Source organism: Duganella lactea (assembly GCF_009857505.1).
In the GTDB taxonomy this organism is placed as follows: Bacteria; Pseudomonadota; Gammaproteobacteria; order Burkholderiales; family Burkholderiaceae_D; genus Rugamonas; species Rugamonas lactea.
The window spans coordinates 1-57,537 of the sequence record NZ_WWCP01000026.1 but is presented as its reverse complement, the minus strand read 5'-3'; the positions used below and the strand labels follow the sequence as shown (position 1 = coordinate 57,537).

Sequence of the window (57,537 nt, the reverse complement as noted above, 5' to 3'; positions counted from 1 at the left end):
ACGGTTATCCGATCGCCGTCCACGTCACCGATTCGGCCCCGGCCGCCGGCGTGGATACACCGGAAGACCTGGTGCGCGTGCGCCAGTTCTATTAATTTAGCGCAAATCCGCGTCAGCCGGCAGTCAGGTAGCGCTGATATAACAACTGCAACTGTGCGATATTCATACGGTTTATCGCGCCGTGAGTGGCGTTCGAACTAACTTTTGTGGTAACTTTCGTTCGATCCTCTACTTACCAACCATACCCATATCTGTTTTTTAGGAACTTTTCATGCGTCTCATTCTTTTAGGAGCACCGGGTGCCGGCAAGGGCACTCAGGCTAATTTCATCAAAGAAAAATATAACATCCCACAAATTTCGACTGGTGACATGCTCCGCGCCGCAATCAAGGCCGGCACCGAACTGGGCCTGGCCGCGAAAAAAGTGATGGATACGGGTGGACTGGTATCGGATGACATCATCATCGGCCTGGTCAAGGACCGCCTGACCCAGCCGGACTGCGCCAACGGCTACCTGTTCGACGGCTTCCCGCGCACCATCGCCCAGGCCGACGCCATGAAGGACAGCGGCGTGGTGGTGGACTACGTGCTGGAAATCGCCGTGCCGGACGAGCAGATTATCGAGCGCATCGATGGCCGCCGTTGCCACCCGGCGTCGGGCCGCGTGTACCACGTCAAGTTCAACCCGCCTAAAGTCGACGGCAAGGACGACGTCACCGGTGAAGACCTGGTGCAGCGCGACGACGACAAGGCCGAAGTGGTCAAGAAGCGTCTGGACGTCTACCACAACCAAACCGAAGTGCTGCTGGGCTATTACAACGACTGGGCACAGTCGGGCCAGGCCGGCGCGCCGAAATACCGCCGCATCGAGGGCGTGGGTCCGGTGGAAGAAATTCGTGACGCGGCGTTTGCCGCGCTAGCGAAATAAGGTTTAAAGTAGAGCGGACCGATGGTCCGCTTTTTTTATCGCCAGTGCCATCCCGTTTTTTGACGTTCTGAAGTTTTGCAGTTCGCACTTTGCAGTGTGGTTTGTAGGCTTGATCAACAAAAACAAGGGGACATTATGGCAGCTAGCATCTGGTTGGCGGTGGCGTGCGGCGTCATCGCCGTGGTCTATGGACTGGTGTCGCGCAGCTGGATTTTGCGACAGGACGCGGGCAATCCGCGCATGCAGGAAATCGCGCTGGCGATTCAACAGGGCGCCGCCGCCTATCTGGCGCGCCAGTACCGCACCATCGGCATGGTCGGGCTGGTGCTGCTGATCCTCATCGCTGTACTGCTCGACGTCAGCACCGCCATCGGCTTTCTGATCGGCGCGGTGTTGTCGGGCGCGTGCGGCTTCATCGGCATGAACGTTTCGGTGCGCGCCAATGTGCGCACCGCGCAGGCGGCCACCAGGGGCATGAACCAGGCGCTCGATGTCGCCTTCAAGGGCGGCGCCATCACCGGCATGCTGGTGGTGGGGCTGGGTCTGCTGGGGGTGGCGCTGTTCTCCATGTTCCTGGTGGCGGGCGTGGGGCCGGACGTCAATCTGCACCGGGTGATCGAGCCGCTGATCGGGCTGGCGTTCGGCGCCTCGCTGATCTCGATCTTCGCCCGGCTCGGCGGCGGCATCTTCACCAAGGGCGCCGACGTCGGCGCCGATCTGGTCGGCAAGGTGGAGGCCGGCATTCCGGAGGACGATCCGCGCAACCCGGCGGTGATCGCCGATAACGTCGGCGACAATGTCGGCGATTGCGCCGGCATGGCCGCTGACCTGTTTGAAACCTATGTGGTGACGCTGATCGCCACCATGCTGCTCGGCGCGCTGCTGATGGGCAGCGCCGGCACCACGGCGGTGGTGTATCCGCTGCTGCTGGGTGCGGTGTCCATCATCGCCTCGATCATCGGCTGCGCCATGGTCAAGGCCAAGCCGGGCAGAAAGATCATGGCGGCGCTGTACACCGGGCTGTGGTGGGCGGCCGGGTTGTCGCTGATCGGTTTTGTGGCGGTGACCTGGCAGCTGTGGCCGGACGAGGCCATGCGCATCCGGATGATCGGCTGCACCGTGGTCGGCATCGTGCTGACCGGGCTGATGGTCTACATCACCGAGTACTACACCGGCACCGATTTCCCGCCGGTCAAGCATATAGCGGCAGCCTCAACCACTGGCCACGGCACCAACATCATTGCCGGCCTGGGCGTGTCGATGAAGGCCACCGCGTGGCCGGTGCTGTCGGTGTGCGCGGCGATCCTGGTGTCTTACCAGCTGGGCCAGTTGTACGGCGTGGCGATCGCGGCGACGTCGATGCTGTCGATGGCCGGCATCGTGGTGGCGCTGGACGCCTACGGCCCGATCACCGACAACGCCGGCGGCATCGCCGAAATGGCCGGCATGCCGGACTCGGTGCGGGCGATCACCGACCCGCTGGACGCGGTCGGCAACACCACCAAGGCCGTCACCAAGGGCTATGCGATCGGCTCGGCCGGGCTGGCGGCGCTGGTGCTGTTCGCCGACTACACGCACGCGCTGGAGTCGGTCGGGCGCGCGGTCACGTTCGACTTGTCCAACCCGATGGTGATCGTCGGCCTGATCATCGGCGGCCTGGTGCCGTACCTGTTCGGCGCGATGGCGATGGAGGCGGTGGGCCGCGCCGCCGGCGCCGTGGTGGTCGAGGTGCGCCGCCAGTTCCGCGACATCCAGGGCATCATGGACGGCACCGGCAAGCCGGAGTACGACAAGGCGGTCGACATGCTGACCGCGTCGGCGATCAGGGAAATGATCGTGCCGTCGTTGTTGCCGGTGGTGGTGCCGATCCTGGTCGGCATGCTGCTGGGGCCGGCCGCGCTGGGCGGCATGCTGATGGGCACCATCGTCACCGGCCTGTTCGTGGCGATCTCGATGACCACCGGCGGCGGCGCCTGGGACAACGCCAAGAAATACATCGAGGACGGTCACCACGGCGGCAAGGGTTCGGACGCGCACAAGGCGGCGGTGACCGGCGACACCGTCGGCGATCCGTACAAGGATACGGCCGGGCCGGCGGTCAATCCGCTGATCAAGATCATCAACATCGTGGCGCTGCTGCTGGTGCCGTTGCTGCCGGCCAGCGGCTGGCTGGCGGTGTCCACCGCGCCGCCGGCGCACCCGCCGGCCATCGTGGCGCCCGCCGACGTGCCGCCACCGCCACCGCCACCGCCGCCGCTACAGCAACAGTAAGCAAATGTATCCATGGCTTCCCTCCTGGCGTGCGTCTGCTAATAATGGAGAAGAGGAGGGCAGACCATGAACATCATCAAACCAGCCGCGCTGACTGCTGTATTTCTGATCGGCATGCTGATGTGCGAGGTGGCGTGGGCGCAGGGGCCGGACGCGATGACCGTCGAGGACCAGGCCAAGGCGGCTGCACCGGCGGCTGCGGACGCCGCCTACGCGGCATTGCCGTTCTGCACGCTGAACGCCGAGGGCACGGGTCTGGCGGTCGAACCCTGCCGCAAAGCGCCGGCCCAGGTGCCGATGCCGCGACGCCCCGTGCCGCTGATGCTACAGCCGATGCCGCAGGTCAAGCGCGCGCCGCAGGTGGCCATGCCGGGCATGCCGCCATCGCCGTCATTGCAGAGCCTGACCAATCCGCCGCGCGCGCCGGTGCCGGTCACCAGTTGCGACGTTGCCGGCTGTTATGGGACCAATGGCGTGCGCTACAACAACATGGGGGGCGGCGTGGTCGGTCCGAACGGCAAGGTCTGCAACCGCGCCGGCGCCATGATTCAATGCTAGGCGGGTAGAACCAGCCTGGCCGGCGTATGCTTGGCACCGTCTGGACTTCAAACATCCGTGTGGCTTATCATGCGCACATATGTAACCCGTCGGAGAAACGATGCCGATCCCTTTTGAGTATCAGAATGCCTCCAGGCAATTTGATCGGTTTATCGTGGAAAGCCGCGATAATGCAGGCTTGGCAACGACAAACATGGCTTGGAATATGGTGGTTGGCGTATTCCATGCCTTTCGCGCAAGGCTCTCCCTGGCGCAGGCGCTGATCTTCGCCGATGCGCTACCTCCCGTGGTCAGGGCGCTCTTCCTGGAAAACTGGGACCCGACATTGCCGACCAAAGAATTTGACACGTTTGAGGCCATGCTGGATGACGTGCGTAGCGTCCGGCGCAGACATAACTTTTCCACGGCTAACGCCATTCCAGCAGTGGCCACAGCGTTACGCAACAATATTGATATGGTCACCTTTCTGCGGGCGCTGGAACAGTTGCCGCCTGCAGCTCAAAACTATTGGTTATCTGAATGCAATGCCGGCCAGCGCTGAGGCATCCCGGATGCGCTACCATGTGTCGTGCTTAGCCGATCCGGGAACGACGTTCCGTGCTTCCCAACGGATGCTGGCGATAGTGGTCGCGTGCATTGGTCGGAACGATCGGTTGAAAATTTGAGTCCATGATCGAAAATTGTGGGCGCACATATTGCGCCGAAACTCGATTATGGATGGCAATGCTCCGGCGTCTGCGGACGGCGCTAGCCGGACGCTTACCCGGCTTAGACGATGACGGGCTCGCATAAAATCGGAAAATTGACCGAGTTGGCGATGTAGCACTTCTGATGGGCGGTGTGGTGGAGTTGCAGCGCCAGCGCGCGGTCGCCGGCCGCGATGGTCACGCGTGGGCGCAGCGCAATGCGCTCGAAGCGCTCGTCCCGCATGTCGCCTTCCGCCTCGTCCTCATAGGCGGTGACGACGATGCCGGCGTCCGCGCACAGATGCAGATACCACAGTTGATGGCAGGCGCAGGCCGATGCCAGCAGCAACTCCTCCGGGTTCCAGCGCGTGGCGTCGCCACGGAAGGCTGGATCTGATGAGCCGGCAATCGCCGTTTTGCCCGGCGCGCCGATGAGATGGTCGCGTTCATAGTCGCGGTAGCCCGAGGTGCCGCTGCCACGGTTGCCGGTCCACGTCACGTTGAGCTTGTAATGGTGTTTCATAACGTCCTCCTTGGCGCCCAGTGTAGCGCCAAGTGGTATTTTGGTATACCATTTACTCGATGAAGACATCAGAACCCCTCGCCGCCGCCTTGCGCCGCTTGATCGCCAGCGGTGAATTACCGGACGGCGCCCGCTTGGTCGAGCGCGATCTGGCCGAGCGCTTTGCGGTCAGCCGCATTCCGCTGCGCGAAGCGATCCAGCAACTGGCGGCCGAAGGTCTGGTCGAGCAGTACCAGAATCGCGGTGCGATGGTGCGCACGCTGACCGCCGCCGACATCGACGAAGTCTACGACCTGCGCATGCTGCTCGAAGGCGATGCGATTTACCGCGCGGTGCAGCGCATGGATGCCGAAACGCTGGCCCGTGCCGGACTGGTTCACCGCTTGCTGGACGCGGCGGACACGCGCGAAAAGCAGGGCGAACTCAACCGCGAATTTCACGCATTGCTCTACGCGCCGTGCGGTAACCAACGCCAGCTGAAAGCGATCCGCGAACTGCGCACCGAGGTTGAACGCTACGAACGTCTGCAATCGATGCTGCTGGCCGACACGCCCAGCTTCCAGCACGAACACGCCGACATCCTGCAAGCTTGCGTTGCTGGCGACGCCGACCGTGCCCGCGCCATGACGATCGCGCATTTGACCAGTGCCAAGCATCTTGTAAAAAACGCACGGCACCTCCATGTGCCTTCCCAATAACAATCCCGGGGGGAAATCCATGCTCGCACCGAAAGCGCCACGTGCCGTCCACGACAACCGACCGGTCGCCGTACTGGTGGTCAAGCAGCAAAAATCCGGCGCTGTCGACAAGCACCTGCTGATTGTCGATGCGTCCAGAAAAACGCGGCAGCCATTAAAGACGCAGCAAGCGCCCGATGATTGATCGGCGCCGAAAGCATGGTTCAGCGCCTCTTGAATGGCAGTTTATAGTCGCTCGCTACCGGCGACGGTCTATGTATCGGTGGCCACAGGTTCTGACGCGTTGAAGGAAACTGCAAAAATGCCCGGTTTTCTGCCCAAGGATGGCATGGTCCCCGATGCGCGGACTGCCATCGCAATAGCGATTGCAATTTGGACTCCGGTCTATGGTGAGAAAGAGATTGCGGCGGGAAAACCTTATCAAGCGGTCCTTAAGAATGGCCGGTGGACGGTCACTGGTAGCGTTCCAACAGGTTGGGGCGGTGGCGTGGCTACTGCGGTTATAGCCAAACGAGACGGGCGTGTTATCAGCATCTATCATACTAAATGACCTGAAACGGCTGGGAGTGGGCTTGGAAAAGAACCGTAATTAAAAAATATTTCAGTTTTTGACGGAGCCGATAACGCCGTCCATGACCTCTTCGCCCCGACGGATGAAGCGTTTCGCCATCATCTTCCCGAACGACACAGATGTCGCATTTATCGATGAGGTCTACCAACGCCGCAATCCGGACGGCTCCAGATTGCGATAGCGACGACCCGAGATGCAGTATGCGCGCTCTATGCCAGGCCGGTTTTTCTTATCGTCGTCAGCGAAATTCGCTACAATGTTTACGTTTACGTAAACGTCAATAAGAAGGAGGCAGACATGCAGATTCAGGACAGCGTATTTATCATCACCGGCGGCGCGTCGGGGTTGGGCGCGGCGACGGCGCGGATGCTGGCGGGGCAGGGCGGCAAGGTGGTGCTGGCCGACGTGCAGGCGGAGGCCGGCCAGCAACTGGCAGCGGAACTCAAGGGCGTCTTCGTGCGGTGCGATGTCACCTCGGAAGCCGACGGCAAGTCCGTGATCGACGCGGCGCTGGCGCAAGGCACGCTGCGCGGCATCGTCAACTGCGCTGGTGTGGCACCGGCCGCCAAAACGGTCGGCAAGGATGGCCCGCATGCGCTGGACTTGTTCCAGAAAGTGGTGATGATCAACCTGGTTGGCACCTTCAACATGGCCCGCTTGGCCGCCGACGCCATGAGCAAAAACGCCGCGCTGGACACCGGCGAACGCGGTGTCATCATCAACACCGCCTCGGTGGCGGCGTTCGACGGCCAGATCGGCCAGGCCGCCTACGCCTCGTCCAAAGCCGCCGTCGCCGGCATGACCTTGCCGATGGCGCGCGACCTGTCGCGCAACGCCATCCGCGTGATGACCATCGCCCCCGGCATCTTCGAAACGCCGATGTTGATGGGGATGCCGCAGGAGGTGCGGGACGCGCTGGGCGCCATGGTGCCGTTCCCGCCGCGCCTGGGCCGGCCGGATGAATACGCGCTGCTGGCCAAAGCCATCATCGAGAACCCGATGCTGAACGGCGAAACCATTCGCCTCGACGGCGCCATTCGCATGCAACCGAAGTAGCGGCGCCGGCGGCCTTGGAGGGGGCTGGCCCCTGTATAATCGCCGCCATGAATCCTACAACACTCGGCTATTTCTGGCTGGTGTTGGCCGCCGTCGCCAGCGCCGCCGCCACTTTCCTGATCAAGATGTCCAGCCACGCCAGCACCGGCATCACCATTGAGCGCCTGGCCTGGCTGGGCGGCGCCGGCGGCGCCTATGTGCTGGGCTTCGTTTGCTACGCCTTCGCGCTGGAGAAGCTGGCGATCAGCATCGCCTATCCCTTCATGACCGCCGTGACCATCGTGATGGTGACGCTGGTCGGCACCTTGGTGCTGCAGGAAAGCCTGACGCCGATGAAAGTCTTCGGCCTGCTGCTGATCGGCGCAGGCGCCTTCACGCTGGCCCGCTAAAACGGTTTAAACGATTTCGTGTACGATGCCAGATGATCTGTTTGGGAGAGTACATGAATCGTTTGAAGACTCTGGCGCTGAGTGTCGCCATCCTCGGCGCCTTGCAGGCGCCCGCTTACGCGCAACGCGCCACGCCGGACGCCGCGCCGGAAATCGCCACCGGCTACGCTGAGAAAGCCGGCAAGTCCTCGCAAAAATTCATGGTGGCCGCCGCCAATCCGCTGGCCACCCAAGCCGGCTATCAGATGCTGAAGCAGGGCGGCGCGGCGATCGACGCGGCCATCGCCATGCAGATGGTGCTGACGCTGGTCGAGCCGCAATCGTCCGGCATCGGCGGCGGCGCCTTCCTGATGTACGCCGACGGCAAGCGTGTGCAATCCTACGACGGCCGCGAAACCGCGCCCGCCGCCGCCGATGAACACCTGTTCCAGGACGCCGACGGCAAGCCGGTCTCACGCGCGGTCGGCGTGGTCGGCGGCCGCTCGACCGGCGCGCCCGGCGTGCTGCGCATGCTGGAACTGGCGCACCGGCAGCACGGCAAGCTGCCGTGGAAAACCCTGTTCCAGCCGGCGATCCAACTGGCGCAGAACGGCTTTGCCGTCAGCCCGCGCCTGAACGCGCTGATCTCCAACGATAAATTCCTGGCGCGCGATCCGGTCGCCCGCGCCTACTTCTATGACGCCGACGGCAAGCCGCGCCAGGTCGGCTACATCATGAAGAACCCCGAACTGGCACAGACGCTGCGCGAGATCGCCGACGGCGGCGCCGACGCCTTCTACCAGGGCCGCATCGCCAAGGACATCGCGGCGAAAGTGGCTTCGCACCCGACCAATCCGGGCAAGCTGACCGCCGCCGATATCGCCGGCTACCAGGCCAGGGAGCGCGCGCCGATCTGCAGCGACTACAAGCGCTGGACCGTGTGCGGCGCGCCGCCGCCATCGTCGGGTGGCATCGCCATCGCGCAGATGCTGGGCATCCTGGAGAACAAGGACATCAGCCCTTACAAGCCGGTCAACGGCCAACTGACGGCCGAGGGCATCCACCTGTTCACCGAGGCCGGTCGCCTGGCCTACGCGGACCGCAACCGCTACGTCGCCGACACCGACTTTGTGCCGCTGCCCGGCAAAGGCGTCAGCGCCATGCTGGACAAGGGCTACCTGAAACAGCGCGCGGCGCTGATCGGCGAGCAGTCGATGGGCCGCGCCAACTACGGCACGCCGGACACCATGCAGGTGGCTTGGGGGGCCGACACCGCCATCGACAAGCCTTCCACCTCGCACCTGGTGGCGGTGGACGCCTTTGGTGGCGGCCTGTCGATGACCACCTCGGTGGAAGACGCCTTCGGCGCGCGTCAGATGGTCGATGGTTTCATGCTGAATAACCAACTGACCGACTTCTCCTTCGACTCGCGCGATGAAAACGGCCCGATCGCCAACCGCGTCCAGCCGGGTAAGCGTCCGCGCAGCGCCATGTCGCCGACGCTGGTGTTCGACAAGGGCACGCACCAACTGGTGCTGGCCACCGGTTCGCCGGGCGGCTCGGCCATCATCAACTACGTGGCCAAGGTGTTGGTCGGCACGCTGGACTGGGGCCTGGATGTGCAGCAGGCCATCAGCCTGCCCAATATCGGCAGCCGCAATGGCCCGACCGAGCTGGAAGCGGGCCGTGTCAGCCGCGCCGTGGTGGCTGAGCTGAAGGCGCGCGGCCACGATATCCGCGAATACGATCAGAACTCCGGTTTGCAGGGCATTCAGCGCCGCACCGTCAATGGCCAGCAGCAGTGGTTCGGCGGCGCCGATCCGCGGCGCGAAGGCATCGTTTTGGGGGATTAGGCTCCCCAAACGGCGTAGACCCTGCTAACCTTGCAAGATGGGACTACAAAAGAAAACAGGCTTGATCCTGACCGGGGGCGGCGCGCGCGCCGCCTACCAGGTCGGTGTGCTGCAGGCGATATCGGAGATCTTGTGGGAAGAGGGCTGGCCGCCGGCGCGCAATCCGTTTGACATCATCTGCGGCACTTCGGCCGGCGCGATCAACGCCACGGCGCTGGCTTGTCGCGCCGATAACTTCGGCGAGGGCGTGCAAAAGCTGCTCGACGTCTGGCAGAACATCGAGGTCGAACAAGTCTACCGCGCCGATTCGCTGGGCGTGATCCGCTCCGGCGCGCGCTGGCTGTCGCTGCTCTCCTTCGGTTGGCTGCTGCGCAAATGGCGCGCCACGCCGCCGGCGTCGTTGCTCGACAATACGCCGCTGGTCGGCCTGTTGCACCGCATGCTGGACCTGCCACGGCTGGACAATGTGCTGTCCGAAGGTCTGCTGCATGCGCTGGCCGTCACCGCCTCGTCCTACACCGCCGGCAACCACCTGACGTTCTACCAGACCGCCGCCGACATCGCGCCCTGGGTGCGCATGCAGCGCGTGGCTCTGCAGGACCAGATCGGCGTCGAGCATTTGCTGGCGTCGTCGGCGATTCCGTTCATCTTCCCGGCCACGCCGCTGTACATGGGCGGCCACCGCGAATACTGCGGCGATGGTTCGATGCGCCAGCTGGCGCCGATCTCGCCGGCCATCCACCTGGGCGCCAGCAAGGTGCTGGTGGTGGGCGCCGGACGTTTGACCGAGCCGGCGCGCAGCGTCGCCGAAAAGAACGCGGCGCGCTATCCGAGTCTGGCGCAGATCGCCGGCCACGCGCTGTCGTCGATTTTCCTCGATGGCCTGGCGGTCGATATCGAACGCCTGGAGCGCATCAACCGTACCTTGTCCATGCTGCCGCCCGAACTGCTGGAGCAAACCCCGCTCAAGCCGGTGAAGCTGCTGGTGATCGCGCCGTCCGAACGGCTGGACGATATCGCCACACGTCACATCGCCAGCCTGCCGGCGCCGATTCGCACCATGTTGTCGGGCATCGGCGCGACCGAGGCGCGCGGCGCCGCGCTGGCCTCCTACCTGCTGTTTGAATCCACCTATACCTGCGAGTTGATACGTCTCGGCCAGCGCGATACCCTGGCGCGCAGGAGCGATGTGCTGGCCTTCTTTGAATCCTGATGCATGTGCTGTTTTAAAGTCCTTCGCCGCCTGCTGCTTTTGCTGGGACCGGTCCTGCTGCTGTGGGGAGCCATGGCCGGTGCCGCCGTGCCGCCGCGCACCCTGCGTTTCGAGCAGCTCAGTGTGGAGCATGGCCTGGCGCAGGAAACCGTGCTGGCCATCGCGCAGGACCAGCAGGGCTTCATCTGGCTCGGCACGCAGGCCGGCCTGACGCGCTTCGACGGCTACCGCACCATCAACTACAAAAGCGCCGTCGCCGATCCGCATAGCCTGGTGGACAACTGGGTGCGCGTGCTGCACCTCGATCCGTTCGGCCAGCTGTGGATAGGCACCGACGGCGGCCTGGATCGCTACGACTCGGCCAGCAAAACCTTCACCCACTTCCTGCCACGCGAGTCGGCGCAGCGCGGCAACGGCAACCGTCACGTGCGGGCGATCGAGGATGACGGCAAAGGTGGCCTGTGGGTGGCCACCGCCGATGGCCTGCATCACTTTGACCCGGCCGCCAAGCGCTTCACCAGCTGGTATCACGACCCGTCCGACGCCGGAAGCCTGATCAACGATCATGTCAACGCGCTGGCGCGCGATGTCGCCGGTCGCCTGTGGGTGGGCACCGCCGCCGGTGTGGATATGCTGCCGCCGGGCGGCACGCGCTTCCAGCATTTCGCGGTGGACGCCAGCGGCGACAGCAAGTTCAATTCGGTGATCGCCTTGCAGGTCGATCGCGCGCAGACGCTGTGGGTGGGCACGCAGGGCGGCCTGGAACAATGGCGCCAGCTGGGCGCCGAGCCGCGGCGCCATCGCTTCGGCGAGCGTGAGGGGCTGCCGTCCGGCGTCAGCATCACGGCCTTGTATGAGGACGCCGAGTCCAATCTGTGGGCAGGCTCGCTGGCCGATGGCTTGTTCCGCTGGCTGCCGTCGGCAGGGCGGCTGGTGCCGTATCGGCATCAGGTCAGCGATGCCCACAGCGTGGCGGACAATCAGATCTCCTCGCTGTTCCGTGATCGCGTCGGCACTTTCTGGGTCGGCACCTGGAACGATGGTGTCAGCCGTGTCGACATGGGCAGCGGCGGCTTCGCGCGCATCGTGCGCCAGGCCGACCAGGTGGACTCTCTGTCGGACAACAAGATACGCGCCATCGTCGCCGATGGCCGCGGCAAGCTGTGGCTGGGCAGCAGCGCCGGTTTGAATCTGTACGACCCGGCCACCGGCGCCAGCAAGATATGGCGCCACGATCCGCGCCAGACCAACAGCATCAGCGACGACCAGGTGACCGCGCTGTGGCGCGAGAAGAACGGCAACCTGTGGATCGGCGGAACGGCCGGCGTCAATCACCTGAACCCGGCCACCGGCGCGATACGCGCGCTGTCCTTCGTGCGCGGCGACCCGGCCAGCGACACCATCCGCAACATCGTGCAGGACAGCGCCGGCATCCTGTGGATCGCCTCGCGCGGCGGCCTGCATCGGCTTGATCCGAGGACGCTGGAGACGCGCACCTTCCGCCACGACCCGGCCGATATCGGCAGCCTGTCCGACAACGTGGTGCGGCCGATACTGGAAGACCGCAAGGGGCGGCTGTGGATCGGCACCTTCAACGGCCTCGATCTGCTGGACCGCAAGACCGGCAAGTTCCGCCACTTCCGCCGCAACCCCGCCGACCCGCGCAGCCTTAGTCACGACGAGGTGCACTATCTGTATGAAGACGCGCGCGGCGCCATCTGGGTCGGCACGGCGGCGGGCCTGAACAAGATGGAGGTCGACGCCGACGGTGGTGTGCATTTCCGCCGCTACCTGCGCCAGGACGGCATCGACGACGACGCCATCGCCTCGATCCTGCCGGACGAGGCGGGCAATCTTTGGCTGAGCACCAATAGCGGCCTGTCGCGCCTCAATCCGGACACGGGCAAGGTGCGCAACTACGGCGGCGCCGACGGCACCATCGAGGGCGCATATTTCGACGGCGCCGCGCTGCGCGCGCAGGACGGCACGCTGTACTTCGGCGGCTTTAACGGCATCACCGTCTTTTCACCGGCCGAGGTGCGCGAGAACAGCGTGGCGCCGCCGGTGGTAATCACCGATTTTCAGATTTTCAGCAAGTCGCTCAAGCCGGGACGGGGCGACCATCCGGGCGTACTGAAAACCGCCATCGAGCACACCGCCGCGCTGACGCTGCTGGAATCCGATTCGGTGTTCTCGCTGGAGTTCGCGGCGCTGCATTACGCGGCGCCGCAGCATAACCGCTTCGCCTATCAGCTGCAAGGCTTTGACCAGGACTGGGTGGTCACCGACGCCACCAAGCGCTTTGCCACCTACACCAATCTGGACGCCGGCAAGTACCTGTTCCGCGTGAAGGCGGCCAACAAGGACGGCGTTTGGAACGATAACCCGGCCACACTGGAAATCACCATCCGGCCGCCGGTATGGAAAACCTGGTGGTTCCGCACGCTGCTTGGCCTGCTGGCGCTGGGCGGTGGCTACGCCGCCTACCACGCGCGCGTGCGCAGCCTGCGGCACCAGCAACTGCGGCTGGAAAAGCTGGTCGGCTCGCGCACCGCCGAAATCGAGTACAAGAACCAGCAGCTGCAGCAGCAGAAGCATGAGCTGGAACGCCGTCGAGTGGAAGCGGAGGCACAGCGCGCCGGGGCCGAACAGCGCCGCATCGACACCGAACTGCAGAAGGAGGAAGTGGAGCAGGCGCACCGCAATATCTCCGTGCTGAGTGAACTGGGACGCGAGATGAGCGCGTCGCTCAACGTGGAAACCACGATGCAGACGCTGTACCGCCACGTCAACCACCTGATGAACGCGCAGATCTTCGGCATCGGCTTCGTGCACCAGAAAGAGGGCGTGATCGACTTCCCGTTCGCGATCGAGGCCGGGGTGCGCTCCTTGCCGTATCAGCGCCGGCTGGACCAGCCCAACCAGCTGGCGGTATGGTGCCTGACGCACCGCCAGCCTATCCTGATCAACGACTTCCATAAGGAGTACCGCGACTACATGGACGACTCGGGCCTGGAATCGCTGGTGCCCTGCGTGCGCGAAGATGGCGTCTTGCCGCTGCCGGCGCAGTCGATGATGTACGCGCCGCTGATCGCCGGCGACAAGGTGGTTGGCCTGCTCAGCGTGCAAAGCCGGGACAAGAACAGTTACCAGCGCGTCCACCTGGACATGCTGCAAACGCTGGCCTCGCACGCCGCCGCCGGTCTGGAAAACGCGCGCGCCTACCAGGAGCTGGAAGAGACGCTGCAAACGCTGCGCCAGACGCGCGACCAGCTGCGCTACGCCAAGAAAAAGGCGGAAGATGCCACCCGCCAGAAATCCGAATTCCTGGCCAATATGAGCCACGAGATGCGCACCCCGCTGGCCGGCGTGATCGGCATGCTGGGCTTCGCGCTGCGCGACGTGCAGCTGGCTGCCGGCACCCGTGAGCAGATGCTGCGCGCGCAGGCCAATGCGCAGTCGCTGCTGTCGATCATCAACGACCTGCTGGACTTTTCCAAGATCGAGGCGGGCAAGCTGTCGATTGAAAACATCGACTTCTCGCTGGCGTCGGCGGTGGAGAATGTGGTCAGCCTGTTCGAGGAGCAGGCGGCCGCGCACAGTGTCGGCTTCACGCTGGAATTCGGCGACGGCCTGCCGCAGTTCGTGGTCGGCGATCCGACGCGCCTGCGCCAGGTGCTGGTCAACCTGGTGGGCAACGCCTTCAAGTTTACCCAGCAGGGCATGGTCAAGATGCGCGTCGAGCGCGTGCCGGATGACGGGGAGGACAACCGCATCCGCTTCAGCGTTTCCGACACGGGCATCGGCATCGAGGCGGACGCCATCCCGCGCCTGTTTGAGCAGTTCGAGCAGGCTGACGCCTCGACCACGCGCCGCTACGGCGGCACCGGCCTGGGACTGGCGATCTGCCGGCAGCTGGTGGCGCTGATGGGCGGCACCATCAATGCCGTCAGTACGCCCGGCCAGGGTAGCACCTTCGTGTTCGAGCTGCCGCTGCCGAACGGCGTGCCGCCGCCGATGGTGCCGCATGTGCCGCGCGAGCCGCACAGCCATCAGCTCAAGGTGCTGTGCGCCGAGGACTTCCCGACCAACCAGATCATCATCCGCATGATGCTGGAGGACCTCGGACACAAGGTTGATATCGCCGCCAACGGCGCGCTGGCGGTCAAGGCCTGCGCGCTGACGCGTTATGACCTGATCCTGATGGACGGCCGCATGCCGGAAATGGACGGCGCCACCGCCACGCGCCTGATCCGCTCCGGCGGTCCGGACGAGGCGCCGGTGCGCGACCAGGAGCTGATGATCATCGCGCTGACCGCCAACGCCAGCGAGGAAGACCGCAGCCGCTACCTGGCGGCCGGTATGGACGACTTCCTCACCAAGCCGATCGACGAGGATAAACTGCACTTTCAGTTAAGCCGTGCCATTGAGCGTCAGTTGCAGCGCGGTTTCCGCCTGCCGCGCATGCAGCCTCGTCACCATCCGGCCCAGGGCACGCCGGAGCTGGACGCGATGTTCGGCGTGGCCCCGGCGGCGCTGGAGACCTCGCGCCTGGCGCAGCACAGCGGTGCCAGCGACCTGCGGGCGCGCCTGCGCAGCGTCTTCAATCAGGACGCGCCGCTGCGGCTGATGGAGCTGGAGGACGCGCTGGCGATGCGTGACAGCGAGGCCGCCGGCCGCCTGCTGCATGGCCTGAAGGGCAGCGCCGGCTATCTGGAGGAGCAGGAGTTGCAGGCCCTGTGCGGCGACCTCGAACTGGAGGCGGATCAGGGCAACTGGGCGCAGGTGGAATCGGCCATGGCGCAGCTGCGCCGCCTGTTGGCGACGCCTGGCACGCAGTAAGGCGGCTTTATCTTGTTCCGTACCTCGCAAGCGGCTGTTATTGATGTAATATCATCACAACACGCGACACAGGGAACCAAATGAAAGTTCTGGTAGTGGACGACGATGTCGTCTCACGCATGGTGCTGATGCACTTGATCGATAGCTGTGGCAGTTTTGAAATCATCGAAGCCGAAGATGGCGCCGACGCCTGGTCGCAGCTGGAGGCTGGCCTGCGGCCGGCGATCTGCTTCTGCGATTTGCGCATGCCGCGCCTGTCCGGCATGGAGTTGCTGCAGCGCGTGAAAAGCCATGCGGAAGTCGCCGGCATGCCGTTCGTGCTGGTGACATCGGCGAATGACAAGGACACCGTGCAGGAAGCCACCGTGGCCGGCGCGGCGGGCTACATCGTCAAACCGTTTCACGCGGAGCAGGTGCGCGTGCATCTGACGGACTTTCTCGGCCAGGCGGCCGGCGGCCAAGATTACCTGGCCGAGACGCCGGCCGAGACGCTGCGCCGCCTCGGCATCAACGGCGAGCGCCTGCTGGTCTACCTGAGCGGTTTCCAGAACCAGCTGACCGCCGCCGCCGCCGATCTCGAAACGCTGCTGGCCAAGGGCGAGCAGCAGGACGCGCAGGTGCGCATCGACCGCCTGCATGCCGGCTGCATCACACTGGGCCTGAACGGCTCGGCCGCCGCGCTGAAGCGCTTGGCGCCGGGCGCCCTGACCAACGACGCGGTGCAAGCCGTGCTGGCGGACGTGATCCGCGCGGTGGTGCACCAGGCGGCCAAGGCGCGCCAATGTGCCAGCTAAGCCCAATCAGCACTTGATGTTGAGATAGTTTAAGTTTAAAGTATCTGCGATGCCGTGGATACCTCTCGACTTCCAACCTCAAGGCGATCATGAACCAGCCCCTCGCAACCAGCGCCTACGCCGACCATTTCGCACGCCAGCATTTGCCGCCGCGCGAACAATGGCCGGAGCTGTGCTTCGACCTGCCCGAACTGCGATACCCGCAACGCCTCAACTGCGTGGCCATGCTGCTGGACGGCGGCGCGCCGGAGCAGGTGGCCGTGCGCGGCGCGCAAGAGCAATGGACCTACGCCCAGTTGCGGCGGCAGGTCGACCGCATCGCCCATGTGCTGCGCGGGCCGATGGCGCTGGAGACGGGCAACCGCGTGCTGCTGCGCGGCGCCAACAGCCCGATGATGGCCGCCTGCATCCTGGCGGTGATCAAGGCTGGGCTGATCGCCGTGCCCACCATGCCGCTGCTGCGCGCGCGCGAGCTGGGCGCCATCGCCGCCAAGGCGCAAGTGAACGCGGTGCTGTGCGCCGACAACCTGCGTGACGAGATGGAATCGGCGGAGCAGCCGGCGGCGGCGCGCGCCAACACTTTGTGGTTCAGCGAACTGGAAGCCTTGCTGCCGGCGCAGCCGGCGGACTTCGATGCGGTCGATACGTCGGCGGACGATGTCTGCCTGATCAGCTTCACCTCGGGCACCACCGGCATCCCCAAGGGCACCATGCACTTCCACCGCGACGTGATGGTGATCTGCGATTGCTTTCCACGCTCGGTGCTGCAAACGCGGCGCGGCGACATCTTCATCGGCACGCCGCCGCTGGCTTTTACCTTCGGCCTTGGCGGGTTGCTGCTGTTCCCGTTGCGGGTCGGCGCGACGGCGGTGCTGCTGGAGAAGCTGACGCCTGAAACGCTGCTCAAGGCCATCGAGACGCACCGCGCGACGATATGTTTTACCGCGCCCACTTCCTACCGGCAGATGGCGGCGCTGGCGTCGCAGTTCGACCTTTCCAGTTTGCAGAAGACCGTGTCGGCCGGTGAAGCGCTGCCGCCGGCCACCCGCGACAGCTGGCATCAGGCCACCGGCTTGCGGATGATCGACGGCATCGGCGCGACGGAGCTGCTGCACATTTTTATTTCCTCGTCCGGGGACCAGGCGCGCCCCGGCGCCACCGGCAAGCCGGTGCCGGGCTATCAGGCCTGCATCCTGGACTGGGACGGTAATCCGGTTGGCCCCGGCGTGATCGGGCGGTTGGCGGTGAAGGGTCCGACCGGCTGCCGCTACCTGGCCGACGAGCGTCAGAGCGACTATGTGCTGAACGGCTGGAACCTGACCGGCGACGCCTACGAAATGGACGCCGACGGCTATTTCTACTACCGTTCGCGCACCGATGACATGATCATCTCGGCCGGCTACAACATCGCCGGGCCGGAGGTGGAGGAGGTGCTGCTGCGCCATCCGGCCGTGGCGGAATGCGGCGTGATCGGCAAGACCGATCAGGAGCGCGGGCAGATCGTTGAAGCGCACGTGGTGCTGCGCGCCGGTTACGCGGCCACGCCGGAACTGGCGGCGCAGCTGCAGGAGTTCGTCAAGCAGCAGATCGCGCCGTACAAATATCCGCGCTCGATCAAGTTTCTCGACGCCTTGCCGCGCACCGAAACCGGCAAGCTGCAACGCTTCAAACTGCGTACTGAATGATATGAAGATAATTTGCATAGGTGGCGGCCCGGCGGGCCTGTACTTCGCGCTGTTGATGAAGAAGCAGAACCCATCCCACCAGATCACGGTGATGGAGCGCAATCGTCCCTACGACACCTTCGGCTGGGGCGTGGTGTTCTCCGACCAGACCCTGGGCAATTTGATGGAAGCCGATGCGCCGACCGCGCAAACCATCGAGGCCTCCTTCAATCACTGGGATAACATCGACGTATTTTTCAAGGGCCGCAAGGTGCGGTCCGGCGGCCACGGCTTCTGCGGCATCGGCCGCAAGCACCTGCTCAACATCCTGCAGCACCGCTGCGAGGAACTGGGCGTGCAACTGGTGTTTGAAAGCGAGGTGACCGACGAGCGGCAATACGATGCGGACCTGATCATCGCCTCGGATGGCCTCAACAGCCGCCTGCGCACGCGCCATGCGCACAGCTACGCGCCGCAGATCGAGCAGCGCCATTGCCGCTTTGTGTGGCTCGGCACGCGCAAGAAATTCGACGCCTTCACCTTCGCCTTCAAACAAACGGAGCACGGCTGGTTCCAGGCGCACATCTACCAGTACGACGCCGACACCTCCACCTTCATCGTCGAGACGCCGGAGCCTGTGTGGCGCGCGGCCGGGCTGGAGGCGATGAGCCAGGAGGAATCGATCGCCTTCTGCGAGCGGCTGTTTGCCGACCAGCTGGATGGCCACAAGCTGATATCCAACGCGGCGCACCTGCGCGGTTCGGCGATGTGGATCACCTTCCCGCGCATCGTCTGCGGCAACTGGGTGCACTGGAATGGCGCCATCCCGGTGGTGCTGATGGGCGACGCTGCCCACACCGCGCATTACTCGATCGGCTCCGGCACCAAGCTGGCGCTGGAAGACGCGATAGAGCTGGCGCGCTGCTTCGCGCAATACCCGGACACCGCCGCCGCGCTGGCCGCGTATCAGCAACTGCGCGCGGTGGAAGTGCTCAAGTTGCAGAACGCCGCGCGCAACTCCATGGAATGGTTCGAGAACGTTGAACGCTACAGCGCCATGGAAGCGCCGCAATTCGCGTACTCGATGCTGACGCGCAGCCAGCGCCTGTCACATGAAAACCTGCGTCTGCGCGATGCCGCCTACGTCGGCGATTACGAACACTGGTTCGCGCATCGCGCCGCCGAGCAGGCAGGCGTCGCCGCGCCAGCGGGCGCCACGCCGCCGATGTTCACGCCGTACAAAGTGCGCGGCCTGCTGCTGAAGAACCGTATTCTTGTTTCGCCGATGGCACAATACAGCGCCGCCGAAGGCACGGTCGGCGATTACCACTTGACCCATCTCGGCGCGCGCGCGCTGGGCGGTGCGGCGCTGGTGATGGCTGAAATGACCTGTGTCTCGGCGGACGCGCGCATTACGCCATACTGCCCCGGCCTGTATGCGCCTGAACACACCTTGGCCTGGAAGCGCATCGTCGACTTCGTCCACCACAGCAGCGATGCCGCCATCGGCGTCCAGCTTGGCCACGCCGGCGCCAAAGGCTCCACCCGCGCCATGTGGGATGGCATCGACCAGCCGCTGCCCAAGGACAACTGGCCGCTGCTGTCGGCCTCCGAACAGCAATACCTGCCCGGCGTGTCGCAGACCGCGCGCGCCATGTCGGCGGCGGACATGGCGCGCGTGCTCGAAGACTTTGTACGCGCCACGCTGGCGGCCAACGACGCCGGCTTCGACTGGCTGGAACTGCATTGCGCGCATGGCTACCTGCTATCGTCCTTCATTTCGCCGCTGACCAACCGGCGTGACGACGAATACGGCGGCAGCCTCGAAAACCGCTGCCGCTATCCGTTGCGTGTGTTCGCCACGATGCGGGCGGCGTGGCCGGCGCACAAGCCGATGAGTGTACGCATCTCGGCGCACGACTGGGTGGAGGGCGGGGTCACGCCGGATGACGCGGTGCGGATCGCGCGCCTGTTCAAGGCCGCCGGCGCGGACATGATCGACTGCTCATCGGGGCAGGTCAGCAAACGCGAAAATCCGGTCTATGGCCGCATGTTCCAGACCCCGTTCGCGGATCGCATCCGCAACGAGGCGGACATCGGCGCCATCGCCGTCGGCGCGATCTACGAGGCGGATCACGCCAACAGCATCATCGCCGCCGGCCGCGCCGACCTATGCGCGGTGGGCCGTCCGCACCTGGCCAATCCGGCATGGACGCTGACCGAAGCGGCGCGCATCGGCTACAAGGCGGTGACATGGCCCAAACAATACCTGGCAGGTAAACAACAACTGGAAAGAAATCATGGAAGATGAAGAACAGCTGGACCTGGCCAGCCGACTAACGCAGGACCATCACCAGTCGCTCAAGCTGTGGTTGCGGATGTTGTCGTGCACCGTCAAGATCGAGAACGAAATCCGCAGCCGCTTGCGCGCCACCTTCGGCATCACGCTGCCGCGCTTCGATTTGATGGCGCAGCTGGAGCGTTATCCGCAAGGGCTGCGCATGGGCGAGCTGTCCCGGCGCATGATGGTCACCGGCGGCAATATCACCGGCATTACCGATCAACTGGAGCAGGAAAAGCTGGTGGTGCGCGTGCCCGATCCGAAGGACGGCCGCGCCTACAGCGTCAAACTGACGGCGGCTGGCCGCAAGGCTTTCGCCGCCATGGCGGTCGTACACGAAGGCTGGATCGCGGAGCTGTTGCAGGACGTCTCCGCCGACGACAAGGCGCGGCTGATCGACCTGCTAGCCGATATGAAGCACAAGCTGAGGACCCCATCATGAAATACCTTCCCGGCGAGCCGCAACAATTGCCCGGCAACCGCACCTCGCTGGCTGGCTACCAGGCTGGCCACTTTCTGTTTGACGTCAGCGACGGCGTGGCGACGCTGACGCTGAACCGTCCCGAACGCAAAAATCCGCTGACGTTCGAGTCCTATGCCGAGCTGCGCGACCTGTTCCGCGCGCTGGTGTATGCGGACGACGTCAAGGCGGTGGTGCTCACCGGCGCCGGCGACAACTTCTGCTCGGGCGGCGATGTGCACGACATCATCGGCCCGCTCACCAGGCTGGATATGCCCGGCATGCTGGCCTTTACCCGCATGACGGGCGATCTGGTGAAAGCCATGCGCCACTGCCCGCAGCCGATCATCGCGGCGGTGGACGGCGTGTGCGCCGGCGCCGGCGCCATGCTGGCGCTGGCGTCGGACATCCGTCTCGGCACGGCGCGCAGCAAGACCGCCTTCCTGTTCACCCGCGTGGGACTGGCCGGGGCCGACATGGGCGCGTGCTCGCTGTTGCCGCGTGTGATTGGGCAGGGGCGGGCGGCGGAGCTGCTGTACACCGGGCGCTCGCTGTCCGGCACGGAGGCCGAGCGCTGGGGCTATTTCAACAGCCTGCAGGCGCCGGAGGCCTTGCCCGGCGCCGCGCGCGGCTTTGCCGAAGGCTTGGCCACCGGCCCCACCTTCGCGCACGGTATGACCAAGAAGATGCTGCAGCAGGAGTGGAATATGGGCGTGGACGAAGCCATCGAGGCGGAAGCGCAGGCGCAGGCGATCTGCATGGCGACCAACGATTTTCATCGCGCTTATCATGCCTTCGTGGCCAAGCAACAACCGCAATTTGAAGGCGACTGATGAGCGACAAGAACTACCTGGCGTGGCCATTTTTTGACGCGCACCACGCGGCGCTGGAAGCGGCGCTCGATGCCTGGGCCGCGCAGCACGTGGCCGGCGCGCATGCCGGCGACGTGGATGCGGCGTGCCGCCACCTGGTGCGCCAGCTGGGCGAGCGCGGCTGGCTGCGCCACGCCATCGGCGGCACGGCGTATGGCGGCGCCGGCGACATGATCGACACGCGCGCCATTTGCCTGATCCGCGAAACGCTGGCGCGCCACAACGGTCTGGCCGATTTCGCCTTTGCCATGCAGGGCCTGGGCTCGGGCGCCATCAGCCTGTTTGGCAGCGACGCCAATCGCGCCGAATACCTGCCGCGCGTGGCGCGTGGCGATGCCATCGCGGCGTTTGCCTTATCCGAGCCGCAGGCCGGTTCCGACGTCGCCGCCATGCAGTGCGCGGCGGTGCTGGCGGGCGACCACTATGTGCTCAACGGCGAGAAGACCTGGATTTCCAACGGCGGCATCGCCGATTTCTATGTGGTGTTCGCGCGCACCGGCGAGCAGCCCGGCGCGCGCGGCATCAGCGCCTTCATCGTCGACGCCGACACGCCGGGGCTGACGATCGCGCAGCGCATCGAGGTCATGGCCCCGCATCCGCTGGCGCGCCTGCGGTTCAGCGATTGCCGCGTCCCGGCCAACAAGCGGCTGGGCGAGGCGGGGCAGGGATTCAAGGTCGCGATGGCGACGCTGGACGTGTTCCGCACCTCGGTGGCGGCGGCGGCGCTGGGCTTTGCCCGTCGCGCGCTGGACGAAGCGCTGGCGCACGCCACGCAGCGCCAAATGTTCGGCCAGGTGCTGGCCGACTTCCAGCTCACGCAAGCGAAGCTGGCGCAGATGGCGACTGGCATCGACACCTCGGCGCTGCTGACCTACCGCGCCGCGTGGCAGCGCGACCAGGGCAAGGGGAACAATAAGGTGACCAAGGAGGCGGCGATGGCCAAGCTGCACGCGACCGAAACGGCGCAGCAGGTGATCGACGCGGCGTTGCAGATGTTCGGTGGCCTGGGGGTCGTCAGCGGCCAGGCGGTGGAAAGCCTGTACCGCGAAATCCGCGCCTTGCGCATCTACGAAGGCGCGACCGAGGTGCAGCAACTGATCATTGCGCGCGAACTGCTGAAGGAGGGCTGAGATGGAGATACTGCAACCGCCGGGCTGGGCGCGTCCACGCGGCTATGCCAATGGCGTGGCGGCCAGCGGCCGCATGGTGTGCGTCAGCGGCATGATCGGCTGGGATGGGCAGGGCGTGTTCCATACCGACGATTTCGCCGGTCAGGTGCGGCAGGCGCTGCGCAACATCGTCGCCGTGCTGGCGGAGGCGCAGGCCGGGCCGGAGCACATCATGCGCATGACCTGGTACGTGGTGGACAAGCATGAATACGTGGCGGCCTACAAGGAAATCGGCGCGGCCTATCGCGACATTATCGGCGCGCATTATCCTGCCATGACGGCGGTGCAGGTGGCGGCGCTGGTCGAGGACCGGGCACGGGTGGAAATCGAAGTGACGGCGATGGTGCCCTGAGAAAATACTTGGTCTTGCGAAGAAATTGTTGCGTTGCCGCATGGGCGGGTGGCGCCGCTTTTCGGTTAAATGTTCGGCGCACGATTGAATTTTCGCCATGTTTTCAGGTGGTGTTGTTATCATTCCGTTAGCGCGGTGCACAAGCCCGCGCCTGTTGTGACGGATGTTGCTGTGTTGCAGCATTTGATATTTCCGCCCACTCCATACAGCCTGGTAGACATGCAAACGCAAAATTCCCTTTCCAATTTGATTCTTGGCGGCGGCGATGTGCCCAAGCGGCGCCGGCTGATGTACCGCCTGTTGAAATCGGCTCCGCAGGTTTTCATGGAGTACGTCAAGGACTTTTCCCGTTATCTGAAGTACTCGGGCACGCTGGACGGCACGCCGGCGCAAAACCTGCTGGCGCGCATCACGGCCACCTACCACAATATCGAAAAAGGCTTGTCGCTGCCGCAGCCGCGCCTGGGCTTCGGCAAGGAAAACCTCAGCAACCTGATCGAGGCCATCCACAAGTATCAGCGCCTGTACGGCCCCAGCCACCCGGTGCTGAGTTCGGCGATCGAGGTGCTGGCCACCTACGCCAGCTATCACGAGACCCACAACTATCCCGATTACCCGTGCAAGCGCGAGATTCTGAAGATGCTGGCGGCGCGGCCGCAGCATCCGGCGCAAATGGGCGGCACGCGGCTGGTCACGCGCGAGCGGATCATGCAGGCGGTGAGCCCGGTGTCGGAACAGTTCTTCCTGCAACGCCACAGCATCCGCGCCTTCAGCAACCGCGAGGTGGACCTGGCCGATATCGAGGCGGCCATCCGCGTGGCGCAGAAGTCGCCGGTGGTGTGCAACCGCCAGTCCGGCGCCGTGCATGTGATCGCCGATCCTGAGCTGATCAAGGCGGCGCTCGATCTGCAGATGGGCGCGCGCGGCTTCTCGCATGCCGTCAACAAGCTGCTGGTGGTGACGGTCGACTTGCGCAACTTCTGGCAGGCGGGCGAGCGCAACCAGGGATGGATGGATGGCGGCATGTTCGCCATGTCGCTGATCTATGGCCTGCATCTGCGCGGCCTCGGCTCGTGCTGCCTGAACTGGAGCAAGACCAATCGCCAGACGCAACAAATGCGCGAGCTGCTCGGCTTGCAGCAGTGGGAATCGATCATCATGCTGATCGCGGTCGGCCACATACCGGAACAGGTGGTGGTGCCATTCTCCAGCCGGAAAGATCCGTTGCTGGTGACGCGCGTCATCACGAAATGGCAGAAGTGACGGCGCTGTCCCGATGAAAACCGTGTTCGCCACCGCCTCAATGCTGGTCAGAATATTGAGTCAGACCCTGGTGTTCCTGCTGATCGGCAAAGTGCTGGGGCCGGTGGAGTTGGGGCAGTTCTCCTTGTTCATGGTGTACGCCAGCCTGATCGGGCTGGTGGCCGACTATGGCTGCTCGAATCCGGCGCTGCGCGAAATGTCGGTCGACGTCGACCGCGCCGCCACCATCATGAACGATTACCTGGTGTTCCGCGTGGCGATGGGCGTGGTGTGCTACACCATCGGCGGGCTGGGACTGTATCTGTCGGGCCTGGTGACGGCGGCCGACGCGCCATTGTTCTTGTGGATCAGCCTGGCATCGTTCGTGGCGCTGCAGGCCGACTTCGTGTTGCTGATCTTCCGCGCCACCACCCGCTATAACGAGGAGACCGTCACCTCGGTCTGCACCTCGCTCGTGCACATGCTGCTGGTGGGCAGCGTGTGTTTCATGTCGCCGCACATTGTGCCGGTCACGCTGGCCTTTCTCGGCTCGCGGTTGTTCGCGCTGGTCTTCACGATCAGCATGGTGCGCCGTAAGGCCGCGATGCTTCGCTATGCGGCGGGGCAGATTGGGGCCGCGCTGCGGGCGGCGCCGGCGATGCTGCGCCAGCGCACGCTGTACGCCGCCGACAGCTTTATCACTGCGGCGTTCGGCCAGGTCGACACGCTGCTGGTCGGGCATCTGCTGGGCTTGCACGCCTTGGGTAATTATCAGCTGGGCGCCAAGGTATTGCAGATGAGTCTGTCGATCGTGCAGGTCGCCTCCAGCGTCTACATTCCGGCGCTGTCGCGCGCCGTGCATCAGGCGCATCCGCTGCGCATGATGCTGCGGATGATGCTGGCGCTGGCCGCCGTGGGCGCGCTTGCCGCCGCCGCCATTTACTGGATCATGCCGTATCTGGTCGATCTGACCATGGGCGCGCAGTTTGCCGACGCCAACGTGCTGTGGGGTGGCATCGGCCTGGCCGTGTTTATCCGCTGCCTGGCGGCGAGCTTTGGCATTCTGCTGGTGGCGCTCGACAAGCCTGGCGTGCGCACCGTTGTGCAGGTCGGTATCATCGCCAGCCTGGTGGCGCTGGCGTGGTTGCTGCTGCCGTCCTACGGCCTGTGGGGCATGGGCTACGCGGTGGCCGGCGCGCTGGGCGTCGGCCTGCTGATCTATCTGCTGGCCGTGCTCAGGCTGGCGCCGTCGCTGGCGGCGCCGCGCCAGTTGATCAGGCCATGAAGCCCAGGTTCTTGGTGGCGAAGTTGCCGATGTTGGGGAAGACGCTGGCCAGTTGCGTTGCCGGCACGCCAAACCAGGTGGCCAGCGTTGCGCCGTACTGATCCACCGAGGTGGTGGGCAACAGCGAACCGGAGCCCACATCCAGCGTGTGATTGACGCCGGTCACCGGGAAGCTGCCATAGATGTCGCGTCCCTTGACCGCGCCGCCGATGATGAAATGGTGCGAGCCCCAGCCGTGGTCGGTACCGTTGCCGTTGGTGGTGAAGGTGCGGCCAAAGTCCGAGGCGGTGAACAGCGTCACCTGCTGGCGCATATCGGTGCCTTGCAGCGAGGCCAGCACCGTGTTGAAGTAGGCGATGGCGTGGTCCAGGCGCGCCATCAGGTCGGCGTGGGCGGTGGCTTGCGCGGTGTGGGTGTCGAAGCCGTTCATGCTGACGTAGAACACCTGACGCTTGACGCCCAGCGTGTTGCGGCCGGCGATGACGCGGGCGACCGCCTGCAACTGCAGCGCCAGCGGGTTGGCCGCCGCCACGCCGGTATTCGGGTTGACGTACTGTGTCGGGTTGGGAATGCCACCGGCGCCAGCCGGCACCATGGCCGCTTGCAGTGTGCCCTGCGCGGCGATCGCGCGGTTGACCACGGCGGCATAGTCGTTCTGGAACTTGTTGTCCCCCTGGCCGGTGATGATGGCTTGCAGCGGATTGCTCCCCGGCTGCGTGCCGAACAGGCCCGCGCTCAGATTGGTGATGCCGGGCAGACCCTCGGTGGTGATCTGCAATTGTCGTGTCTGCTTACCGGTCAGGAATACCGCGTTGCCCGACACCGAAATGCAGCCGAAGGTCTGGTTGCTGTTCGCGCTGGCGACCATGTCGCCCATGCGGCCGCCCCAGCCGCTGAGCGAGCCTTCCGGCGCGTCCGACTGCCACATCGACTGCTGGTCATTATGCGAAAATAATTTCGGCGGCAGCTTCACCGAGGCCGCCTTGTACTGTGCCAGCGTGGTCGGCTGCACCAGCGTGCCGACGTTGGCCAGGATGGCGACGTTGCCGGCTTCAAACAGGCTTTTCACGGTGCCCAGGCGCGGGTGCAGCGCGAAGCTGCGCCCCTGGGAATTGATCGGCGTGATCGGCAACACGCCGCCGGTGGCGCCCAGGCCCGGCAGGGCGATCGACTTGTTGTCGGCGGTGACGCGCAGGCGCTGGTATTCGTTCCAGGAGGCGCTGTCGGTGGCCAGCACGGTGTTGAAGCCGTCATTGCCGCCCGCCATGTACAGGCAGACCAAGGCCTTGTAGTCGCTGGCGTTTTGCGCGGCGGCGTTGCCCATGGCGGCCAGGTTGACGGCGAACGGTGCCGCTGTCGTGCCCGCCATTGCCATCATCGAACCCAGGAAGCCACGGCGTGAAAGAGGGTGCTTTTGCATGGTGAGGCTCCTTATTTCTGGACGATGTATTCAGGCGAGGCCATCGCCAGGAAGATGGCCAGCTGCACGCGGTAGCTGGCCAGTCGGCTTCTGAGCTCGGCGTTGGTGCTGGTGGCGGCCGGGCGTTGCACCGACGAGACCGCGCTGAGGATCTGGGCGCGCAGCGTCGACGACATGTTGCCGTTCAGCAGAAGCAGGTTGATCCGGTCTACCAGTTTGGCGGGATTGTCGACCAATGCCAATTCATTCTGATAGTTCGGTTTGACATCGAAACCGGTGCCGACGCCATAGGCGATGGCGTTTTGCATGTAATTGAGGTAGCCGATCACGGTGGGTTCGGCGGTGATCTGCATTTCCGGCGCCACCATCTTGGCGGCGCCCACTTCCGACGCCGGCGCCACATAGCCCGGACGGAAGAAGTTGAACACATTCGGCGCGCGCAGCGGTGCCTGGCCCAGGCCGTGAATCGGATCGTACAGCGATGGAACCAGGTAGCGGGTCGAGGCCGAGGTGGCGGAGAAGGCGCGCATCCAGTTTGCCAGGCGCAGCAGCGGTTCGCGCACCTTGCCGGTGTTGGCGCTCAGGGTGCGGGCTTCGGTATCGAGCAGCACAGCGCGGATGACGGCTTTCATGTCACCACGGACGCCGGCGCCGTTGTTGGCGAAGACGGCGGCCACCCGGCCGACGTAGGCCGGGCTGGGATTGCTGGTGACCAGGCGCTGAATCAGCTGGCGGCCGATGAACGGCCCGACGTTGGGGTGGTTGAACAGCGTGTCGAGCGCCACCTTCAGATCGGCCGCGCCGCTGGTGGCGCCTGAGATGGTCGTGCCGAGGAAGGTTTTTTCCGAGGTGGAGTGGAAGTTCGGATAGTTCACCATCGGCTTGATCGCCCAGTCGGGATCTTTGGTGTTGCCGAGGAAGCGATTGCCCGACATGTCGGTGCTGTTGAAGCTCCAGCCGGTCATGACCTTGGCCATGCCCATGATGTCGGCATGGGTGTAGGTTTCCACCGGGGCGCCGTTGACCAGCACCTGCGTGCCGTCCTGATTCAGCTTGTACAGGCCGATCGTCATCAGTTGCATCACTTCGCGGGCGAAATTCTCGTCTGGCAGGCGGTTGCCCGATTCCTTCTGGTTGCGCAGGCTGGACAGGTAGATGCCCATCATTGGATGCAGCGTCACCGACTCCAGCAATTGGCGGAAATTGCCGAAGGCGTTTTTACCCAGCATGTCGTAGTAGTCGGCCATGCCGCGCGGATGCTCGGCCAGCGTGCCATCTTCGAACGACACGACGAAGATTTCGGACAGGGCGAAGGTCACGCGCTGGCGCAGTTGATCGTTGCCCTCCACGACGCGTTTCCAGAAGAATTCGTTGAACTGGGCCTGGCTGGCCGGCGCGCCGGCGGCACTCAAGGCGTCGATGTAGCTGCGGTAGGTCGGCGTGACGCCGAAGTTGAGCTGATCATTGAGCCAGGCCGCCGGCCCGCTGGCGGCCACGGCGTTGATCTGGCTGGCGGTCGGGCCGAAGGAGGCTTGCGCCAGGAAGCGCGACGCCTGTTCCGGCGTGATGGCGACCGCCGCGGTGACGCCGTTCAAGCGTTGCTGGCTGGCGGCGCTGGTGTTGGCGGCGCTGCTGCTGGTACTGGTGGTGGCGGCGTCGCCGGAAGAGAACAGCGCGCCGAAGGTCTTGTCGGAACTAACGCTAGCACCGTTGTCGGTGCTCCCGCCGCCGCATGCGGTAAGGACTGCGAACGAGGTTGCGGCGAGCATCGTTCGGAAGATAGCGGAATTCATTTCAAAGTTCCCTGTTTCGTGAATGGGTGATTGAATTGTATCCACGCGGAAATAAATTACTGCCCGGAATTTAAAATATTTTTCTCATCTTTTAAATAACATTAATTCCCGGGTATTTTTTTCGGCGAAGTTGGTCACCGTTCGGCGCTAATTGGCCGAAGTTTTGTGAATGGAAACTAAGATGTTTTATCGTAAATGTCAGATTCCGGCAACGGAAAATTTACAATAAGACATATTTTTTCGCTTGGCGAAAAGTTTTTAACGAAGAGAATTGCGCGAAGATACGTCAAAAATGACGGATGTTGCGGTTTTTGTATGCGGGTTGTCAAAACCTTTCGGGCTCGGCAGGAGCGGGGAATTTTAACCCGAAATTTAACAATGTTGCTTTAACTGTGTGGGGCGGCGGGGAGAGGTGGTGTCACCAACAGGAATCGAACCTGTATCTAGGTCTTAGGAGGACCCTATTCTATCCGTTGAACTATGGTGACACACCGGTGCGGACGGCAGGGCAGGCGCCCCGCGTGCAGCGAGCGGCCATGATATAGCCTTTTTGGCAGGAAAGGAAGGCTGGGGGCCGCCGATTACCGGATAAGACCTGCGGTGACGCGCGGCCAGCCGGTACAATACGGGCTTCTTTCCTTCTTCCCGCGTCTATCTATACCATGGCTGTCATCTCTCTCTCTTCCGCGCAACTGGCGTTCGGCCACGTTGCCCTGCTCGATCATGCGGAATTTTCGCTGGAAACCGGCGAGCGCGTCGGCCTGATCGGCCGCAACGGCACCGGCAAGTCCTCGCTGCTGAAAATTATCTCTGGCAAGTTCAAGCTGGACGACGGCCTGCTGGTCATGCAGCAGTCGCTGAAAATCGTCTATGTCGAGCAGGAGCCGGTGTTCGTGCCGCAGATGTCGGTGCACGACGCCGTGGCCGAAGGCCTGGGCGAGTTGCCGCTGCTGCTGAAGGAGTACGAGGAGCTGACCGGCCAGTTCGGCCAGGGCGACGACGACGCCGTCATGGCGCGCATGCACGACATCCAGGTCCAGCTGGATGCGGCCGACGCCTGGAATCTGTCGAACAAGGTCGAGACCGTGCTCGATAAACTGAACCTGTCGGGCGACCTGCTGATGCAGCAGCTGTCGGGCGGTATGCAGAAGCGCGTGGCGCTGGCGCGCGCGCTGGTGGCGGCGCCGGACGTGCTGCTGCTCGACGAGCCGACCAATCATCTGGATTTCACCTCCATCCTGTGGCTGGAAGGCTTGCTGCGCGACTTCAAGGGCAGTGTGCTGTTCATCACCCACGACCGCTCCTTCCTGGACAACGTGGCCACCCGCATCATCGAGCTGGACCGCGGCAAGCTGTTGTCCTTCCCCGGCAATTTCAGCGCCTACCAGGTGCGCAAGGCCGAGCAACTGGCTATCGAGGAAGTGGAAAACGCCAAGTTCGACAAGGTGCTGGCGCAGGAGGAAGTCTGGATCCGCAAGGGCGTCAAGGCGCGCCGCGTGCGCGACGAGGGCCGCGTGCGCCGGCTGGAAGCGCTGCGTCTGCTGCGCGCCGCGCGCCGCGAGCAGCAGGGCCAGGTCAAGCTGGAAGTGTCGTCCGGTGAACGCTCCGGCAAGATCGTGGCCGAGCTGGAAAACATCAGCAAGCATTTCGGCGAGCGCGTCATCGTGCGCGATTTCACCGGCACCATCCTGCGTGGCGACAAGGTCGGCCTGATCGGCGCCAACGGCGCCGGCAAGACCACGCTGCTGAAAATGATCCTGGGCGAGCTGGCGCCGGACAGTGGCGTGGCCAAGCTGGGCACCAAGCTGCAGGTGGCGTACTTCGACCAGATGCGCGCCCAGCTCAACGAGGAGGCCAGCCTGGCCGACACCATCTCGCCCGGCAGCGACTGGGTCGAGGTCAATGGCCAGAAAAAGCATGTGATGAGCTACCTGGGCGACTTTCTGTTCGCACCGGAGCGCGCGCGTTCGCCGGTCAAGTCGCTGTCCGGCGGCGAGCGCAACCGGCTGCTGCTGGCGCGCCTGTTCGCCAAGCCGGCCAACTGCCTGGTGCTGGACGAGCCGACCAATGATCTCGACATCGACACCCTGGAGCTGCTGGAGGAACTGCTGGAAGAGTACAGCGGCACCGTGTTCCTGGTCAGCCACGACCGCACCTTCCTCGACAACGTGGTGACGCAGGTGATTGTGGCGGAAGGCGACGGCCTGTGGCGCGAATACGTCGGCGGCTACAGCGACTGGGAGCGCGTGCGCGCCACGTCCGCCGCCAAGCCGGTCGTCAAGGCGGCGCCGGTCGCGGCACCGGCGGCGGCGCCAAGCACGGCGCCCAAGACCAAAAAGCTCAGCTACAAAGAGCAGCGTGAGCTGGAGGAATTGCCGAAGTTGATCGCCTTGCTGGAGGACGAACAAGCGGTGCTCGCCGGGCAACTGGCCGATCCGGACTTCTACAAAAAGACGCCCGCCGAGGCCAAGCGCCTGCACGGCCGCGTGGCCGAGATTGAAGAAGAGCTGCTGGCCGCGCTGGAAAAATGGGAAGACATCGAGGCCCGCGCCAAAAGTTGAAGGATGGTCGAATGAGGTGAGACGGCCAGGGGGGGGGCGGTAGCGTTTTTGTGGCGCTGCGGCAAACAATAAACCCTGGTTGCAACGACAGCGCCCGCGCACGATTGCGGGCGCTGTCTTTTTTGGTATTGTGATATTTTTGTTATGGATCGGTTCCGATCCCAGCCATGGTGGTCATAGGGCGTTTCCCCGAACGGAGGCGTTTTTATTGGCGGCACACCGGGCTGACTGGTAGCGGTTTCGTTTTACAGCTATGTTAGATAACAAAAAATGTCCCTTCATTTGCGATTTTTTTCTGGCAGTATTTGCTGCTCTGCACCACGACCTTTTCGGTTGGCGGCCTGGGCGCTGGCAAGCGGCGCGGTATTGGCGCCGCCGGCGCACGCCGCCTTCAGCGACACCGTCAAGCCCTTCGTGGCGCTTGGTTACACCCATGACGACAACCTGCTGCGGCTGGAGGACGGCCAGCAGCTGGACGGCGGCCGCGCCGACAATATCCGCCAGTCGCAGGCCGGGGTTTCGGTGGAGTGGCCGCTCGGGCGCCAGGTGCTGGTCGGCTCGGCCAAGGTCAGCAAGGTCAGCTTCGATCACTTCAGCCAGCTCGATTACACCGGCCAGGATTACCAGGGCACGTGGAACTGGGTGGTGGGCAACCATCTGAACGGCCATCTGGGCGCGAGTTATGCGCAAACCATCGCGCCGTTCACCGACTTCCACAGCAACGAACGCAATCTGAAGACGCAGAAGCGCGGCTTCGCCGATATTTTCTGGCGCTTCCACCCGAGCTGGCAGGTGCATGCCGGCTACGTCAACGACCAATACGATTACGACCTGGCGTCGCAGCGCTTCAATACCCGCACGGAAAAGGCCAGCGACGCCGGCGTCGATTTTCTGGCCACCAGCGGCAGCACGGTCGGCCTGGTGGCGCGCCGCCTGAACGGCCATTATCCCTATGCAAACCAGAGTGGCCCGGTGGTGCGGGAGTCCGGCTATACCCAGGATGAGCTCAAGCTCAAGGTGCTGTGGCGCGCCAGCGGCCTGACGGAGGTGCAGTTCCTCGGCGGCCGTGTCAAGCGCCGGCACGACCTGGGCGCGGAACGCGACGTCAGCGGCACCAATGCGCGCCTCACCGTGCAATGGACGCCGCGCGAACGCCTGCGCTGGTCGGCCGCCGTCTGGCGCGAGTTCACGGCGGTGGAGTCGAGCATCCTCAACTATGCGCTGAGCAAGGGCGGCAGCGTCAACGCGACCTGGGACCTGAGCGCCAAGGTGGCGCTGACCGCCAGCGCGCGGCGCGAGCGGCGCGACTTCAACGGCCTGCTGGCGTCGGTGCTGCCGATCAGCTATGACGACGATTCGCGCACCCTCGGCGCCGGAGTCAGCTACGCGCCGACCCGCACCTCGCAGTTGAGTCTGCAATACAACCGCGAGACGCGCGACCCCAGCAACCGTTTATTCAGCAGCGGCTATCGCGCCAACAGCGTGTCGTTCAATGCCAGCCTCCAGTTCTAACCCACAGCCATCCAGACCACATGAATATTAGCGATCTCCCGGTAGTGACCTTCTTCCAGCGCGTGCTGGACCCCCTGATCATCATGGGCAACCTGTATGTGTGCGCGGCCATCACCGGCGCACCGTTCGATGGCTACATGCTGATCCTGATGGTGCTGGCGTTTTATGTGTCCAGCTCGGTCTACGCGCACATCGACCCCTACCGTAACTGGCGTCGTGGCCGCTGGCTGGCCTATCTGCGCGATGTGCTCGGCGGCTGGGCGCTGGCGGCCGGTGTGCTGTGGCTGCTGGCCGTGTGCTGCGGCCTGGAGACCATGTATGACACCCAGGCGTTGCTGTTGTGGGCGCTGTCGACGCCGCTGCTGCTGGTGCTGTTGAACTACAGCGCCACCTGGGGGCGTGGCGACGGCGCCAGCGCGGTGGTCGAACGCAGCTCGGTGGTGATCATCGGCGCCAACGACCTGAGCCTGAAGTTTGTCGACCGCATCGAAAGCCAGACCGGCCATCCGCTGCAGATACAGGGTTTCTTTGATGACCGCACGCCCGACCGTTACCCGCTCAATATGCGCCACCCGATACTGGGCACGATGGCCGACGTGGCGTCATACGTGCGCGCCCATCACGTCAAATTGATTTATATTAGCCAGCCGATTTCGGCGCAGCCGCGTATCCGCAAGCTGATCGACGAGCTGCAGGACACCACCGCGTCGGTGTATTTTCTGCCTGACATCTACGTCTTCGACCTGATGCAGGCGCGCTTCGACAGCGTGGCCGGCATACCGGTGATCGCGATCTGCGAGACGCCGTTCATCGGCGTCAACAGCCTGGTCAAGCGCATCAGCGACATTGTGCTGGCGCTGCTGATCCAGATCCTGCTGCTGCCGCTGATGCTGGTGATCGCGGCGCTGGTGAAGTTCACATCGCCGGGGCCGGTGATTTTCCGCCAGCGCCGCTACGGCCTGTATGGCGAGGAAATCATCGTCTACAAGTTCCGTTCGATGACCGTGACCGAGGACGGCGACAAGGTGGTGCAGGCGCGCAAGGGCGATCAGCGGGTGACGCCGATCGGCGCCTTCCTGCGCAAGACCTCGCTGGACGAGCTGCCGCAGTTCTTCAATGTGTTGCAAGGCCGCATGAGTATCGTCGGGCCGCGGCCGCACGCGGTGGCGCACAACGAGCAGTACCGCAAGCTGATCAAGGGCTATATGTTGCGCCACAAGGTCAAGCCGGGCATCACCGGCTGGGCCCAGGTCAACGGCCTGCGCGGCGAAACCGAAACGCTGGACAAGATGGAGGCGCGGATTCAGTACGACCTCGATTATCTGCGCAGCTGGTCGTTGTGGCTGGATTTGTGGATCATCCTGCGCACCGTGAAGGTGGTGTTGAAGCGCGATAACGCGTTCTGACCAGGACCTGATGTTGGTCATCCCTGTTTTTATCTCATTGAGTTGAAGGAACGACTTTGAAGCACTTACACAGCATGTCTCTGAGCAAGTCCGTTGCCTGCACCGCCTGGCTGCTGGCCGTCGGCCTGAGCGCGTGCGGCGACAAGGCCGCCAGGAAGCCGGGTCAGTCGCTGGCCAGCGTCAATGGCAATGAAATCACGGTGCTGCAACTGAATGACGAATTGCAGCGCGGCGGCGTGGCGCCGGCGCAGCAGGCGGAGGCCAGCAAGAAATTGCTGGAAGCGCTGATCGACCGCCAGTTGTTGCAGGAGCAGGCGGAGAAGGACAAGCTCGACCGCGATCCGAAAGTGGCGCAGGCGATCGAGCGCGCCAAGGCGCTGATCCTGGCCCAGGCCTACATCCAGAAGAAGATGGGCACGGTGGGCAAGCCGACCCGCGCCGAGGTGGAGGACTACTTCCAGAAGAACCCGGACTTCTTCACCGGCCGCAAGCAGCTGGACATGCGCCAGCTGGTGCTGGCCAGCCGCGACCTTGACGCGCCGCTGAGGACGATGTTGGAGAGCGCCAAGTCGCTGGAGGAGGTGGCGGCCTGGCTCGACGCGCACAAGGTGCGCTACGCCCGCGCCCAGCTGTCGCGCGCCACCACCGATTTGCCGCCCGACCTGGCGAAGAAGCTGCTGACGATACCGAAAGGCCAGCCGTTCATCATCAACGAGGGTGAGCGCAGCCTGTTGATCGCCATCGCCGACATCCGCGACACCCCGGTCGCGCTGGACGCGGCGACGCCGCAGATCGAGCAGTTCCTGGTCAATCAGCGCACCAAGGCCGCCACCGATGCCGAACTGGCCCGTCTGCGGGCGGCCGCCAAGATCGCGTATCTGAACCAGACCGCCACGGCGGCGCCGGCCACCGCGATCGACCGTGGCGTGGCCGGCCTGAAGTGAGCGGGACACCTGAGCGAGACACTTTAATTCTTCAGAAACAGGGACACAACATGATGAAACGATGGATAGCAGGGATGTGGGCGGCGCTGTGCGTCGCCTTGATGGGCAGCGCGGCGGCCGCCGACGCCAGGCTGGGCGCGGGCGACGTGGTGAAGATCACCGTGTACGGCAACCCCGACCTGACCACCGAAACCCGCGTCAGCGAAGCGGGGCGGATCACCTTTCCGCTGATCGGCGAGGTCGCGGTCGGCAACCTGCAAACCGCCGAGGCCGAGAAGAAGATCGCCGGCCAGCTGGAAAGCGGCGGCTTCGTGCGCAAGCCGCAGGTCAACATCCTGGTCACCGTGCTGCAAAGCCAGCAGGTGTCGGTGCTGGGCCAGGTTAACCGTCCCGGCCGCTATCCGGTCGATGGCAAGCGCAGCGTGATGGACTTGCTGGCGCTGGCCGGCGGCGTCAGCGCCGACGGCGGCGACGCCATCGACCTGATCCGCAAGGGCGCGGACGGCAAGACTGTGCGCGAAGTGGTGGACGTGGTGCAGATGGCCCGCACCGGCGACTTGAATCGCGACCTGGAACTGACCAGCAACGACGTCATTTACGTCGAGCGCGCGCCGCGCTTCTACATCTACGGCGAGGTGCAGCGCCCCGGCGTGTTCCGTCTGGAACACAACATGACCGTGGTGCAGGCGCTGTCGGTGGGCGGCGGCCTGACGCCGCGCGGCACCGAGCGCGGTGTGCGCATCAAGCGTCGCGGTGACGACGGCAAGCTGCAGACCATCGAGGCCAAGCACGACGACCTGCTGCAGGCCGACGACGTGGTGTATATCAAGGAAAGCCTGTTCTAGGCTTGCGTGAACGGTGCATGACATTAGTCCCGAAATAAAGGCCACACCATGAATGTTTCCCAGATCCTGTTGATTTTACGGGCGCGCAGGAAGATCATCCTGCTGACGCTGCTGTTCACCGTCGCGGTGACGATCGCGGTCAGCCTGGTGCTGCCCAAGAGCTATAAAGCGACCTCGTCTGTTATTCTCAACTACAAGGGTGTCGATTCGCTGACCGGACTGACGCTGCCGGGCCAACTGCTGCCCGGCTATGTGGCCACGCAGATCGACATCATCAGCAGCAAGAACGTGGCGCTGCGCGTGGTCGACGCGCTGAAGCTGGCGCAAAGCCCGACCGTCGTCGAGCAGTTCAACGAGGCCACCGACGGCCAGGGCACGGTGCGCGACTGGCTGGCCGAGTTGTTGCTGAAGAAACTGGAGATCGTGCCGGGGCGCGAAAGCAGCGTGGTCGAGATCAGCTTCACCGGCGCCGATCCGCAGTTCGTGGCGGCGGTGGCCAACGCCTTTGCCGATGAATATCAGCAGGCCAGCATCCAGCTCAAGTCCGACCCGATGAAGAAGGCCACCAGCTATTTCGACGGCCAGGCGAAAGTGCTGCGCGACGCGATCGAGGCGGCGCAGAGCCGGCTGTCGAAATACCAGCAGGAACATGGCATCGTCAGCGTCGACAACCGGCTGGACGTCGAGTCGAACCGCCTCAACGACCTGTCGGCGCAACTGGTGGCGGCCCAGGGCCAGTTGATGGAGGCCAGCTCGCGCCAGCGCATGGCCAGTGGCCAGTCGGGCGAATCGCCGGACGTGGCCGGCAATCCGCTGATCCAGAACATGAAGGTGGCGCTCAGCGCCGCCGAATCGAAGTTTGCCGACATCGCCCAGCGGCTCGACAAGAACCACCCGCAATACCAGAGTGCCAAGGCGGAAGTGGACCAGCTGCGCGCCGACCTCAAGGCGCAGACCCGGATCACCTCCAACACCGTGGGCAACAACGCGCAAATCCTGATGCAGCGCGAGGCGGCGATCCGCGGCGCGCTGGCGGCGCAGAAGACCAAGGTGCTGGAACTGAACCGCACCCGTGACGAATTGAACGTGCTGCAAAAAGACGTCGAAAACGCCCAACGCGCGTTTGACGCCACCTCGGCGCGGTTGTCGCAGACCCGCATCGAGGGCCAGGCGGAACAGTCCGACGTGGCGCTGCTCAATCCGGCCGTGGTGCCGGTCAAGCCGGCCGGGCCGAAGATTCTGCTGAACACGGCGGTGGCCATCGTGCTGGGCACGATGCTGGGCCTCGGGCTGGGTTTCCTGCTGGAATTCTTTGACCGCCGCGTGCGCTCGCGGGCCGACCTGGCCGACGCGCTGGATATTCCAGTACTGGGCGTCATCGATTGGCGCCAAAGCGAGACCCCGCGCCGGTCGTCGCGCTTCAACGGCCTGTTCCCGCGTCGCAGCAACCTGAGCATCAACTCCTGACCCCGGAAGTGCCCTATGACCATTACTCCACACAACGTCTCGTCCATTCCGCCAACGCAGCGCAAGGGCGACGCCAGCATGGGCGGCCTGCTACTGGCCGCCGGCAAGATCACGCCGGAGAACGCCGAGCGCGTGCTGCGCATGCAACATGAACTGGGCATCCGCTTCGGCGAGGCGGCGCAGCGCCTGGGCCTGATCACCGAACAGGACGTGCAGCAAGTGCTGGCGCGCCAGTTCGACTATCCGTATCTGCCGGAAGGGCAGAGCAAGGTCTCCAGCGAGCTGGCGGCGGCGTTCCGTCCGTTCAGCCCGCAGGTGGAGGCGCTGCGCGCGATCCGCAGCCAGCTGATGCTGGGCTGGTTCAGTGGCGCCAACAAGGCGCTGGCCATCGTCGGCGTCAATCCCGGCGACGGCGTCAGCCTGTTCGCCGCCAACCTGGCGGTGGTGTTTTCCCAACTGGGCGAAAACACGCTGCTGGTCGACGCCAACCTGCGCCAGCCGCGCCAGAGCGAGATCTTCGGTCTGCCGGAGCGCGCCGGCCTGTCCGACATTCTGGCCGGCCGCGCCGGCGTCGACGCGGTCGCCCGGATCGATGACTTCGTCTCGCTGTCGGTGTTGGCGGCCGGCACCTTGCCGCCGAATCCGCAGGAGCTGCTGAGCCGCGCCGCCTTCACCTCGCTCAACGCCACGCTGGCGCAGCACCATGATGTGGTGCTGTACGACGTGCCGGCCTACGCCAACGGCGCCGACCTGCTGTCGATCGCCGCCCGCGCCGGCGGCGTGCTGGTGGTAGCGCGCAAGAACCAGACGCTGCTGGGCGACATCCAGATCATGACCGAGCATCTGGCGCAAAGCGGCGCCAAGGTGGTGGGCTCCGTGCTGGTTGACTTCTGATGACGGACATGGCGACCCGGCCCGCGCCCGGCATGCTGACGCCTGGCAAGCGCGAGAGCCTGACGGCGATGTGGCCTTTGCTGGTGGGCATGGCCGTGCTGTTCGTGCCCAGCTTCCACCGTTTGTTGACCGGCATCTGGGCCACCGAGGACCAGGCGCACGGACCGATCATCCTCGGCCTGTCGTGCTGGCTGCTGTACCGCCAGTGGCCGGACATGCTGGCGCGCAGCCAGGGCGCCACCGGCGCGCCGGTGGGCTGGGTATCGCTGGTGCTGGGGCTGCTGGCCTACATCGTTGGCCGCTCGCAGCAGATCTACATCCTGGAAATCGGCGCCTTCATCTGCCTGCTGGCGTCGCTGCTGCTGATTCTGCGCGGCTGGCGCGCGCTGCGCGCGCAATGGTTCCCGTTCTTCTTCATGCTGTTCATGATTCCGCTGCCGGCCGAACTGGTCATCATGCTGACCATGCCGATGAAGATGGCCGTGTCGTGGGCCACCGAAACGATCCTTTACGCGCTGGGCTACCCGATCGCCCGCGCCGGCGTCATCCTGCAGATCGGCCCCTACCAGTTGCTGGTGGCGAATGCCTGCGCCGGCCTGCAAACGCTGCTGACGCTCGAAGCGCTGGGCCTGTTCTACCTGAACCTGGTGCGCCATACCTCGGCCTTCCGCAACATCACGCTGGCGATCTGCATCATTCCGATTTCGTTCTCCGCCAACGTGATCCGCGTGATCGTGCTGACGCTGATCACCTATTACTTCGGCGACGCCGCCGGGCAGGGCTTCCTGCACGGCTTCGCCGGCATGGTGCTGTTCGTCAGCGCGCTGGCGCTGATCCTGGCGCTCGATACGCTGCTGCAGTGCATCGCGGCGCGCTTCCACGCCCGCCGTGGCGCGCCGCCGTCAGGAGCGCGGCCATGAACCGCACCTTGCGTATCAGCCTGGTGGCCGGCGCGCTGATGGTGGCGGCGGCGGTGGCGGCCAAGGTCATCACGCCGACCGCGCGCCTGGCCCAGTTGCGCGCGCCGCTGGTGCTGGACACCGCCATCCCGGTTCGCTTTGGCGACTGGCGCCAGGAGACCGAACTGACCGCCCAGGTGATCAATCCCGAAGCGGCCGGCGCGCTGGCCGAGATCTATACCCAAACGCTGTCGCGCAACTACATCAACCGCGATGGCGAACGCATCATGCTGTCGATCGCCTACGGCGCGGACCAGACCAGCGGCCTGCAACTGCACTATCCCGAGGTGTGCTACCCGGCGCAAGGCTTCAATCTGGCGTCGGCCACCAAGGGCACGCTGCAGACCCATCAGGGCACGCTGCGCGTCAAGCGCCTGCGCACCTCGCTCGGCGCGCGCGTCGAGCCGGTGACCTACTGGACCACGATGGCCGACAAGGTCGTGCTGGGCGGCTACGACACCAAGTTTGCGCAGCTGAGCTACGGCTTGCGCGGCCAGATTCCTGATGGCCTGATCTTCCGGGTGTCGTCGATCTCCAACGACGCGCCGCACGCCTTCAAGGTGCAGGACGATTTTGTGCGCCAACTGGCCGACGCGTTGCCCGTGCAGGTCCGTACCCGTTTCATCGGTACACCGGATTAATGACATTTTTGGAGATACACAATGCATGCCGTGATCGATCAAATCCATCCCCCGTCCACTCACACCGCGTCGTCGCCGGAAAAACTGATAACGGTCGGCCTGTTGTGGCATTCGCTGTCGTCCGGCAATCTGGGCGTCGGCGCGCTGACGGAATCGAATATCGCCATCGTGCGCGGCGTCGCCGAATCGCTGGGCCGGCGGGTGCGCTTCATCGTGCTCGGCTCCGGCAGTGACAGCCTGCCGTCGCTGGCGGCCGAACTGGCGCAGGCCGGCCACGCGCTGGAAAACCAGCGGGTGCGCCTGTTCCGCGCCAGCTTCCGCGAGCAGGTGCGCCGCTGCGACGTGGTGATCGACATCGGCGAGGGTGACAGCTTTGCCGATATCTACGGCTTCAAGCGCTTCTTCTTTTACTGGCTCAGCAAGAATATCGTGTGTAGCCTGGGCAAGCCGCTGATCCTGGCGCCGCAGACCATCGGCCCGTTCGACGGCGCCGCCGCGCGCGCGCTGGCCAAGCAGGTCATGGCGCGTTGCAGCAAGGTGTTCGCGCGCGACCAGCTGTCCAGCGACTACCTGGCCCAGTTGGGTATGCGCGGCAATACCGGCGAGGCGATCGACGTCGCCTTCCGCCTGCCGTTCCGGGCGCGGCGCTTCGCCGACAATGGCAAGGTCCGGGTCGGCATCAACGTGTCGGGCCTGCTGTTCAACGGCGGCTACACCGGCGGCAACCAGTTTGGGCTGAGCATCGACTATCCGGCCACCATCCGTCGCCTGATCCGCCACTTCCAGGCCCTGCCCGAGGTGGAGGTGCATCTGGTCGGTCACGTGATCACGCCCGACATGCGAAGCGAGGACGATTACGCGCGCGGCCTCAGCCTGGCCGAAGAGTTTCCGGGTGTGATCGTGGCGCCGGTGTTCAGCCGGCCGAGCGAAGCCAAATCCTACATCGCCGGCCTGGATTTCTTTACCGGCGCGCGCATGCACGCCTGCATCGCCGCCTTCTCGGCGGCGGTGCCAGTGGTGCCGATGGCGTACAGCCGCAAGTTCAACGGCCTGTTCGGCACGCTGGGCTACGACACCATCGCCGACTGCAAGGCCGACAGCGACGATGTAGTCTGCCAGAAGATCGTCGCCGGCTACACCGCGCGCGCGCGGTTGAAGGAAAAAGTGCGGGCCAGCCTGCAACGGGTGGAAGAGCGCCTTGGCCGCTACGAGGCCAGCCTGGCGCAGGTGCTGGGCGCGGTGGTCGGGAAATAAGATGAGTACCTTGCGTCAATACTCGCTCGGCTTCGGCGCGACCGTGGGCGGGCTGTTCACCCGGGCCAATCTCAGAGCCTTGTTCCTGCTGTGGCTGCCGGTGTTCCTGGCTTCCGCGTTTCTCGGTTTATGCAGCGTGATCCTGCCGTGGTGGCTGTGCATGGGGCTGGCGGGCGCGGTCGGCTATCTAGCGTTGCTGTGGCTGTTCCCATGGCTGGGCCTGGGCGCCTGCATCGTCATTGTGCTGGCCGCGCCCGACTTCAAGATCGCCGACGTGGCCACCATGGTCACGATGGCGGTCATGGTGCTGCGGCTGGTGATGCATGGCCAGCTGGCGCCGCCGTTCCCGCGCCGCTTGCGTAGCGCCGCGTGGTGGTTCTTTGCCGTCGTGGCGCTGTCGTTTGCGTTGGGCATCGTGTATTTCCATAACAGTGCGCCCAGCATGTATCGCGATGGCCGGGCCTTCGTCTATTGGCTGTGGCTGCCTATCCTGTGGCGCATGACGGCGGGGCAGGCCGAGCCTCTGCAAAAGCTGATGCGCGTGCTGATCGGCATCGCCTACACGGTGGCGGCGCTGGCGCTGTTCCAGTGGGTCACCGGGATTCAGGTCGTCAGCGGCCTGGTGGCCTCGCTGGATTCGTCCGGCGCCGGGAAAAATGTCACGCGGGTGCAAATGCCGGGCTTCCTGTTCGTCTCGCTGGCCATCATCTGGCTGTCGCTGCAAATGCTGTATCGGCGCGTGCATGTGCTGATCGGCGCGCTGGCCATGCTGCCATTGCTGGCCGCGCTGTATGTCAACTTTGGCCGCGGCCTGTGGGTCTGGACCTTCATCGGCGTGCTGATCCCGCTGATGTTTATCGGCGGCGGCCGTGCGTTCAAACTGCTGGCGACACTGGCGGCGGGCGCGGTGCTGGTGGCCGGCACGCTGGCGCTGGTCAAGCCGGCCGTCATTGAGAACATCAGCGAGCGCCTGGTCAGCGTCAAAAACGAGGGCGGCAGGCGTACCTCGTATGGCTGGCGCGAGCTGGAAAATCAGGAAGCCATCAGGACATTGAAGCACAGCCCGGTGTTTGGCGTCGGCATGGGCGGCGAGTACCGGCCGTGGCTGCATGAGTTGCGCCTGTTTGCGGAACACGTGCGGTATATCCACAACACCTATTTCTTCCTGGCGGTGAAGCTGGGGATACCGGGCTTGCTGTGCTTCCTGCTGTTTTTCTGGCGCGCCTGGAACGGCGCGCGCAAGGGACTGGCGGCGGTGGAGGAGAGCAATCGCGTCACGCTGCTGGCTGGCTTGTCGTTCTTCCCGGCCTGCATGGGGCTCAGCATCACGCAACCGGAGATCGTCAGTCCGCACAGTGTGGTGCTGTTCGCGGCGCTGATAACGATCTTTGCCAGCTATAGCGCGCCCGAGGTCAAGGCGGTGTCGCCGCGCCGAAAGGGAACGGCTTGATGGCGGCGACCGCGCTGCCGCCAGTGGCTGTCGTGATCCTTAACTGGAACGGCTGGCGGGATACGCTGGAATGTCTGGACAGCCTGATGGAGAGCGCCGGCGTCGCGCTCCATGTGATTGTGTGCGATAACGCCTCCAGCGATGAATCCGTGATCCGTCTGCGTGCCTGGGCCGACGCCCGTTTCGGCACGCAGGGCTGGACCGAAGCGGGGCAGGTGCCGGATGGCGCGGCGCCGCGCCTGCTGCCGGGCAGCGTGTTCAGTTTGCTGCACAACGGCGCTAACCTGGGTTTTGCCGGCGGCAACAATCCGGGCATCGTCCACGCCCTGAGCGATCCGGCCTGCCGTTACGTCTGGCTGTTGAACAACGACACCGTCGTCACGCCGGATTCGTTGGCGCAGGCGGTCACTCGCATGGAGCAGGACGCGCGCATCGGCCTGTGTGGTTCGACGCTGATTTACTACCACGAGCGTCACATGATTCAGGCCTATGGCGGCGCGGCGTTCTCGCCATGGAAGGGCAGTTCGCGCCATGTCGGCGCGTTTGCCCCCTCCGGCCAGATTCCGCAAACGTCCGAGGTTATCGAGCAGCAGCTGTCTTATGTGGTGGGCGCGGCCATGCTGGTGCGGCGCGAGTTTATCGAACAGGTCGGCCTGATGACCGAGGATTACTTCCTCTATTTTGAGGAGGTGGACTGGGCGACGCGCGGCAGGGGCCGTTTCACCATCGCTTACGCGCCGCAAAGTCTGGTGTATCACAAGGAGGGGGCTTCCATCGGCACCTCCGCCAGCGGTGGTTCGCCGCTGTCGGTGTTTTATCTGTACCGCAACCGGCTGGCGTTCACCAAGCGCCGTCATCCGGTTTATCTGCCCAGTGTGCTGGCGTTTTGTGTGATCGATATCGCCAGGCTGGTCGTGCGCCGTCGCTGGCCGCAGGCGAAGGCGGCCATCAACGGCTTGTTGTGCGCGTTCGGCCCGCTGGGGGCACGTTAGCGCGATAGCGGGATCATTATTTTCGTCTAGGAGTCGCCATGAATTCACCGTGTGCCAATCTGCGGCAAGCGCGTCAGGGCCGTCGGCTGTTCAGCATCGCCGGGCGGCTGCTTGCCTGGTGTTCTGTCGCGCTGAGTCTGTCGGTGCAGGCGGCCGATTATCAGATCGGCGTGTATTATTTTCCGGGCTGGAAAGACAACCAGATGGGATCGGCCTATACGCTGCCCTGGGAGAAGATCAAACCTTTCCCCGAGCGTGAGCCGGTACTGGGCTGGTATCGGGAGGGCGACGATGCCGTCATGAACCAACAGCTGGGGTGGATGCAGAAGTATGGCATCGACTATGTCGTCTTTGACTGGCTGTGGGGGCGCGATAACAAGCCGCATCTCGATCACGCCGTCAATGCCTATCTGCGCACGCCGGACCACCACGGCGTCAAGTTTTCCATCATGTGGGCGAATCACACCGACTACATCTTCAGCCGCGACCAGTTCGAGGCCCTGTTCCACTTCTGGGCGCAACGCTATATGTTCCGGCCGGATTATCTGCGCATGGATGGCAAGCCGGTGGTCTTTATTTTCTCCGCCGATGTCTTGAACAAAAACGCCCAGAAAATCGGCATGACGTCGGCTGAGCTCATCGCGATGGCTGACCGCATTTTCAAGGACGAGGGGCTGGAGGGAATCAGCTTCATCGGCGGCATTGGCGCGTTGAGCCCCGGCTTCGACTATTCCGCCAGGACCGGCTACAGCGGATTTTCCGCCTACAACTTTCACGGTCCGGCCTCGTTCCGTTTTGCCCGTGGCCGTGCGATGTCGCACAGTTACACGGAACTGGATCAAAGTTATCAAGATCAATGGAAATGGATGCTGAGCCATGCCGACGGCACCTTCATCGTGCCGATGTCCTCAGGCTGGGACAAGCGGCCGTGGGGTGGCAGCAAGGACGCCGATCATGACAATTCGGTCAGCACCCCCACCGAGTTCGAGGCGCATCTGCAAGCGGCCAGGGACACCATGAACGCCAACCCTGGCAAGACCAAGAAAATGGGCGTCATCTGCTGCTGGAACGAATATGGCGAAGGCTCCTATATCGAACCGACCCGGCAGCAAGGTTTCTCTTATCTGGAAAAAGTGAAGAAGGTATTTGGTGGTGACAAGCGTTAATCAGGAACATATGAGTGGATTGAATCAAACCAGGGAGGAGTGGCCCGATCTCTTGCGCCTGCCGCTGATGCTCGGCGTGGTGATGATCCACACCTACTACCCGGTCAATGCGTTTGGTAGCGGCTTCGTCTCGTTGCAGGGCCGCGACGGGATAGCCGACGCCATCATGTTCTTCATTTCGCAGGTGATCGGGCGGCTCAGTGTGCCGGTGTTCTTTTATTTCTCCGGCTACTTTTACTACCGGCAGATCGGCACGCGTGGCGTCGGCAAGTGGCTGGCCGGCCTGCGTAGCAGGGCCAGCACGCTGCTGGTGCCGTTTTTGATCTGGAACTTGCTGACCTTATGCGCTTTTTATGTGATTCAGCAGATGGGCGCGTCGGCCGGCACGGCCTCCAGCACGGCCACCATTGACCTGGCCGACCCCATCGGCGCGCTGCACATCATGTTGAATAATAACGGCGCGCCGATCGCCTACCAATTCTGGTTCATCCGCGATCTGATGCTGTGCATGGTGCTGGCGATTGTCACGCTGTGGCTCACGCCCAAATTGTTCGGTGCGCTAGCTTTTGTGGTGGGTGTGCTATGGTTCTTGAAACTCTGGCCGATCACGCTGCCGACCAGTCCCGCCGTGTTTTTTTTCCTGCTGGGCGGTGCGGCTTACAAGCTCGATGGCAGCCTGTTGGTGAACAAATTTCCGCGCTGGATAGTCTACGGGTATGCCATCTGTGCTGTGGCCGAGGTGCGTTATCAAGGCAGTGATTTCATCGATTACCTGCATGCGGTCGGCATCCTGCTCGGCGTCGCCAGCGCGTATTGGCTGGCCGCCGGCATCGGCCGCTTCGAGCGCGTGAAGGATTTTTTCATCCGGTATTCCGGCGCGGCCTTTTTCCTGTTCGCGTGCCACGAGCCGGTGCTGACGATTTTTAAGAAGCTGTTTTTCAAGGCGGCTGCGGGCAGTGATTCCACCCTCGTGATCCTGTTTGCGTATGGCGCTCCACCGGTCATTGTGATCACCCTGGCGCTGCTCATCTGGTCGATGTTGCGCAAAACTATGCCGGGCGTGTTGGGTGTGCTGACCGGCGGCCGCTGATTGAGCAATCGTGTGTAGGTGATGCGTCAGCTGAGGGATAAAAATATGAGGTTAATCGTTGTCGCTCAGGAGTTTCCGTATCCGCCCAATCACGGCGGCCGCGCGGATATCTGGCGTAAATTGCGGGCGTTTCAGCGCCTGGGGTGCAGCGTCTATCTGGTCTGCTGGTGCGAGCCCGGCGCACTTCCTGGCGAGCGCGAGATTGCTGCCGTCAACGAAGTGGTTGCCGGGCTGAAGATTTTCGAGAGAAAGAGCGGCTTGCGCCAGCACTGGCGCCGCGCCATGCATATGCTGTCCGGTGTGCCATCGCACGCGGCGTCGCGGGTGCCGCGCCGCGCCGAGATGGCGGCGTTGACCGAAGACCTGCGCGCGTTCGCGCCGGACGCCTTGCTGCTGGAGCACCCGTATGGCGGTGTGCTGGCGCGCTTCATCTGCACCGCGCTGGCGCTGCCGATGTTCTATCGCTCGCACAATGTCGAACATCAGTACTTTGCCGGCCAGGCCGCCGCCGCCCGCAAGCTCAGGCAGCGCCTGGCGTGGTCGCTGGCCTGCTGGCACCTGGAGCGCTTTGAGCAGCGCATGATGCAGTCGGCGCTGATTTCGTTCGACATCTCGACCGACGATATCGACTACTGGCGCGCCAGGGGCGTGCGTCATGCCTTCTGGCTGCCGCCGTTGCCCGAGGCGGCTTTCCTGGCGACGCCGCCATCGGCGCCGGCGGATGGTCCGCAGCCGCAGCTGCTATTCCTCGGCAACCTGCATGCGCCCAACAACGTCCAGGGCATCCGCTGGCTGGTGCGGGAGGTGATGCCGCTGGTGTGGCGGCAAACGCCGGACGCGACATTGACGGTGGCCGGCTCCAATCCCAGCGAGGACGTGGTGCGGCTGGTCGCCAGCGACGCCAGATTGCAGCTGCTGCCGAATGTGGCGGATGTGCCGGCCTTGCTGGCCAACGCCCGCGTGTTGCTCAACCCGGTGTTGTCGGGCAGCGGCGTCAATGTCAAAACGCTGGACATGCTGATGACCGACCGTCCGATCGTCAGCACGCCGCAGGGCGTGGCCGGACTGACGCCGGAGTTGCGCGCGCTGTGCGTGGTGGCGTGCGAGCCGCGCGATTACGCCGGGCAGATCGTCCGTTGTCTGGAGCGTCGCGATGTCGATCTGGCGGCCCGTGCCAAGGGCCGGCGCCTGTTTTCGGTGGACGCCGTCGCCGCCGCGCTGGCGGCCATGCGTGCGGCCATCGAGGCGGGATGGGCGCAGAATCAAACCAAGAGTGAGGGTGTTTAAAATGAGGATAGGCTTGGATCTGCATGTGGTCGATGGCATCTTTCAGGGATCGCGATCGCATGTGCTGGAAGTGTTTTCGCGCGTTGCCAAGTTATGTCCGGAGATGGAGTTCATTGCGCTGCTGGATAAGGTCGAACAGTTCAAGCGCGATCACCCCGGCTTTAACCTGCCCAATGTGCGCGTGGAGCGCCTGCCGCATACCGGCGCGGTGCGCCGGCTGACGCGCGAACTGCCGCGGCTGCAACGGGCGCTGAAGCTGGACCTGCTGCACTCGCAGTACATCATTCCGTTGCCGTCGCGTTCGCGCACCATGGTGACGATCCACGATGTGCTGTTTGAAAGCCATCCGCAGTTTTTCCAGCCGATGTTCCGCTGGCGTTCGCGCATCCTGATGCGCCTGGCGGCCTACCGCTCGGAGCATGTGTTTACCGTCAGCCAGTTTTCCAAGGGCGAGCTGGAGCGCCGTTACCGGCTGTCGCCGGAGCGTGTCACGGTCACCCCCAACGGCGTGACCGGCAGCCGCTTTTATCCGGGCGCCGATGGCGCGGAGATGCTGGCGCGGCGTGGCCTGGAGAGCGGCAATTATCTGCTGACGGTCGGCCGTCTGGAGCCACGCAAGAACCATGTGACGCTGTTGAAGGCCTACGCCCAGTTGGGCGAAGACGCGCCGCCGCTGGTGATCGTCGGACAGAAGGACTTCGGCTTCGCCGCCATGCTGGCCGAGGTGGCCGGCAGCCGGCTGCGCGACAGGATTATCGTGCTGGAGGACGTGGCCGAGGCCGAGCTGCCGGTGCTGTACCGCCATTGCATGGCGTTCGCCTACCCGTCGCTGGCCGAGGGCTTCGGCATGCCGCCGCTGGAGGCGATGGCCAGCGGCGTGCCGGTCATCGTGGCCGACAACACGGCGCTGACCGAAGTGGTGGGCCAGGCCGGCCTGCTGGTGGGCTCGACCGATGTGGACGGCCTGGCCGCCGCCTTGCGCGAGGTCATCGCCAGCCCGGTCACGCGGGCGCGCCTGATCGCGCAGGGGCTGGCGCAGGCGCAGACCTTCTCGTGGGATATCGCGGCGGCCGAGGTGGCGCGGCGCTATCGGCAGCTGGCCCAAAAAATAGCCCATAAAAACTGACAGACTGAACATGAAAAAAAATGTGATCCGGATTCTCGGCACGCGTGGTGTGCCCGCCAACCACGGTGGCTTCGAAACTTTTGCGGAATACCTGGCGCTGTATCTGGTGGCCAAGGGATGGGACGTGACCGTGTATTGCCAGGAGGACGAGGGCAGCGCCATCTACGAAGATGACTGGCGGGGCGTGCGCCGCGTGCATATTCCGGTGCAGCGTCCCGGCGCGGCCGGCACCATCATTTTTGACTGGAAATCCACGCTGCACGCGGCCAAAGAGTCGGGGCTGATCCTGACGCTGGGTTATAACACGGCGGTGTTCTGCGGCTATTTCCGGCTCAAGGGCATCACCAACCTGATCAATATGGATGGCATCGAATGGCGCCGGCAGAAATGGGGCATGCTGGCCAAGCTCTGGTTTTATCTGAATGAATGGGCCGGCGCCTGGCTGGGCAATCACCTGATTGCGGATCATCCGCACATCAAGACCCATCTGAGCACCCGCGTGGCGCCCAACAAGATCACCACCATCGCCTATGGCGCCGACCCGGTGCGCAGCGCCAACGTCGAGGCGCTGCGGCCCTACGGCCTGACGCCGAACGGCTACGCGGTGCTGATCGCGCGCGCGGAACCGGAGAACTCGATACTCGACGTGGTGAAGGCGTGGTCGCGCCGGCCGCGCGGCGTCAAGCTGGTCATTCTGGGCAAGTACGATCCGCGGCACCCTTACCAGTCGCTGGTGCGCGCGGCCGCCGGCGACGAGGTGCAGTTTGTCGGCGCGATCTACGACAAGGAGGTCGTCAACGCGCTGCGCTTCTATGCACGCCTGTATGTACATGGCCACCAGGTGGGCGGCACCAATCCGTCGCTGGTGGAAAGCCTGGCGGCGGGCAACGCGGTGCTGGCCCACGACAACCAGTTCAATCGCTGGGTGGCCGGCGACCAGGCGCGCTATTTCCGCGGCGCCGACGATTGCGCGGCAGTGCTCGACCGGTTGCTGCCGGACGAGGCGGCACTAAGCGCGATGCGGCAGGCCAGCCTGGCGCGCCACGCGGAAGCGTTCACGTGGGAACAGATCCTGGGCGCTTATGAGGCGCTGCTTTTGCCCTACGCACAATGATGCCGCACAAGGTGCGCTATCGCGCGCAGGTCTGCTGAAGAGCGCAGTAGTATTGCAATTATTCCAGCATTTATTTACACTCAAGGAGTCACTTGCATGAAAGCAATGATCTTGGCGGCAGGCAAGGGTACTCGGGTTCGTCCATTGACCTACGATTTACCCAAGCCGATGATCCCTATTTTGGGCAAACCGGTGATGGCTTATCTGATCGAGCATCTGGCCAGATATGGCGTGACTGAAATCATGGTCAACGTCAGCTATCTGCACGAGAAGATTGAGGGGTATTTTGGCGAAGGCCACCAGTACGGGGTGCAGATCGGTTATTCCTTCGAGGGCTACACCAATGATCAGGGCGAGGTGGTGCCCGAGCCGCTGGGTTCGGCCGGCGGCATGCGGAAGATTCAGGACTTCGGCGGCTTCTTTGACCAGACCACCATTGTGTTGTGCGGCGATGCGCTGATCGACCTGGATATCAAGTCGGCGCTGTTCGAGCACAAGCGCAAAGGCGCGCTGGCCTCGGTGGTGACCAAGGAGGTGCCGTGGGACAGTGTGTCCAGCTATGGCGTGGTGGTCAGCGACGAGAACGGGCGGGTCCGCTCGTTCCAGGAGAAGCCGTCCAGGCAAGAGGCGTTATCGAATTTTGTCAGCACCGGCATCTATATTTTCGAGCCGGCAGTGCTGGACCTGATTCCCGCCGGACGTCAGTTCGACATCGGCGCCGACCTGTTCCCCTTGATGACCGAGAAGGGCTTGCCTTTCTATGCGCAGCATCGGCCGTTCAACTGGATCGACATCGGCAGCGTCAAGGATTATTGGGAGGTGTGCCAGAGCGTGCTGCTCGGCGAAGTGGCGCATCTGGACGTGCCGGGGATCCAGGTGGAGGACGGACTGTGGGTGGGCTTGAACACCGCCATCGACTGGAACGGCACCCGCATTCAGGGGCCGGCCTACATTGGTTCTGGCTCGCGGATCGACGCAGGTGTTACCATCGTCGGGCCAACGTGGATAGGGCATGGCAGTCATGTGTGTGAAGGCGCGTCGGTGGTGCGCAGCGTGCTGTTTGAATACACGCGGGTGTTACCAGATGTTTCGCTAGATGAAATGATCGTTTTCAAAGATTACAGTGTCGACCGTTCCGGGGAGATGCGGCACATTTCCGATGAGGATGCGGAGGAATGGGCCAACGCGCGGGACCGCCGCAGCCGGCGTCGCGTGGAAATTAGCAACGAAGTTAATTAAGAAAAGAAAGTTCTGACAGTTATATGAAAATTTATCCAGTGATCCTGTCCGGCGGCGCCGGCACCCGTTTATGGCCGCTGTCCCGTGCGGCCCTGCCGAAACAGCTGTTGCCGCTGATCTCGGAACAGACCATGCTGCAGGAAACCGCGTTGCGCCTGGCCGGCCGTGCCGGCGTGGCGGCGCCGCTGGTGGTGTGCGGCAACGAGCACCGCTTCCTGGTGGCCGAGCAGATGCGCGAAATCGGCATCGATCCGCTGGGCATCCTGCTGGAGCCGGTCGGCCGCAATACCGCGCCGGCGGTGGCGGTGGCCGCCAACTATCTGCGCGGCATCGATGCCGACGCCATGATGCTGGTGCTGCCGGCCGACCACGTGATCGAGCACGTGGATGCCTTCTACGCCGCCGTCGAACAGGCGGCCGCGCTGGCCACGAGCGGCAAGCTGGCCACCTTCGGCATCGTGCCGACCGGCCCGGAAACCGGTTACGGCTACATCCAGAGCGGCCAGGCGGTGGCCGGCACCGGCGGCTTCGCGGTCGACCGTTTCGTCGAGAAACCGGACCTGGAGACCGCCAAGGGCTTCGTCGCCGCCGGCAATTTCTTCTGGAATAGCGGCATGTTCCTGTTCCGCGCCGACCGCTATCTGGCCGAGCTCAAGGAGTTCCAGCCGGCCATGGCCGCCGCCTGCGAGGCCGCCATCCAGGGCGACTACCGCGACCTGGATTTCTGCCGTCTCGATGAAGCCGCCTTTGCCAGCGCGCCGTCCGACTCGATCGACTACGCGGTGATGGAACAGACCCGCGACGCCGTGGTGGTGCCGGCCGATATCGGCTGGAGCGACGTCGGCTCGTGGTCGGCGCTGCACGAGGTGCAGCGCGGCGACGCCCAGGGCAATGTGCTGCGCGGCGACGTCTACCTGGACAATGTTTCCGGCTCGCTGGTGCGCGCCGAAAGCCGCATCGTGGCGGTGGTGGGCGTGCAGGATCTGGTGGTGGTCGAGACCGCCGACGCGGTGCTGGTGGCGCACAAGGACCAGGTGCAGCGCGTCAAGCAGATCGTTGACCATCTGAAGTCCAAGCACCGCACCGAGCACCTGCACCACACCAAGGTCTATCGTCCGTGGGGCTGCTACGAGGGCATCGACATCGGCGAGCGCTTCCAGGTCAAGCGCATCACCGTCAATCCGGGCGGCATCCTGTCGCTGCAGATGCACCATCACCGCGCCGAGCACTGGATCGTGGTCAGCGGCACCGCCAAGGTGACCTGCGGCGACAATGTGACGCTGCTGACGGAAAACGAGTCGACCTACATCCCGATCGGCATGACCCATCGTCTGGAAAACCCGGGCAAACTGCCGCTGCACCTGATCGAGGTGCAATCGGGCAGCTACCTGGGCGAGGATGACATCGTGCGCTATGAGGATGTCTATCAGCGCGCCTGATAGCCTGATCGGCTAACGTCATCCCTGAAAACAGGCCGGTTTCCCCGGCCTGTTTTTCGTTAGCCCTTCTGCCCAAGAGCGCTGTCAGGCGGCGTGCGTCGCCACGTCTTTGGCCGCCTAAATCGTCGGTAAACGGCCGATCAGTCTCCTCTGATTTTTCCTGTCTTTTTGTAAGACAATTCTTACATTAACGTTTCCATGCTGCGCTGCGGTAACGCCGATCGCTGATTTCTCCTATGGCGACGGGGTATTTCGTTAAGGCGTTTTGGCCAAATTTCCTATTGGAATATATTTATTTCGCGAAATTTTCAGGTGATAAAACGCCAACATGTGTCTTTTTGCCATGCTAGGATCATTGAGCGGTATGAGTATCGCGGCCGCGCAGGCGGTTTTCAACGATCTATCACGGAGGAATTATGGTTAAACTGAAATCTTTGATCGCTGCGGGTGCTCTGGCGACCGCGGCGTTGGCGTCCGGCGTGGCGAGCGCTGCCGATGTCAGCCATGGCGCGCAGGTCTTGTCGTTCAATAACGGGACTGCCATTTTCGGCAACTCGTTCACATCGGCCAGCGCCGGTGACACGTTTGCCGATACATTCACCTTCTCCGGCACTGGTTTGCTGAGTGCGTTTGTCGGGGCGTTCAGCAACCCGCTGCTGAGCGACGCCATCGAAATTAGCAATTTCCAGGTGTTTAACTCGGCCGGCTTCTCGCTGGACGGCACCAAGTGGTCGCAAGGCACGGCGGACGTATGGGGCGCCAGCAGCACCGGCGCGATCCACAGCGACAACTACTTCGTGCTGGTAACCGGCAAGCTGCTGTCGTCGGCGGCCACCGCGTATGCGGGGACCGTCACGGTCAGCGCGGTGCCCGAGCCGGAAACCCTCGCCATGCTGGCGGTGGGGCTGGGCATGATCGGCTTCGCCGGCCGTCGCCGCAACAAGGATGCAAAAAAGCTGTTCTAATCCCGCAGTCTGAAGCCGCCGCAACCGCGGCGGTTTTCTTGCCCGAGAGGGCGGGCGGAAGCCCAATTACCGCGCGATGCGCTTGAAGTCGCGCAGGCGGAAGCCCATCACCAGCAGCGCGGCAAAATACACCGCCGCGCACGCGCCGACCAGCAGCAACAGCGCGCCGATGCGCAGCACGGTATGCTGCTGCAAGGCCAGCCAGTCAATTTGCCGCGCGCCGAACCAGGCCGCGCCGCCCATCAGCACGCAAGCGATCACCAGTTTCGCGCAGAACACAGTCCAGCCCGGCGCCGGATGATAAATGCCGCGCTTGCGCAGGCCATAGTAGAGGAAAGCCGCGTTCAGGCAGGCCCCCAGGCCGATCGACAGCGCCAGGCCGGCCACCTTCAGGTAAGGCACGAAGAGCAGGTTCATCAGCTGCGTGGCGATCAGCACGCCGATGGCAATGCGCACCGGCGTGCGGATGTCCTGCTGCGCGTAAAAGGCCGGTGCCAGCGTTTTCACCAGAATGATGCCCAGCAGGCCGGCGCAATACGCCATCAGCGGCTGCGCCGATGCGGCGGCGTCGGCGGCGGTGAAGGCGCCGTAGTGGAACAGGGTGGCGATCAGCGGCTCGGCCAGCACCGCCATGCCGACCGCCGCCGGCAGCGCCAGCAGGAAGGTCAGGCGCAGTCCCCAGTCCAGCAGGCCGGAGTACTCGGTGTGGTCGTCGTCGGCCTTGGCCTTGGACAGGCTGGGCAGCAGAATCGTGCCCAGCGCCACACCCAGCAGCGCGGTCGGGAATTCCATCAGGCGGTCGGCATATGACAGCCACGAAATGCTGCCCTCGACCAGGCGCGAGGCGATGCTGGTGTTGATCATCAGGCTGATCTGCGCGGCCGATACGGCAAACACGGCCGGCCCCATCTTTTTCAGCACGCGGCGCACGCCCGGGTCGCCGAGGCCGGCGGCCGGGTTCCATGACAGCCGGGGCAGCATGCCGATCCTGATCAGCGCCGGCACCTGGATCGCCACCTGCAGCACGCCGCCGACGAACACGGCGATCGCCATCGCGTAGATCGGCGTGGCAAGATGCTGTTGCAAAAACAGCGAGGCGACGATCGACGCCAGGTTCAGCAGCACCGGCGTAAAGGCCGGGATCTTGAACTCGCGCCAGGTGTTGAGCACGCCGCCGGCCAGCGCCACGAAGGCCATGAAGCTAATATACGGGAACATCAGGCGGGTCATCCAGACGGCGGCGTCGAACTCCTGCAGGCCGGTGGCGATCAGGTAAATGAACAGCGGCGCGGCGAGCACGCCGAGCACCGTCACGGCCAGCGTGGCCCACACCAGCGTGTTGGCCACATGGTCGACCAGCTGCTTGCTGGCCTCGGGGCCCTGCTTGTTCTTGTATTCCGATAGAATGGGCACGAAGGCCTGCGAAAATGCTCCCTCGGCAAACAGCCGGCGCAACAGGTTGGGGATGCGGAACGCGACGATATAGGCGTCGGTCATGCCGCCGGCGCCGAAGGCGCGGGCAATCAAGGTTTCGCGCAGCAGCCCGGTGATCCGGGACAGCATGGTCATGCTGGAAATGGCGGAGAGTGTCTTAAGCAAGTTCATGGGACGTGATTATAGTTGCTCCTGCCGAAAAATATCGCTATAATCACAGGCTGTACAAAATTCTGTTGCGCAGACATTATTGTTTGGCAAGCAGTAGTTTGACTCACACGGTTCGCTCTCCATCGCAACCTTGAACGCACCTGTGTTGGCAAACAATAATGTTTGCAAACGCATCATTTACCTGATTTAGGAAATTTCATGGCAAATACCGCACAAGCGCGCAAACGCGCTCGTCAAGCAGTTAAGCAAAACGCTCACAATTCGGCCCAGCGTTCGACCCTGCGCACCGCTATCAAAGCTGTGCGTAAGGCCATCCAAGCCGGTGACAAAGCCGCTGCGACCACCATCTTTCAGGCTTCGGTGTCGACCATTGACAGCATCGCTGACAAGAAGATCATCCACAAAAACAAGGCAGCTCGCCACAAGAGCCGTCTGGCCGCTGCCCTGAAAGCACTGGCCGCTTAATTCCGGTTCGCCGGTTTTAAAGCAATAGCCCGCTCCGGTTCGTCCGGCGCGGGCTTTATCGTTTGTACAGCCCCGGTCGGGGCTGTTGGCGTTTCAGGGCGTCAGATGCTGCGGCGACACCGCCATCCACTCGCCCGGCATCAGCGGATGGGTGGCCAGCGAGATGCCGCCGATGGCGGTGCGAATCAGGCGCAGCGTCGGCAGGCCGACGGCGGCCGTCATGCGCCGCACCTGGCGGTTCTTGCCCTCCTGGAGCGTGATCGCCAGCCAGCTGGTGGGCTGATCGGCGCGCTGGCGGATCGGCGGATTGCGCGGCCACAGCCACTCCGGCTCGGCGATGCGCACCGCCTGGCACGGCTGCGTGACAAAATCGCCCAGGTTGAGCGGCGCCCGCAGCTTGTCGAGCGCGGCGGCGTCGGCGACGCCCTCGACCTGCACCAGATACACTTTGGCCTCCTTGTGGTCCGGATGGGCGATGGCGTGCTGCAGCTTGCCGTCGTCGGTGAGCAGCATCAGGCCCTCGCTGTCATAGTCCAGCCGGCCGGCGGGGTAGATGTTGGGCATGGCCAGATGGTCGGCCAGTGTCGCCTTGCCGTCCTGCGCCGAAAACTGGCACAGCACTTGAAAAGGCTTGTTAAATAAAATCAGGGACATTATCGCAAACTAAAAATGGTGTAGGCTTGAAAACTTTGATGCCGCGACACATAATGGCATAAACATCTTATATCTTATAGAAGACCAAAGAATATTTCCCTGCGGAGAGCCACGATGTACCAACATATCAAAGTACCGGCGGACGGCCAGAAGATCACCGTCAACGCTGATTTTTCCCTGAATGTACCAGATAACCCGATCATTCCCTACATTGTGGGCGATGGCGTCGGCGGCGACATTACGCCGGTGATGCGCAAGGTGGTCGACGCGGCGGTGGCCAAGTGCTACGGCGGCAAGCGGCAGATCCGCTGGATGGAAGTGTACGCGGGCGAGAAATCGACCCAGGTCTACGGCGCTGACGTCACGCTGCCGGAAGAAACGCTGCAGGCGGTCAAGGACTACCTGGTGTCGATCAAAGGCCCGCTGACCACGCCGGTGGGCGGCGGCATCCGCTCGCTGAACGTGGCGCTGCGCCAGCAGCTGGACCTGTACGTCTGCCTGCGGCCGGTGCGCTACTTCGCCGGCGTGCCATCGCCGCTGAAAGAGCCGGAAAAGACCAATATGGCGATCTTCCGCGAAAACTCGGAAGACATCTACGCCGGCATCGAATTCGCGCAGGGCTCGGAAGGCGCCAGGCGCCTGATGGACTTCCTGCTCAAGGAACTGGGCGTCAACAAGATCCGCTTCCCCGAGACCTCCGGCCTGGGCATCAAGCCGGTGTCGGTCGAGGGCACCGAGCGGCTGATGCGCAAGGCGATCCAGTACGCCATCGACCACGACAAGCCGTCGGTGACGATCGTCCACAAGGGCAACATCATGAAATACACCGAGGGCGGCTTCCGCGACTGGGCGTATGCGCTGGCGCGCAAGGAATTCGGCGCCGAGCTGATCGACGGCGGCCCATGGTGCAAATTCAAGAACCCGAAGACCGGCCGCGACATCACCATCAAGGATTCGATCGCCGACGCCTTCCTGCAGCAGATTCTGTTGCGGCCGGCGGAATACAGCGTGATCGCCACGCTGAACCTGAACGGCGACTACATCTCCGACGCGCTGGCGGCGCAGGTGGGCGGCATCGGCATCGCGCCGGGCGCCAACCTGTCGGACTCGGTGGCGATGTTTGAAGCCACGCACGGCACCGCGCCGAAGTATGCCGGCAAGGACTACGTCAACCCCGGCTCGCTGATCCTGTCGGCCGAGATGATGCTGCGCCACATGGGCTGGACCGAGGCGGCCGACCTGATCATCCGCGCGATGACGCAGGCGATCGGCTCCAAGCACGTCACCTACGACTTCGCCCGCCTGATGGAAAACGCCGTGCAGGTATCGTGCTCCGGTTTCGGCGACGTCATGATCGAGCAGATGCAGTAAAAAACGGTGTCAGACCTCGTATATTGAACCTACCGCGCCATCGCCGGATAATGTGGAGGTGGCAACGGTCAGGCAGGGTGACGCCGACCAGACTTTGGGTAGTTGAACCCGTGTGTCAGATAGGCGCCCTTG

General features: G+C 63.9%; 51 protein-coding genes and 1 tRNA gene (1 of these 52 only partly in view). 46 read left to right on the top strand and 6 right to left on the bottom strand.

The window, feature by feature from the left end; genetic code table 11:
* The 5 genes from kdsB to GTP44_RS18910 all read left to right on the top strand — a co-directional run.
* Window positions 1-95 carry the end of a 3-deoxy-manno-octulosonate cytidylyltransferase gene (gene kdsB, locus GTP44_RS18930; RefSeq protein WP_161020649.1) on the top strand. It extends 652 nt beyond the left edge of the window, so 95 of the gene's 747 nt are visible here — the last part of the coding sequence; its start codon lies beyond the left edge, outside the window; it ends in the stop codon at window positions 93-95.
* Window positions 96-271: 176 nt separating this feature from the next.
* Window positions 272-928: an adenylate kinase gene (gene adk / locus GTP44_RS18925; protein ID WP_160991824.1), complete on the top strand. Its 657-nt coding sequence runs from the start codon at window positions 272-274 to the stop codon at window positions 926-928.
* A 135-nt stretch (window positions 929-1,063) separates the two neighbouring features.
* Complete coding sequence (locus GTP44_RS18920) at window positions 1,064-3,199, top strand: sodium-translocating pyrophosphatase (protein WP_161020648.1); 2,136 nt, start codon at window positions 1,064-1,066, stop codon at window positions 3,197-3,199.
* A 66-nt stretch (window positions 3,200-3,265) separates the two neighbouring features.
* Complete coding sequence (locus tag GTP44_RS18915) at window positions 3,266-3,757, top strand: hypothetical protein (RefSeq protein ID WP_161020647.1); 492 nt, start codon at window positions 3,266-3,268, stop codon at window positions 3,755-3,757.
* A 100-nt stretch (window positions 3,758-3,857) separates the two neighbouring features.
* Complete coding sequence (locus GTP44_RS18910) at window positions 3,858-4,298, top strand: DUF2267 domain-containing protein (protein WP_161020646.1); 441 nt, start codon at window positions 3,858-3,860, stop codon at window positions 4,296-4,298.
* Window positions 4,299-4,525: 227 nt separating this feature from the next.
* On the opposite strand, the gene GTP44_RS18905 is transcribed toward GTP44_RS18910, so the two are convergent.
* On the bottom strand, window positions 4,526-4,966 hold the full coding sequence (locus tag GTP44_RS18905) for an OsmC family protein (RefSeq protein ID WP_161020645.1): 441 nt from the start codon (window positions 4,964-4,966) through the stop codon (window positions 4,526-4,528).
* Between the two features lie 59 nt (window positions 4,967-5,025).
* Between GTP44_RS18905 and GTP44_RS18900 the strand changes: the two genes are divergently transcribed.
* The 19 genes from GTP44_RS18900 (at window position 5,026) to GTP44_RS18825 (ending at window position 25,746) form a co-directional block, all read left to right on the top strand.
* On the top strand, window positions 5,026-5,664 hold the full coding sequence (locus GTP44_RS18900) for a GntR family transcriptional regulator (protein ID WP_161020644.1): 639 nt from the start codon (window positions 5,026-5,028) through the stop codon (window positions 5,662-5,664).
* 19 nt (window positions 5,665-5,683) lie between these two features.
* Complete coding sequence (locus GTP44_RS27235) at window positions 5,684-5,848, top strand: hypothetical protein (RefSeq protein ID WP_202412879.1); 165 nt, start codon at window positions 5,684-5,686, stop codon at window positions 5,846-5,848.
* Between the two features lie 33 nt (window positions 5,849-5,881).
* The gene (locus GTP44_RS18895; RefSeq protein WP_161020643.1) at window positions 5,882-6,214 is read left to right on the top strand and encodes an NTF2 fold immunity protein; all 333 of its coding nucleotides are present in this window, start codon (window positions 5,882-5,884) and stop codon (window positions 6,212-6,214) included.
* A gap of 48 nt (window positions 6,215-6,262) precedes the next feature.
* Complete coding sequence (locus GTP44_RS28495; protein WP_503826601.1) at window positions 6,263-6,373, top strand: hypothetical protein; 111 nt, start codon at window positions 6,263-6,265, stop codon at window positions 6,371-6,373.
* Window positions 6,336-6,416, top strand: a complete 81-nt coding sequence (locus GTP44_RS28490) for a hypothetical protein (RefSeq protein WP_503826640.1) — start codon at window positions 6,336-6,338, stop codon at window positions 6,414-6,416. Before GTP44_RS28495 ends, GTP44_RS28490 begins: the two co-directional genes overlap by 38 nt.
* 116 nt (window positions 6,417-6,532) lie before the next feature.
* On the top strand, window positions 6,533-7,291 hold the full coding sequence (locus tag GTP44_RS18890; RefSeq protein ID WP_161020642.1) for a 3-hydroxyacyl-CoA dehydrogenase: 759 nt from the start codon (window positions 6,533-6,535) through the stop codon (window positions 7,289-7,291).
* Window positions 7,292-7,338: 47 nt separating this feature from the next.
* On the top strand, window positions 7,339-7,680 hold the full coding sequence (locus tag GTP44_RS18885; RefSeq protein ID WP_161020641.1) for an SMR family transporter: 342 nt from the start codon (window positions 7,339-7,341) through the stop codon (window positions 7,678-7,680).
* Between the two features lie 53 nt (window positions 7,681-7,733).
* Window positions 7,734-9,512 (top strand): gamma-glutamyltransferase, encoded by a 1,779-nt coding sequence (ggt, locus tag GTP44_RS18880; protein ID WP_161020640.1) that lies wholly within the window; start codon window positions 7,734-7,736, stop codon window positions 9,510-9,512.
* 37 nt (window positions 9,513-9,549) lie between these two features.
* Window positions 9,550-10,725: a patatin-like phospholipase family protein gene (locus tag GTP44_RS18875; RefSeq protein ID WP_161020639.1), complete on the top strand. Its 1,176-nt coding sequence runs from the start codon at window positions 9,550-9,552 to the stop codon at window positions 10,723-10,725.
* Between the two features lie 72 nt (window positions 10,726-10,797).
* A complete protein-coding gene (locus GTP44_RS18870; protein WP_229256978.1) occupies window positions 10,798-15,567 on the top strand; it encodes a two-component regulator propeller domain-containing protein in 4,770 nt (1,589 codons plus the stop codon).
* An 80-nt stretch (window positions 15,568-15,647) separates the two neighbouring features.
* Window positions 15,648-16,361: a response regulator gene (locus GTP44_RS18865; protein WP_161020637.1), complete on the top strand. Its 714-nt coding sequence runs from the start codon at window positions 15,648-15,650 to the stop codon at window positions 16,359-16,361.
* An 89-nt stretch (window positions 16,362-16,450) separates the two neighbouring features.
* Window positions 16,451-18,046 (top strand): AMP-binding protein, encoded by a 1,596-nt coding sequence (locus tag GTP44_RS18860; RefSeq protein WP_161020636.1) that lies wholly within the window; start codon window positions 16,451-16,453, stop codon window positions 18,044-18,046.
* A gap of 1 nt (window position 18,047) precedes the next feature.
* Complete coding sequence (locus tag GTP44_RS18855) at window positions 18,048-20,336, top strand: bifunctional salicylyl-CoA 5-hydroxylase/oxidoreductase (RefSeq protein WP_161020635.1); 2,289 nt, start codon at window positions 18,048-18,050, stop codon at window positions 20,334-20,336.
* Window positions 20,326-20,808 (top strand): MarR family winged helix-turn-helix transcriptional regulator, encoded by a 483-nt coding sequence (locus tag GTP44_RS18850; RefSeq protein WP_161020634.1) that lies wholly within the window; start codon window positions 20,326-20,328, stop codon window positions 20,806-20,808. The genes GTP44_RS18855 and GTP44_RS18850 overlap by 11 nt, the downstream gene beginning before the upstream one ends.
* Entirely contained in the window at window positions 20,805-21,659 is an 855-nt protein-coding gene (locus GTP44_RS18845; RefSeq protein ID WP_161020633.1) for an enoyl-CoA hydratase family protein, read from the top strand. Before GTP44_RS18850 ends, GTP44_RS18845 begins: the two co-directional genes overlap by 4 nt.
* Complete coding sequence (locus GTP44_RS18840; RefSeq protein ID WP_161020632.1) at window positions 21,659-22,828, top strand: acyl-CoA dehydrogenase family protein; 1,170 nt, start codon at window positions 21,659-21,661, stop codon at window positions 22,826-22,828. The genes GTP44_RS18845 and GTP44_RS18840 overlap by 1 nt, the downstream gene beginning before the upstream one ends.
* A 1-nt stretch (window position 22,829) precedes the next feature.
* Window positions 22,830-23,219 carry a RidA family protein gene (locus GTP44_RS18835; protein ID WP_160991842.1) on the top strand — a complete coding sequence of 130 codons (390 nt, stop codon included), beginning with the start codon at window positions 22,830-22,832 and terminating at the stop codon, window positions 23,217-23,219.
* A gap of 288 nt (window positions 23,220-23,507) precedes the next feature.
* A complete protein-coding gene (locus tag GTP44_RS18830; RefSeq protein WP_161020631.1) occupies window positions 23,508-24,482 on the top strand; it encodes a nitroreductase family protein in 975 nt (324 codons plus the stop codon).
* Window positions 24,483-24,495: 13 nt separating this feature from the next.
* Window positions 24,496-25,746, top strand: a complete 1,251-nt coding sequence (locus GTP44_RS18825) for a lipopolysaccharide biosynthesis protein (protein ID WP_161020630.1) — start codon at window positions 24,496-24,498, stop codon at window positions 25,744-25,746.
* On the opposite strand, the gene GTP44_RS18820 is transcribed toward GTP44_RS18825, so the two are convergent.
* The 3 genes from GTP44_RS18820 to GTP44_RS18810 form a co-directional block, all read right to left on the bottom strand.
* Entirely contained in the window at window positions 25,736-27,166 is a 1,431-nt protein-coding gene (locus GTP44_RS18820) for a DUF1501 domain-containing protein (RefSeq protein ID WP_202424146.1), read from the bottom strand. The genes GTP44_RS18825 and GTP44_RS18820 overlap by 11 nt on opposite strands.
* A gap of 11 nt (window positions 27,167-27,177) precedes the next feature.
* Window positions 27,178-28,959 carry a DUF1800 domain-containing protein gene (locus GTP44_RS18815; protein ID WP_161020629.1) on the bottom strand — a complete coding sequence of 594 codons (1,782 nt, stop codon included), beginning with the start codon at window positions 28,957-28,959 and terminating at the stop codon, window positions 27,178-27,180.
* 413 nt (window positions 28,960-29,372) lie between these two features.
* Window positions 29,373-29,447: transfer RNA gene (locus tag GTP44_RS18810), tRNA-Arg, on the bottom strand.
* A gap of 174 nt (window positions 29,448-29,621) precedes the next feature.
* Between GTP44_RS18810 and GTP44_RS18805 the strand changes: the two genes are divergently transcribed.
* The 20 genes from GTP44_RS18805 to GTP44_RS18710 all read left to right on the top strand — a co-directional run bounded on the left by GTP44_RS18805 (window position 29,622) and on the right by GTP44_RS18710 (window position 53,310).
* Entirely contained in the window at window positions 29,622-31,520 is a 1,899-nt protein-coding gene (locus GTP44_RS18805) for an ATP-binding cassette domain-containing protein (RefSeq protein ID WP_161020628.1), read from the top strand.
* A gap of 333 nt (window positions 31,521-31,853) precedes the next feature.
* Complete coding sequence (gene epsL, locus GTP44_RS18800; RefSeq protein WP_161020627.1) at window positions 31,854-33,032, top strand: XrtB/PEP-CTERM-associated polysaccharide biosynthesis outer membrane protein EpsL; 1,179 nt, start codon at window positions 31,854-31,856, stop codon at window positions 33,030-33,032.
* Window positions 33,033-33,052: 20 nt separating this feature from the next.
* Window positions 33,053-34,438 carry an undecaprenyl-phosphate glucose phosphotransferase gene (locus GTP44_RS18795; protein WP_160991848.1) on the top strand — a complete coding sequence of 462 codons (1,386 nt, stop codon included), beginning with the start codon at window positions 33,053-33,055 and terminating at the stop codon, window positions 34,436-34,438.
* A 56-nt stretch (window positions 34,439-34,494) separates the two neighbouring features.
* Window positions 34,495-35,382 carry an EpsD family peptidyl-prolyl cis-trans isomerase gene (locus tag GTP44_RS18790; RefSeq protein ID WP_229256977.1) on the top strand — a complete coding sequence of 296 codons (888 nt, stop codon included), beginning with the start codon at window positions 34,495-34,497 and terminating at the stop codon, window positions 35,380-35,382.
* 53 nt (window positions 35,383-35,435) lie between these two features.
* Window positions 35,436-36,227 (top strand): polysaccharide export protein EpsE, encoded by a 792-nt coding sequence (gene epsE / locus GTP44_RS18785; protein ID WP_161020665.1) that lies wholly within the window; start codon window positions 35,436-35,438, stop codon window positions 36,225-36,227.
* A gap of 48 nt (window positions 36,228-36,275) precedes the next feature.
* Window positions 36,276-37,694: a chain length determinant protein EpsF gene (gene epsF / locus GTP44_RS18780; protein ID WP_160991849.1), complete on the top strand. Its 1,419-nt coding sequence runs from the start codon at window positions 36,276-36,278 to the stop codon at window positions 37,692-37,694.
* A 15-nt stretch (window positions 37,695-37,709) separates the two neighbouring features.
* Window positions 37,710-38,588: a chain length determinant protein tyrosine kinase EpsG gene (epsG, locus tag GTP44_RS18775; protein WP_161020626.1), complete on the top strand. Its 879-nt coding sequence runs from the start codon at window positions 37,710-37,712 to the stop codon at window positions 38,586-38,588.
* An 8-nt stretch (window positions 38,589-38,596) separates the two neighbouring features.
* Entirely contained in the window at window positions 38,597-39,508 is a 912-nt protein-coding gene (gene xrtB, locus GTP44_RS18770; RefSeq protein ID WP_202412881.1) for an exosortase B, read from the top strand.
* A complete protein-coding gene (gene epsI, locus GTP44_RS18765) occupies window positions 39,505-40,188 on the top strand; it encodes an exosortase-associated protein EpsI, B-type (RefSeq protein ID WP_161020625.1) in 684 nt (227 codons plus the stop codon). Before xrtB ends, epsI begins: the two co-directional genes overlap by 4 nt.
* A 21-nt stretch (window positions 40,189-40,209) precedes the next feature.
* Window positions 40,210-41,442 carry a polysaccharide pyruvyl transferase family protein gene (locus GTP44_RS18760; RefSeq protein WP_161020624.1) on the top strand — a complete coding sequence of 411 codons (1,233 nt, stop codon included), beginning with the start codon at window positions 40,210-40,212 and terminating at the stop codon, window positions 41,440-41,442.
* Window position 41,443: 1 nt separating this feature from the next.
* On the top strand, window positions 41,444-42,892 hold the full coding sequence (locus GTP44_RS18755) for an O-antigen ligase family protein (RefSeq protein ID WP_161020623.1): 1,449 nt from the start codon (window positions 41,444-41,446) through the stop codon (window positions 42,890-42,892).
* Window positions 42,892-43,884: a glycosyltransferase family 2 protein gene (locus GTP44_RS18750; protein ID WP_161020622.1), complete on the top strand. Its 993-nt coding sequence runs from the start codon at window positions 42,892-42,894 to the stop codon at window positions 43,882-43,884. The genes GTP44_RS18755 and GTP44_RS18750 overlap by 1 nt, the downstream gene beginning before the upstream one ends.
* 38 nt (window positions 43,885-43,922) lie before the next feature.
* Entirely contained in the window at window positions 43,923-45,050 is a 1,128-nt protein-coding gene (locus GTP44_RS18745) for a glycoside hydrolase family 99-like domain-containing protein (RefSeq protein ID WP_161020621.1), read from the top strand.
* 10 nt (window positions 45,051-45,060) lie between these two features.
* Window positions 45,061-46,140 (top strand): acyltransferase family protein, encoded by a 1,080-nt coding sequence (locus GTP44_RS18740; RefSeq protein WP_161020620.1) that lies wholly within the window; start codon window positions 45,061-45,063, stop codon window positions 46,138-46,140.
* A gap of 45 nt (window positions 46,141-46,185) precedes the next feature.
* Window positions 46,186-47,427 carry a glycosyltransferase gene (locus tag GTP44_RS18735; protein WP_161020619.1) on the top strand — a complete coding sequence of 414 codons (1,242 nt, stop codon included), beginning with the start codon at window positions 46,186-46,188 and terminating at the stop codon, window positions 47,425-47,427.
* 1 nt (window position 47,428) lies between these two features.
* Window positions 47,429-48,553 carry a glycosyltransferase family 4 protein gene (locus GTP44_RS18730; protein WP_161020618.1) on the top strand — a complete coding sequence of 375 codons (1,125 nt, stop codon included), beginning with the start codon at window positions 47,429-47,431 and terminating at the stop codon, window positions 48,551-48,553.
* A 10-nt stretch (window positions 48,554-48,563) separates the two neighbouring features.
* Window positions 48,564-49,667, top strand: coding sequence for a DUF1972 domain-containing protein (locus GTP44_RS18725; protein WP_161020617.1), 1,104 nt, complete (start codon window positions 48,564-48,566; stop codon window positions 49,665-49,667).
* A 96-nt stretch (window positions 49,668-49,763) separates the two neighbouring features.
* Complete coding sequence (locus GTP44_RS18720; RefSeq protein WP_161020616.1) at window positions 49,764-50,906, top strand: nucleotidyltransferase family protein; 1,143 nt, start codon at window positions 49,764-49,766, stop codon at window positions 50,904-50,906.
* 23 nt (window positions 50,907-50,929) lie between these two features.
* Entirely contained in the window at window positions 50,930-52,345 is a 1,416-nt protein-coding gene (locus GTP44_RS18715) for a mannose-1-phosphate guanylyltransferase/mannose-6-phosphate isomerase (protein WP_161020615.1), read from the top strand.
* A 416-nt stretch (window positions 52,346-52,761) separates the two neighbouring features.
* Complete coding sequence (locus GTP44_RS18710) at window positions 52,762-53,310, top strand: FxDxF family PEP-CTERM protein (RefSeq protein ID WP_161020614.1); 549 nt, start codon at window positions 52,762-52,764, stop codon at window positions 53,308-53,310.
* A 66-nt stretch (window positions 53,311-53,376) separates the two neighbouring features.
* On the opposite strand, the gene murJ is transcribed toward GTP44_RS18710, so the two are convergent.
* Entirely contained in the window at window positions 53,377-54,915 is a 1,539-nt protein-coding gene (gene murJ, locus GTP44_RS18705; RefSeq protein ID WP_160991863.1) for a murein biosynthesis integral membrane protein MurJ, read from the bottom strand.
* Window positions 54,916-55,113: 198 nt separating this feature from the next.
* On the opposite strand from murJ, the gene rpsT reads away from it, so the two are divergent.
* Entirely contained in the window at window positions 55,114-55,380 is a 267-nt protein-coding gene (rpsT, locus tag GTP44_RS18700) for a 30S ribosomal protein S20 (RefSeq protein ID WP_092281579.1), read from the top strand.
* 93 nt (window positions 55,381-55,473) lie between these two features.
* On the opposite strand, the gene GTP44_RS18695 is transcribed toward rpsT, so the two are convergent.
* The gene (locus GTP44_RS18695) at window positions 55,474-56,034 is read right to left on the bottom strand and encodes a pseudouridine synthase (protein WP_161020613.1); all 561 of its coding nucleotides are present in this window, start codon (window positions 56,032-56,034) and stop codon (window positions 55,474-55,476) included.
* A 114-nt stretch (window positions 56,035-56,148) separates the two neighbouring features.
* On the opposite strand from GTP44_RS18695, the gene icd reads away from it, so the two are divergent.
* Window positions 56,149-57,405: an NADP-dependent isocitrate dehydrogenase gene (gene icd / locus GTP44_RS18690; protein ID WP_161020612.1), complete on the top strand. Its 1,257-nt coding sequence runs from the start codon at window positions 56,149-56,151 to the stop codon at window positions 57,403-57,405.
* Window positions 57,406-57,537 lie beyond the last annotated feature (132 nt).

Excerpts from the sequence above, each read along its gene's own strand:
- GTP44_RS18885 (WP_161020641.1), top strand. The coding sequence starts at position 7,339 with ATGAATCCTACAACACTCGGCTATTTCTGGCTGGTGTTGGCCGCCGTC.
- GTP44_RS18795 (WP_160991848.1), top strand. The coding sequence starts at position 33,053 with ATGAATATTAGCGATCTCCCGGTAGTGACCTTCTTCCAGCGCGTGCTG.
- GTP44_RS18755 (WP_161020623.1), top strand. The coding sequence starts at position 41,444 with ATGAGTACCTTGCGTCAATACTCGCTCGGCTTCGGCGCGACCGTGGGC.
- GTP44_RS18750 (WP_161020622.1), top strand. The coding sequence starts at position 42,892 with ATGGCGGCGACCGCGCTGCCGCCAGTGGCTGTCGTGATCCTTAACTGG.
- GTP44_RS18870 (WP_229256978.1), top strand. The coding sequence starts at position 10,798 with ATGGCCGGTGCCGCCGTGCCGCCGCGCACCCTGCGTTTCGAGCAGCTC.
- GTP44_RS18875 (WP_161020639.1), top strand. The coding sequence starts at position 9,550 with ATGGGACTACAAAAGAAAACAGGCTTGATCCTGACCGGGGGCGGCGCG.
- GTP44_RS18855 (WP_161020635.1), top strand. The coding sequence starts at position 18,048 with ATGAAGATAATTTGCATAGGTGGCGGCCCGGCGGGCCTGTACTTCGCG.
- GTP44_RS18905 (WP_161020645.1), bottom strand. The coding sequence starts at position 4,966 with ATGAAACACCATTACAAGCTCAACGTGACGTGGACCGGCAACCGTGGC.
- GTP44_RS18805 (WP_161020628.1), top strand. The coding sequence starts at position 29,622 with ATGGCTGTCATCTCTCTCTCTTCCGCGCAACTGGCGTTCGGCCACGTT.
- GTP44_RS18900 (WP_161020644.1), top strand. The coding sequence starts at position 5,026 with ATGAAGACATCAGAACCCCTCGCCGCCGCCTTGCGCCGCTTGATCGCC.
- GTP44_RS18920 (WP_161020648.1), top strand. The coding sequence starts at position 1,064 with ATGGCAGCTAGCATCTGGTTGGCGGTGGCGTGCGGCGTCATCGCCGTG.
- GTP44_RS18830 (WP_161020631.1), top strand. The coding sequence starts at position 23,508 with ATGTACCGCCTGTTGAAATCGGCTCCGCAGGTTTTCATGGAGTACGTC.
- GTP44_RS18735 (WP_161020619.1), top strand. The coding sequence starts at position 46,186 with ATGAGGTTAATCGTTGTCGCTCAGGAGTTTCCGTATCCGCCCAATCAC.
- GTP44_RS18895 (WP_161020643.1), top strand. The coding sequence starts at position 5,882 with ATGGCAGTTTATAGTCGCTCGCTACCGGCGACGGTCTATGTATCGGTG.
- icd (WP_161020612.1), top strand. The coding sequence starts at position 56,149 with ATGTACCAACATATCAAAGTACCGGCGGACGGCCAGAAGATCACCGTC.
- xrtB (WP_202412881.1), top strand. The coding sequence starts at position 38,597 with ATGGCGACCCGGCCCGCGCCCGGCATGCTGACGCCTGGCAAGCGCGAG.
- GTP44_RS18910 (WP_161020646.1), top strand. The coding sequence starts at position 3,858 with ATGCCGATCCCTTTTGAGTATCAGAATGCCTCCAGGCAATTTGATCGG.
- GTP44_RS18730 (WP_161020618.1), top strand. The coding sequence starts at position 47,429 with ATGAGGATAGGCTTGGATCTGCATGTGGTCGATGGCATCTTTCAGGGA.
- GTP44_RS18840 (WP_161020632.1), top strand. The coding sequence starts at position 21,659 with ATGAGCGACAAGAACTACCTGGCGTGGCCATTTTTTGACGCGCACCAC.
- GTP44_RS18835 (WP_160991842.1), top strand. The coding sequence starts at position 22,830 with ATGGAGATACTGCAACCGCCGGGCTGGGCGCGTCCACGCGGCTATGCC.
- GTP44_RS18860 (WP_161020636.1), top strand. The coding sequence starts at position 16,451 with ATGAACCAGCCCCTCGCAACCAGCGCCTACGCCGACCATTTCGCACGC.
- GTP44_RS18760 (WP_161020624.1), top strand. The coding sequence starts at position 40,210 with ATGCATGCCGTGATCGATCAAATCCATCCCCCGTCCACTCACACCGCG.
- GTP44_RS18865 (WP_161020637.1), top strand. The coding sequence starts at position 15,648 with ATGAAAGTTCTGGTAGTGGACGACGATGTCGTCTCACGCATGGTGCTG.
- GTP44_RS18710 (WP_161020614.1), top strand. The coding sequence starts at position 52,762 with ATGGTTAAACTGAAATCTTTGATCGCTGCGGGTGCTCTGGCGACCGCG.
- GTP44_RS18815 (WP_161020629.1), bottom strand. The coding sequence starts at position 28,959 with ATGAATTCCGCTATCTTCCGAACGATGCTCGCCGCAACCTCGTTCGCA.
- GTP44_RS18695 (WP_161020613.1), bottom strand. The coding sequence starts at position 56,034 with ATGTCCCTGATTTTATTTAACAAGCCTTTTCAAGTGCTGTGCCAGTTT.
- GTP44_RS18825 (WP_161020630.1), top strand. The coding sequence starts at position 24,496 with ATGAAAACCGTGTTCGCCACCGCCTCAATGCTGGTCAGAATATTGAGT.
- GTP44_RS18745 (WP_161020621.1), top strand. The coding sequence starts at position 43,923 with ATGAATTCACCGTGTGCCAATCTGCGGCAAGCGCGTCAGGGCCGTCGG.
- GTP44_RS27235 (WP_202412879.1), top strand. The coding sequence starts at position 5,684 with ATGCTCGCACCGAAAGCGCCACGTGCCGTCCACGACAACCGACCGGTC.
- GTP44_RS18820 (WP_202424146.1), bottom strand. The coding sequence starts at position 27,166 with ATGCAAAAGCACCCTCTTTCACGCCGTGGCTTCCTGGGTTCGATGATG.
- GTP44_RS18845 (WP_161020633.1), top strand. The coding sequence starts at position 20,805 with ATGAAATACCTTCCCGGCGAGCCGCAACAATTGCCCGGCAACCGCACC.
- GTP44_RS18715 (WP_161020615.1), top strand. The coding sequence starts at position 50,930 with ATGAAAATTTATCCAGTGATCCTGTCCGGCGGCGCCGGCACCCGTTTA.
- murJ (WP_160991863.1), bottom strand. The coding sequence starts at position 54,915 with ATGAACTTGCTTAAGACACTCTCCGCCATTTCCAGCATGACCATGCTG.
- GTP44_RS18890 (WP_161020642.1), top strand. The coding sequence starts at position 6,533 with ATGCAGATTCAGGACAGCGTATTTATCATCACCGGCGGCGCGTCGGGG.
- epsI (WP_161020625.1), top strand. The coding sequence starts at position 39,505 with ATGAACCGCACCTTGCGTATCAGCCTGGTGGCCGGCGCGCTGATGGTG.
- rpsT (WP_092281579.1), top strand. The coding sequence starts at position 55,114 with ATGGCAAATACCGCACAAGCGCGCAAACGCGCTCGTCAAGCAGTTAAG.
- adk (WP_160991824.1), top strand. The coding sequence starts at position 272 with ATGCGTCTCATTCTTTTAGGAGCACCGGGTGCCGGCAAGGGCACTCAG.
- GTP44_RS18915 (WP_161020647.1), top strand. The coding sequence starts at position 3,266 with ATGAACATCATCAAACCAGCCGCGCTGACTGCTGTATTTCTGATCGGC.
- epsF (WP_160991849.1), top strand. The coding sequence starts at position 36,276 with ATGAATGTTTCCCAGATCCTGTTGATTTTACGGGCGCGCAGGAAGATC.
- GTP44_RS18725 (WP_161020617.1), top strand. The coding sequence starts at position 48,564 with ATGAAAAAAAATGTGATCCGGATTCTCGGCACGCGTGGTGTGCCCGCC.
- ggt (WP_161020640.1), top strand. The coding sequence starts at position 7,734 with ATGAATCGTTTGAAGACTCTGGCGCTGAGTGTCGCCATCCTCGGCGCC.
- GTP44_RS18720 (WP_161020616.1), top strand. The coding sequence starts at position 49,764 with ATGAAAGCAATGATCTTGGCGGCAGGCAAGGGTACTCGGGTTCGTCCA.
- epsE (WP_161020665.1), top strand. The coding sequence starts at position 35,436 with ATGAAACGATGGATAGCAGGGATGTGGGCGGCGCTGTGCGTCGCCTTG.
- GTP44_RS18850 (WP_161020634.1), top strand. The coding sequence starts at position 20,326 with ATGGAAGATGAAGAACAGCTGGACCTGGCCAGCCGACTAACGCAGGAC.
- epsG (WP_161020626.1), top strand. The coding sequence starts at position 37,710 with ATGACCATTACTCCACACAACGTCTCGTCCATTCCGCCAACGCAGCGC.
- GTP44_RS18740 (WP_161020620.1), top strand. The coding sequence starts at position 45,061 with ATGAGTGGATTGAATCAAACCAGGGAGGAGTGGCCCGATCTCTTGCGC.